At 49.6% G+C, this 57,671-nt stretch carries 46 protein-coding genes; 15 read left to right on the forward strand and 31 right to left on the reverse strand.

The window, feature by feature from the left end:
- Nucleotides 1–32: 32 nt before the first annotated feature.
- The 4 genes from EA58_RS06825 to uvrY all read right to left on the reverse strand — a co-directional run bounded on the left by EA58_RS06825 (nt 33) and on the right by uvrY (nt 6,592).
- A complete protein-coding gene (locus tag EA58_RS06825) occupies nt 33–2,918 on the reverse strand; it encodes a pyridoxal phosphate-dependent class III aminotransferase (RefSeq protein ID WP_036750685.1) in 2,886 nt (961 codons plus the stop codon).
- A 550-nt stretch (nt 2,919–3,468) separates the two neighbouring features.
- On the reverse strand, nt 3,469–4,026 hold the full coding sequence (pgsA, locus tag EA58_RS06830) for a CDP-diacylglycerol--glycerol-3-phosphate 3-phosphatidyltransferase (RefSeq protein ID WP_036750687.1): 558 nt from the start codon (nt 4,024–4,026) through the stop codon (nt 3,469–3,471).
- A gap of 86 nt (nt 4,027–4,112) precedes the next feature.
- Nucleotides 4,113–5,948 (reverse strand): excinuclease ABC subunit UvrC, encoded by a 1,836-nt coding sequence (gene uvrC / locus EA58_RS06835; RefSeq protein WP_081819579.1) that lies wholly within the window; start codon nt 5,946–5,948, stop codon nt 4,113–4,115.
- The gene (uvrY, locus tag EA58_RS06840; RefSeq protein WP_036750689.1) at nt 5,948–6,592 is read right to left on the reverse strand and encodes a UvrY/SirA/GacA family response regulator transcription factor; all 645 of its coding nucleotides are present in this window, start codon (nt 6,590–6,592) and stop codon (nt 5,948–5,950) included. The genes uvrC and uvrY overlap by 1 nt, the downstream gene beginning before the upstream one ends.
- Before the next feature lie 915 nt (nt 6,593–7,507).
- Between uvrY and xdhA the strand changes: the two genes are divergently transcribed.
- Genes xdhA through guaD form a run of 4 tightly spaced genes read left to right on the forward strand, consistent with a single transcriptional unit; the run spans nt 7,508 to nt 13,662 of the window.
- Nucleotides 7,508–8,956 (forward strand): xanthine dehydrogenase small subunit, encoded by a 1,449-nt coding sequence (xdhA, locus tag EA58_RS06845; RefSeq protein ID WP_036750694.1) that lies wholly within the window; start codon nt 7,508–7,510, stop codon nt 8,954–8,956.
- Nucleotides 8,949–11,369: a xanthine dehydrogenase molybdopterin binding subunit gene (xdhB, locus tag EA58_RS06850; RefSeq protein ID WP_036750695.1), complete on the forward strand. Its 2,421-nt coding sequence runs from the start codon at nt 8,949–8,951 to the stop codon at nt 11,367–11,369. The genes xdhA and xdhB overlap by 8 nt, the downstream gene beginning before the upstream one ends.
- Nucleotides 11,370–11,427: 58 nt before the next feature.
- Nucleotides 11,428–12,288 (forward strand): xanthine dehydrogenase accessory protein XdhC, encoded by an 861-nt coding sequence (xdhC, locus tag EA58_RS06855; RefSeq protein ID WP_036750806.1) that lies wholly within the window; start codon nt 11,428–11,430, stop codon nt 12,286–12,288.
- Between the two features lie 24 nt (nt 12,289–12,312).
- Nucleotides 12,313–13,662, forward strand: a complete 1,350-nt coding sequence (gene guaD / locus EA58_RS06860; protein ID WP_036750697.1) for a guanine deaminase — start codon at nt 12,313–12,315, stop codon at nt 13,660–13,662.
- Between the two features lie 100 nt (nt 13,663–13,762).
- Here the strand turns inward: guaD and hmpA are convergent, their stop codons facing one another.
- The gene (gene hmpA, locus EA58_RS06865; protein ID WP_036750698.1) at nt 13,763–14,935 is read right to left on the reverse strand and encodes an NO-inducible flavohemoprotein; all 1,173 of its coding nucleotides are present in this window, start codon (nt 14,933–14,935) and stop codon (nt 13,763–13,765) included.
- A gap of 114 nt (nt 14,936–15,049) precedes the next feature.
- Here hmpA and nsrR point away from each other — a divergent pair, with 114 nt between their 5' ends.
- On the forward strand, nt 15,050–15,493 hold the full coding sequence (gene nsrR, locus EA58_RS06870; protein WP_036750699.1) for a nitric oxide-sensing transcriptional repressor NsrR: 444 nt from the start codon (nt 15,050–15,052) through the stop codon (nt 15,491–15,493).
- Between the two features lie 35 nt (nt 15,494–15,528).
- On the opposite strand, the gene EA58_RS06875 is transcribed toward nsrR, so the two are convergent.
- The 5 genes from EA58_RS06875 to puuE form a co-directional block, all read right to left on the reverse strand.
- Complete coding sequence (locus EA58_RS06875; protein WP_036750700.1) at nt 15,529–16,626, reverse strand: type I restriction endonuclease; 1,098 nt, start codon at nt 16,624–16,626, stop codon at nt 15,529–15,531.
- A gap of 340 nt (nt 16,627–16,966) precedes the next feature.
- A complete protein-coding gene (locus EA58_RS06880; RefSeq protein ID WP_036750702.1) occupies nt 16,967–18,220 on the reverse strand; it encodes a urate hydroxylase PuuD in 1,254 nt (417 codons plus the stop codon).
- A 46-nt stretch (nt 18,221–18,266) separates the two neighbouring features.
- Complete coding sequence (locus tag EA58_RS06885) at nt 18,267–18,812, reverse strand: ureidoglycolate lyase (protein WP_036750704.1); 546 nt, start codon at nt 18,810–18,812, stop codon at nt 18,267–18,269.
- A 20-nt stretch (nt 18,813–18,832) separates the two neighbouring features.
- Complete coding sequence (gene uraD, locus EA58_RS06890) at nt 18,833–19,348, reverse strand: 2-oxo-4-hydroxy-4-carboxy-5-ureidoimidazoline decarboxylase (protein WP_036750809.1); 516 nt, start codon at nt 19,346–19,348, stop codon at nt 18,833–18,835.
- A 2-nt stretch (nt 19,349–19,350) separates the two neighbouring features.
- Nucleotides 19,351–20,274, reverse strand: coding sequence for an allantoinase PuuE (gene puuE, locus EA58_RS06895; RefSeq protein ID WP_036750705.1), 924 nt, complete (start codon nt 20,272–20,274; stop codon nt 19,351–19,353).
- A gap of 393 nt (nt 20,275–20,667) precedes the next feature.
- Here puuE and uraH point away from each other — a divergent pair, with 393 nt between their 5' ends.
- From uraH to EA58_RS06915, 4 genes are all read left to right on the forward strand, one after another.
- Nucleotides 20,668–21,021: a hydroxyisourate hydrolase gene (gene uraH / locus EA58_RS06900; RefSeq protein WP_036750706.1), complete on the forward strand. Its 354-nt coding sequence runs from the start codon at nt 20,668–20,670 to the stop codon at nt 21,019–21,021.
- A 275-nt stretch (nt 21,022–21,296) separates the two neighbouring features.
- The gene (locus EA58_RS06905; RefSeq protein ID WP_036750707.1) at nt 21,297–22,643 is read left to right on the forward strand and encodes an NCS2 family permease; all 1,347 of its coding nucleotides are present in this window, start codon (nt 21,297–21,299) and stop codon (nt 22,641–22,643) included.
- Between the two features lie 181 nt (nt 22,644–22,824).
- Entirely contained in the window at nt 22,825–24,222 is a 1,398-nt protein-coding gene (locus tag EA58_RS06910; protein WP_036750708.1) for a nucleobase:cation symporter-2 family protein, read from the forward strand.
- A gap of 107 nt (nt 24,223–24,329) precedes the next feature.
- On the forward strand, nt 24,330–25,712 hold the full coding sequence (locus EA58_RS06915; protein WP_036750711.1) for an 8-oxoguanine deaminase: 1,383 nt from the start codon (nt 24,330–24,332) through the stop codon (nt 25,710–25,712).
- Nucleotides 25,713–25,824: 112 nt separating this feature from the next.
- On the opposite strand, the gene EA58_RS06920 is transcribed toward EA58_RS06915, so the two are convergent.
- Nucleotides 25,825–26,436 carry a TetR/AcrR family transcriptional regulator gene (locus EA58_RS06920; protein WP_036750714.1) on the reverse strand — a complete coding sequence of 204 codons (612 nt, stop codon included), beginning with the start codon at nt 26,434–26,436 and terminating at the stop codon, nt 25,825–25,827.
- Nucleotides 26,437–26,707: 271 nt separating this feature from the next.
- Nucleotides 26,708–27,304 (reverse strand): TetR/AcrR family transcriptional regulator, encoded by a 597-nt coding sequence (locus tag EA58_RS06925; RefSeq protein WP_036750716.1) that lies wholly within the window; start codon nt 27,302–27,304, stop codon nt 26,708–26,710.
- A gap of 137 nt (nt 27,305–27,441) precedes the next feature.
- On the opposite strand from EA58_RS06925, the gene EA58_RS06930 reads away from it, so the two are divergent.
- Nucleotides 27,442–28,644 carry an MFS transporter gene (locus EA58_RS06930; RefSeq protein WP_036750811.1) on the forward strand — a complete coding sequence of 401 codons (1,203 nt, stop codon included), beginning with the start codon at nt 27,442–27,444 and terminating at the stop codon, nt 28,642–28,644.
- A 127-nt stretch (nt 28,645–28,771) separates the two neighbouring features.
- Here the strand turns inward: EA58_RS06930 and EA58_RS06935 are convergent, their stop codons facing one another.
- Nucleotides 28,772–30,142, reverse strand: a complete 1,371-nt coding sequence (locus tag EA58_RS06935) for a glutamine synthetase family protein (RefSeq protein ID WP_235199570.1) — start codon at nt 30,140–30,142, stop codon at nt 28,772–28,774.
- Between the two features lie 375 nt (nt 30,143–30,517).
- Between EA58_RS06935 and EA58_RS06940 the strand changes: the two genes are divergently transcribed.
- Nucleotides 30,518–31,414: an endonuclease/exonuclease/phosphatase family protein gene (locus EA58_RS06940; RefSeq protein ID WP_036750719.1), complete on the forward strand. Its 897-nt coding sequence runs from the start codon at nt 30,518–30,520 to the stop codon at nt 31,412–31,414.
- 70 nt (nt 31,415–31,484) lie between these two features.
- On the opposite strand, the gene EA58_RS06945 is transcribed toward EA58_RS06940, so the two are convergent.
- The 4 genes from EA58_RS06945 to EA58_RS06960 form a co-directional block, all read right to left on the reverse strand.
- Nucleotides 31,485–32,918: an NAD-dependent succinate-semialdehyde dehydrogenase gene (locus EA58_RS06945; protein WP_036750721.1), complete on the reverse strand. Its 1,434-nt coding sequence runs from the start codon at nt 32,916–32,918 to the stop codon at nt 31,485–31,487.
- An 88-nt stretch (nt 32,919–33,006) separates the two neighbouring features.
- The gene (locus EA58_RS06950; protein ID WP_036750723.1) at nt 33,007–33,441 is read right to left on the reverse strand and encodes a DUF2214 family protein; all 435 of its coding nucleotides are present in this window, start codon (nt 33,439–33,441) and stop codon (nt 33,007–33,009) included.
- A gap of 22 nt (nt 33,442–33,463) precedes the next feature.
- Entirely contained in the window at nt 33,464–34,417 is a 954-nt protein-coding gene (locus EA58_RS06955) for an alpha/beta hydrolase (protein ID WP_036750815.1), read from the reverse strand.
- 71 nt (nt 34,418–34,488) lie between these two features.
- Nucleotides 34,489–35,589 carry a sensor domain-containing diguanylate cyclase gene (locus tag EA58_RS06960; RefSeq protein WP_036750725.1) on the reverse strand — a complete coding sequence of 367 codons (1,101 nt, stop codon included), beginning with the start codon at nt 35,587–35,589 and terminating at the stop codon, nt 34,489–34,491.
- 305 nt (nt 35,590–35,894) lie between these two features.
- On the opposite strand from EA58_RS06960, the gene EA58_RS06965 reads away from it, so the two are divergent.
- A complete protein-coding gene (locus EA58_RS06965) occupies nt 35,895–36,674 on the forward strand; it encodes a hypothetical protein (RefSeq protein ID WP_036750726.1) in 780 nt (259 codons plus the stop codon).
- A gap of 76 nt (nt 36,675–36,750) precedes the next feature.
- On the opposite strand, the gene EA58_RS06970 is transcribed toward EA58_RS06965, so the two are convergent.
- The gene (locus EA58_RS06970) at nt 36,751–37,143 is read right to left on the reverse strand and encodes a hypothetical protein (protein ID WP_036750728.1); all 393 of its coding nucleotides are present in this window, start codon (nt 37,141–37,143) and stop codon (nt 36,751–36,753) included.
- A 345-nt stretch (nt 37,144–37,488) separates the two neighbouring features.
- Here EA58_RS06970 and EA58_RS06975 point away from each other — a divergent pair, with 345 nt between their 5' ends.
- Nucleotides 37,489–38,241 (forward strand): hypothetical protein, encoded by a 753-nt coding sequence (locus EA58_RS06975; RefSeq protein WP_152547956.1) that lies wholly within the window; start codon nt 37,489–37,491, stop codon nt 38,239–38,241.
- A 187-nt stretch (nt 38,242–38,428) separates the two neighbouring features.
- Here EA58_RS06975 and EA58_RS06980 read toward each other — a convergent pair whose 3' ends face one another.
- From EA58_RS06980 to EA58_RS06990, 3 genes are all read right to left on the reverse strand, one after another.
- On the reverse strand, nt 38,429–40,765 hold the full coding sequence (locus EA58_RS06980) for a membrane-bound PQQ-dependent dehydrogenase, glucose/quinate/shikimate family (protein ID WP_036750730.1): 2,337 nt from the start codon (nt 40,763–40,765) through the stop codon (nt 38,429–38,431).
- 330 nt (nt 40,766–41,095) lie between these two features.
- The gene (locus tag EA58_RS06985) at nt 41,096–41,644 is read right to left on the reverse strand and encodes a GNAT family N-acetyltransferase (protein WP_200872165.1); all 549 of its coding nucleotides are present in this window, start codon (nt 41,642–41,644) and stop codon (nt 41,096–41,098) included.
- 53 nt (nt 41,645–41,697) lie between these two features.
- The gene (locus EA58_RS06990) at nt 41,698–42,207 is read right to left on the reverse strand and encodes a GNAT family N-acetyltransferase (RefSeq protein ID WP_036750732.1); all 510 of its coding nucleotides are present in this window, start codon (nt 42,205–42,207) and stop codon (nt 41,698–41,700) included.
- Between the two features lie 542 nt (nt 42,208–42,749).
- On the opposite strand from EA58_RS06990, the gene EA58_RS06995 reads away from it, so the two are divergent.
- A complete protein-coding gene (locus EA58_RS06995) occupies nt 42,750–44,171 on the forward strand; it encodes an EAL domain-containing protein (protein ID WP_161781020.1) in 1,422 nt (473 codons plus the stop codon).
- A gap of 56 nt (nt 44,172–44,227) precedes the next feature.
- Here EA58_RS06995 and EA58_RS07000 read toward each other — a convergent pair whose 3' ends face one another.
- The 5 genes from EA58_RS07000 to EA58_RS07020 form a co-directional block, all read right to left on the reverse strand.
- Nucleotides 44,228–45,844 (reverse strand): methyl-accepting chemotaxis protein, encoded by a 1,617-nt coding sequence (locus tag EA58_RS07000; protein ID WP_036750734.1) that lies wholly within the window; start codon nt 45,842–45,844, stop codon nt 44,228–44,230.
- A gap of 156 nt (nt 45,845–46,000) precedes the next feature.
- The gene (locus tag EA58_RS07005) at nt 46,001–46,192 is read right to left on the reverse strand and encodes a hypothetical protein (RefSeq protein ID WP_036750735.1); all 192 of its coding nucleotides are present in this window, start codon (nt 46,190–46,192) and stop codon (nt 46,001–46,003) included.
- Nucleotides 46,193–46,285: 93 nt separating this feature from the next.
- Nucleotides 46,286–47,326 (reverse strand): DUF2955 domain-containing protein, encoded by a 1,041-nt coding sequence (locus EA58_RS07010; protein WP_036750736.1) that lies wholly within the window; start codon nt 47,324–47,326, stop codon nt 46,286–46,288.
- A gap of 11 nt (nt 47,327–47,337) precedes the next feature.
- Entirely contained in the window at nt 47,338–48,396 is a 1,059-nt protein-coding gene (locus tag EA58_RS07015; RefSeq protein ID WP_036750737.1) for an HlyD family secretion protein, read from the reverse strand.
- A 6-nt stretch (nt 48,397–48,402) separates the two neighbouring features.
- The gene (locus tag EA58_RS07020) at nt 48,403–48,885 is read right to left on the reverse strand and encodes a MarR family transcriptional regulator (protein ID WP_036750739.1); all 483 of its coding nucleotides are present in this window, start codon (nt 48,883–48,885) and stop codon (nt 48,403–48,405) included.
- Nucleotides 48,886–49,154: 269 nt separating this feature from the next.
- On the opposite strand from EA58_RS07020, the gene EA58_RS07025 reads away from it, so the two are divergent.
- Nucleotides 49,155–50,846 (forward strand): Hsp70 family protein, encoded by a 1,692-nt coding sequence (locus EA58_RS07025; RefSeq protein ID WP_235199571.1) that lies wholly within the window; start codon nt 49,155–49,157, stop codon nt 50,844–50,846.
- A gap of 54 nt (nt 50,847–50,900) precedes the next feature.
- Here the strand turns inward: EA58_RS07025 and EA58_RS07030 are convergent, their stop codons facing one another.
- The 5 genes from EA58_RS07030 to EA58_RS07050 form a co-directional block, all read right to left on the reverse strand.
- Nucleotides 50,901–51,767, reverse strand: coding sequence for a hypothetical protein (locus tag EA58_RS07030; protein ID WP_152547957.1), 867 nt, complete (start codon nt 51,765–51,767; stop codon nt 50,901–50,903).
- Nucleotides 51,768–51,784: 17 nt separating this feature from the next.
- On the reverse strand, nt 51,785–52,483 hold the full coding sequence (locus tag EA58_RS07035; protein WP_051641937.1) for a hypothetical protein: 699 nt from the start codon (nt 52,481–52,483) through the stop codon (nt 51,785–51,787).
- 342 nt (nt 52,484–52,825) lie between these two features.
- Nucleotides 52,826–55,672 carry a J domain-containing protein gene (locus EA58_RS07040; protein WP_036750742.1) on the reverse strand — a complete coding sequence of 949 codons (2,847 nt, stop codon included), beginning with the start codon at nt 55,670–55,672 and terminating at the stop codon, nt 52,826–52,828.
- A gap of 2 nt (nt 55,673–55,674) precedes the next feature.
- On the reverse strand, nt 55,675–56,442 hold the full coding sequence (locus tag EA58_RS07045) for a DUF1266 domain-containing protein (protein ID WP_036750745.1): 768 nt from the start codon (nt 56,440–56,442) through the stop codon (nt 55,675–55,677).
- Between the two features lie 612 nt (nt 56,443–57,054).
- The gene (locus tag EA58_RS07050; protein WP_036750747.1) at nt 57,055–57,531 is read right to left on the reverse strand and encodes a hypothetical protein; all 477 of its coding nucleotides are present in this window, start codon (nt 57,529–57,531) and stop codon (nt 57,055–57,057) included.
- Nucleotides 57,532–57,671: the final 140 nt, after the last annotated feature.

The following is a 57,671-nucleotide window of genomic DNA, read 5'->3' on the forward strand; positions in this document are numbered from 1 at the left end:
TGCCCCAGCCCCACTGAGGCAAGCCACGTTCATCAGTCAACCAGTGAACAAGCAAGCTGGTTAACGTCATTCAGCAGATTCTCAAAGTCTGCCATGGTCAGGCATGGATTGAGAATCGTAAACTTCAGGGCACTCTTACCGTCAACCACGGTTTCGCCCAGAACAGCTACACCTCTAACTAAAGCTTCAAAGCGCAGCTTTTTGTTCAGTTTGTCCAGATCAGCACCTTCTGCACCCACAAAGCGGAACAGCACCGTCGACAACGCCGGATCAGCCAACAACTCAAACGCTTCAGACTGGTTCACCAGATCGGCAACCTGTTGTGTCTGTCCCAGCAGGTGATCGTACATCGCACCCAGTGCCTGTGTACCTACCGCTTGCATGGTCATCAGCACTTTCAAAGCATCAAAACGCTTGGTGGTTGCAATCGACTTGTCGACCAGGTTTGGTACAACATCGTCTTCACGGTTCAGGTAGTCTGCATGATGCAGCAGATACTTGAAGTTACTCTTGTCTTTAATGATCACTGCACCACAGCTGATTGGTTGATAAAACAGCTTGTGGAAGTCCACACTGATCGAGTCCGCACGTTCAATACCGTGCAGGCGTGTTTTATGACGGCTCAGAATCAGCGCACCGCCGTAAGCACCGTCCACATGCAGCCACATATTGTGCTGTGCAGCGATATCTGCCAGACCGTCCAGATCATCAATCGCACCGTGATCCGTCGTTCCTGCAGTACCGACAACTGCGAATGGCATCAGGCCGTCACGTTTCAGTTCATCAATACGTGTCACCAGCGAAGCCAGCTTGATAGTACCGTCCGGATGCGTGTCAACAGTTTCCACCGCATGTTCACCCAGCCCCATCAAAGACGCAGATTTCTGTACGGTGAAGTGAGATTTCTTCGAGCACAGAATACGCATCTTACCCGCATACTCAGGCAGACCTTGTTTCTGGATGTTGTGGCCAGATTGATTGTCTGCAAACCAGTCACGTGCCAGCAACAGACCCATCAGGTTGCTTTGCGTCCCGCCGCTGGTGAAAACGCCATCGGCTTCTTGACCGTAACCATATACGCCGCACAGCCAGTCCACGACTTTCTGTTCAACAAAGGTTGCTGCCGTTGCCTGATCCCATGAATCCATCGACTGGTTCAGGGCCGCAATAAAGGCTTCAGCCGCGACCGCAGGAACCAGCGGTGGTGTATGCAGGTGCGCAATACAATTCGGGTGCTGAACCATAATTGAGTTCTTGGCAATCAGCTCACCCGCCTGATCAATCACAGCTTCCAGAGGCAATTGCTGATCAGTCAGTTCAATATTGTGAATCAGGTTTTTCAGAACCTGTGGCTCCATACCCGAGTATGGCGCTGTTGTGCTTTCGAAGACTTGCTTCAGCACTTTCGTTGTCTGGTTCAGTGCCGCTTCGAACTGATCCGCACCACCTTCACCCGTCTGGATGAAGAAAGAACGCCACTTGTCAGCATCACTCACCACAGGTGCTTCAACGACTTTCGCTGGACCCGCAGTCGCGATGATCGCTTTGCTCAGGGCATCCAGTGCGAAATCGATCTGCTCGAGTGTGATGATCAATGGTGGCAGGAAACGCAACACAGAACCCTGACGGCCACCTTTCTCGATGATCAGACCACGTTCCAGCGCTGCACGCTGAATTTGCAGTGTCAGTTGTGGATCCGCTTCCGGCTCACCAAATTTATTCTTCTTGCCAGCCTTGACAATCTCAAGACCCAGCATCAGACCTTTACCACGAACTTCGCCGATACAGTCAACGTAAGACGCGATACGTTCCAGACCTTCACGCAGGTACTGCCCAGCAACACGAGCGTGTTCAACCAGGTTGTCACGCTGAATAATTTCCAGCGCTTTGGCACCGGTCGCCATCGCCAGCTGATTGCCACGGAACGTACCGGTATGCTCACCCGGACGCCAGGTATCTACAGATTTATCAAAAATCAGCAGAGACATTGGCAGACCGCCACCCACAGCTTTGGACAGGCACAGGATATCCGGAGAAATACCAGATTCTTCAAAGGCAAAATTGTAGCCAGTTTTACCGATACCACACTGAATTTCATCGAAAATCAGCAAAATGCCATGTTCTTTGGTGATTCGGCGCAGTTCGCGCAGCCAGAATGCTGGCGCGGGAATCACACCCCCTTCGCCCTGGACCGGCTCAACAATAATGGCCGCTGGTTTCTGAACGCCGCTTTCGTCGTCGTGCAGCATACGCTCCAGATAGCGCAGGGTTTGTTTTGCACCTTCATCGCCACCCATACCAAACGGACAGCGCAGGCTGTAAGGGAAAGGTGCAAAGTGAACGTCTGCCATCAGACCCTGACGGCGAGCTTTGGTGTTCAAATTACCCATCATGGCCATGGTGCCGTTGGTCATCCCATGGTACGCGCCATGGAATGCCATCATCACATTACGGCCAGTGGTTTGTTTTGCCAGCTTAATCGCTGCTTCAACAGCATCAGCACCAGATGGACCACAAAACTGAATTCGCGCATTCGCAGCGAACTCATCTGGCAGGAAATTCATCACTTCTTTGATGAACTTATCTTTCACAGGTGTGGTGATATCCAGCGTCTGATACGGGATGCCCGCATTCAGCTGATCAATGATTGTCTGGTTAATCTCAGGGTGGTTATAACCCAGAACCAGCGTACCTGCACCGGCCAGGCAGTCCAGGAAGACCTGACCTCGGCTGTCTTCAACCAATAGACCTGTTGCCTTTTGAATTGCAAGTGGCAGGCGACGTGGGTACGAACGCACTTCAGACTCATAATGCTCCTGACTCAGTAACAACTCATCTGGGGTCAGGTCATAAATGTCATGAACAACAGGAACATTGGACGCATGCTTGACATCGTCTAAATCAAACACATTACTCATTGGTTTTTAATCCAAAATAGTGAAGTCCACCGAAGGTGGTACTTTTGAGTATAAAAGACATTGGTAAGTCAATGACTTACCGGGAACGCGTCACACAGCACGCAACGAATCATCACAGCAACATAGATCGCTGTTTTTGAATAGAAGGCAGCTGCGACAAGGTGATCGGACGATCAAGGTTCAGTAATAATACTGCAGTTGGGTAAGACAAAGCTGATTCGGGTCAGAGACGTTAAAATATTCACAGTTGGGTTCCTTCAATGATGCGCTTGCTTTACTGCGCAAGACAGCATGATTAATGCCCTTCTACTGACAGCGCCAATCGCCGGCAGTACCTACGGATCGTCAACATGCAATCAGCCTGAATTCATGGTGACGGATGTGTCTCAGATATGTTGCCCCCTGAGATTGCGCGAAAAATAACATACTGGGCTTTTCATTGCCAAGCAGAATTTATGATTGATTAAAAAAATTCATTCTCATCTTACATTTTCAAACAAAACAAAAGCGGCCTTGGCCGCTTTTGTGTCAAACCCAGGTGATTGTTCTGTCACATATTGTCAGGATGGAGCAAATCACCTTTTGCTGCTTTTAAATACAAGTACATCGACCAGTAAGTCAAAATTGTCGCAATGTAGAGCGCAACAAAGCCGATTGTTTCAAGGAATGGATTAGGATGCCAGAGCAGCATCACCAGTGCGAACATCTGCGCAGCGGTTTTCACCTTACCGACCCAGGACACAGAGATACTTGAACGTTTACCCAGTTCAGCCATCCATTCCCGCAATGCTGAAATGATGATTTCTCGTCCAATCATGGTCATTGCCGGAATCGACACCCAGACGGAGTGGTAATTTTCTGTCACCAGCACTAAAGCCGTTGCAACCATCACCTTATCTGCAACCGGGTCAATAAATGCACCGAATCGAGACGTCTGGTTCAGTTTGCGGGCCAGATAACCGTCAAACCAATCGGTAACCCCTGCAATCGTGAAGATCAGAGCTGTCGCAAACGGTGACCATTCGTAAGGCAGGTAAAAGGTAATCACGAAAAATGGGATGAGCACCAGCCGGACAAAGCTCAGGATATTTGGAATTGTTAAGCGCATATTGTTTGTTCTTATGTTATCGGAATCAGTCTGATTGCCACGGACAGCCTTCTCGCCGGCAAACAGATGCTTAGGGTGCCGCAAAGCTAGCCATGTTGCAATGCGTCATAAATTTTTTCCGCCAGAGATCGGCTAATACCCGGCACTTTTTCGATTTCTTCCCTGCTTGCGCGTTTCAGCTCCTGCAATCCCCCCATGTATTTCAGCAATGCCTGACGACGCTTCGGCCCAATCCCCTCGATATCTTCAAGCGTACTGCGTTTACGCACTTTTCCCCGCTGTGCTCTGTGGCCACTGATTGCATGATCATGGCTCTCATCACGAATGTGCTGAATCAGGTGCAAGGCAGGTGAATCACTGGGTAACGAAAATTCCTCTCCCGTCACCAGCAACAGTGTTTCCAGCCCCGGCTTCCGCGTGGTTCCCTTAGCAACACCGACCAGTAATGGACGTTTTGGCCAGTCACCGGTGAGCGGACTAACCACATCATGCGCCCGGGACAACTGCCCTTTCCCACCGTCAATGAAAATAATATCGGGGATCTTCTCCGGATCCAGTTGTTTGCCGTAACGGCGATTCAGTGCCTGCCCCATGGCTGCATAATCATCCCCGCCGGTAATTCCCGTGATATTGAATCGCCGGTATTCTTGCCTGAGCGGCCCTTCCTGATTGAACACCACACAGGAAGCCACTGTTTTTTCGCCCATGGTATGGCTAATGTCAAAGCATTCCATCCGGGAAAGTGAATCCAGTCCCAAGGTTTCTCGAAGTTCCGTGACACGCTGATGCACTGTCATCTTGTGATTGAGCTGGCTGGTTAACGCGGTCAGTGCATTGGTCTGAGCCAGTTTCAGATAACGGGCACGATAACTTCTGACTTGTGAACGCAGTTCGACCTTGCGTCCTGCCACTTCAGACAGCGCAGCAGATAAACTGGCCTGTTCATCCCCTAAAGATTCACCCAGTAAGATGACAGACGGAATCACCCGCCCTTCCGCTTGATTGAAATAGTACTGACTGATGAAACTGGTGATGACTTCGGTCATATCCGTATCCGTCGGCATACGGGGGAAATAACTCCGGCTGCCCAGTACCTTGCCCTGCCGGATGAACAACGCATGAATACAGGCAATCCCTTTATCCTGGGCAATCCCAATCACATCCAGATCATCTTCGTTGTCCTGACTGACAAACTGCTGCTCCTGTACACGGCGCAGCGCCTGAATCTGATCCCGGTATCGCGCTGCTTTTTCAAACGCCAATTGCGAACTTGCCACTTCCATTTTATCGACCAGTGTATTAATCACCTGACGATCTTTCCCTTGCAGAAACAGTCGCACAAAATTCACCTGCTCCGTGTATTCTTCATCACTGACGAGTCCTTTCACACAAGGGCCAAGGCAACGTCCGATCTGGTACATCAGGCAGGGACGACTCCGGTTGGCATAGACCGAATCTTCACACTGGCGTATCGGGAAAACTTTCTGAAGCAAATGGAGGCTTTGGCGAACAGCGCCTGAATCCGGATAAGGGCCGAAATATTCACCCTTGCGTTTTTTCGCCCCGCGATGAACAGACAATCTGGGATGATGTTGTCCGCTCAGGAAAATATAGGGATACGATTTATCGTCACGCAGCAAAACATTGTACTTGGGCAAATACTGCTTGATGTAGTTGTGCTCAAGGAGCAGGGCTTCGGTTTCGGTGTGCGTCACCGTGACGTCAATCTTGCAAATATTACGAACCAGTGCGCGCGTTTTTTCACTGGAAACCTGTATACGGAAATAACTCGACAGTCGTTTCTTCAGGTCTTTTGCTTTCCCCACATAAATGACTTCCCCAACCTGATCGTACATCCGATATACGCCAGGTTGGTGAGTCACTGATTTCAGGAAACTTTTTGCATCAAAAGTGTCGGACACTACAACGTCTCTGTGTCTAGCATTCCATGACGAATTGCGAGATGGGTCAGTTCAACATCACCACTGATATCCAGCTTGTTAAACAACCGATAGCGGTAACTGTTGACTGTTTTCGGGCTCAGATTCAGCTGTTCTGAAATTTCAGTCACTTTCTGACCCTTGGTAATCATCATCATGATTTGTAACTCACGCTCAGACAAATCTTTAAAGGGATTTTCTGAGTTTGAAGCAAACTGACTCAAAGCCATTTGCTGTGCAATTTCCGGCGAAATATAACGCTGACCGCTATTCACCGTGCGAATAGCATTCACCATCTCATCGGCTCCTGCGCCTTTCGTCAGATATCCACACGCGCCGGCCTGCATCACTTTCGTCGGGAATGGATTTTCAGTATGGACAGTCAGGACAATAATCTTCACATCCGGATTGAAACGAAGAATCTTGCGTGTCGCTTCCAGTCCACCAATGCCAGGCATGTTCATATCCATCAGGATAATGTCGGCATGTTCATTTCGACACCATTTGACGGCGTCTTCACCACTGATGGCTTCCCCTACCACTTTAATACCACGGACATCTTCCAGAAGACGTCGGATCCCTGTGCGAACCAGTTCGTGATCATCTACAAGGAATACATTAATCAAGCTGTATCTCCAATTATGATTTGGCTCTGCACCCTGCCGGAATTGGCGGGATAACTTTCGCTGATAGTACCCAATTTTGCCTGAACTTGGAATCTCCCGACAGACTGTTTATGTGTTTGAGTACAAGATTTACTCAACGCCATCGGCCACATTCATCGAAGGAAACTTCCGCTTTTAACCTGTTAAGTCAAAAATTTACCGGGACTGTTACATATGAAGCAGTGCAGAATATTATTCAGTATTACCAAGCTGTTATAATCCACAAAATAAAAAAATGCCACTCCCATATTCATTCATTCTATTTATCATTGATGCCTGAATGATCCATGCTCAAGCAATCGGAATACGCCATGCTGTTACACCATGGCATGAAGCCACCACACCATATGACATCAAGAGCACACAATTCCCCTCACTGATGCTTAGAGGGGATTATTTATCATTGCCACCTCTAAACTTCAGTTTAGCTCAGCCACTTTGCCGCAAGACGCTTCACTCGTAAAAAAGGGTTTCAGATCACAGAGTCTCGACTTGATTTGAAACCTCAGCAAATAAATCAGAAAAGCCATTAAAAATCAAAAATTTAAAAACAAAGCTCGGGTTTTTCATCACACCAGCGGCACAACATTTTTCACCAACAACGACTAATATTTATAGAGATTCTGACTGTTTTATTGATAACGACAATATCAAAACATCATGATGCTATCGCTATGACAACATTTAGAAACAAATTAAATACATCACAAAGTGGGCAACCGTTTAAAAAGCAATCAATTCATTGATTAAAAAGGATTAATTAATTTTTCAAGAGAAACCAAATCATCACAAGGCGTTAACACAAAAGTTGACTAACGAGTCAAGTATATCCAGAATTGACTTATAGGTCAGTTCATGAGCCTGTGAGGAGGTCACTTGATTACGTTTTTGTTAAACCAAGACGTTCGGGAAGAAGAACATCTCTCCCCGAACATGACGGTACTGAATTACCTGCGTACCCATGTTCAAAAAACAGGCACCAAGGAAGGTTGCGGCTCTGGGGATTGCGGTGCCTGCACCGTTGTGCTGGGCGAACTTGTTGACGGTAAGCTGCAATATCGCTCTGTCAATTCCTGCCTGACTTTCGTCTCTTCTTTACACGGTAAGCAATTGATTACCGTGGAAGATCTGCAATCTTCAGACAAGCAGCTTCACCCGGTTCAGCAAGCCATGGTTGAGTACCACGGTTCCCAGTGTGGCTACTGTACGCCGGGCTTCATTATGTCGATGTTTGCGCTGAGCAAAAACAAGCCGGCTGCCGACAAAGAAGATGTGATGGAAGCGCTGGCCGGCAACCTGTGCCGCTGTACCGGCTACCGCCCGATTGTGGATGCAGCGCTTTCTCTCAGTCAGGAAACCCAACTGATGGACCAGTTCGCAGCACTGGAACAACAAACCCTTGAGAAGCTGTCGAAGATCAGCCTGTCGAACGCCACGCTGAAACATGAAGGCCAGTATGGATTTTCCCCTACATCCAGCGATGAGCTGGCAAACCTGCTGCTGACGCATCCGGATGCACGCATGGTTGCCGGGGGAACGGATTTGGCATTAGAAGTGACTCAGTTCCATCGCCCCATCCACAAGCTGATCAATGTCGGTCAGATCAGTGACATGAAAATACTGGCAGAAACTGAAAGCAGCATTGAGATTGGGGCCAACCTGCCCATTTCCGACTGCTACGCCACACTGAAAAAGTACTATCCGGATTTTGGGGAACTGCTGCATCGCTTTGCTTCGTTACAGGTTCGGAATCAGGGCACGCTGGGCGGCAATATTGCCAACGCGTCACCGATTGGTGACAGCCCGCCGCTGCTGATCGCACTCAATGCACAAATTGTCCTGCGTTGTGGCAATGAGCGTCGCACACTGCCTCTGGAAGATTACTTCATCAGCTATAAAGTCACGGCGCAGCAACCTTCCGAGTTTATCGAGAAGATCATCGTGCCTAAGCCGGTGATTGGCAGCGAGTTCCGCGCTTACAAACTGTCGAAACGTCTGGATGATGACATTTCTGCGGTCTGTGGTGCCTTTACGCTGTCACTGAGTGACGACGGCAAAGTTGCAGACGCACGCATCGCCTTTGGCGGGATGGCCGCAGTGCCAAAACGTGCATCCAACTGTGAAGCTGCATTAATCGGTCAGTCATGGAATCTCAGCACTGTCAAAGCCGCGATGGCTGCGCTACGCGATGACTTCGAACCGCTGTCAGATTTCCGGGCCAGTCAGGAATATCGTGCATTAACGGCAGCCAATCTGCTGCACCGTTTCTACCTCGAACAACAGTCCAACGGCCAAATTGAAACAAGGGTAACTGCTTATGTCTAATCATCACCATACCCCATTGAGTCACGATGAAATGGTGGCGAAATTCGCGCAGGATCTCACGTCAGGCGTTGGGAAAAGCGTGAAGCATGACAGCGCCACCAAACAAGTTACCGGTGAAGCCGTCTACATTGATGACCGGCTGGAATTTCCGAACCAGCTGCATGTCTACGCGCGCACCAGTACTTACGCTCACGCGAAAATTACCAAACTGGATGTCAGCCCGTGCTATGCCTTTGAAGGCGTCGCCATTGCCATCACCAGTAAAGATGTCCCGGGACAACTGGACATCGGTGCCGTACTGCCGGGCGATCCACTGCTGGCTGATGATGTGGTTGAGTTCTACGGTCAGCCCGTGATCGCAGTGGCTGCAAATGACATGGAAACCGCACGTAAAGCGGCACAAGCCGCCATCATCGAATACGAGCCACTGGAAGCCGTCCTTGATGTAGAAGAAGCGCTGGCGAAAAAACACTTTGTTTCAGACAGCCACCAGCACAAACGGGGGGATTCCGAAAGTGCACTGGCAACAGCCAGGCACACGCTGGAAGGCGACCTGCACATTGGGGGTCAGGAGCATTTCTATCTGGAAACTCAGGTCAGCTCCGTCATGCCCACAGAAGATGGCGGTATGATCGTCTACACCTCGACCCAGAACCCGACCGAAGTTCAAAAGCTGGTCGCAGAAGTGCTGGGTGTGCCGATGCACAAAGTCGTGATTGACATGCGTCGCATGGGGGGCGGCTTCGGTGGTAAAGAAACACAGGCCGCGGGCCCTGCATGTCTGGCGGCAGTCATCGCTCACCTGACCGGCCGTCCGACCAAAATGCGTCTGCCACGCATGGAAGACATGACCATGACGGGAAAACGTCATCCGTTTTACAACCAGTACAAGGTCGGTTTTGACGATAACGGCCGTATTCACGGCATTGATATCACCGTGTCAGGAAACTGTGGTTACTCCCCTGACCTGTCGAATTCGATTGTCGACCGGGCCATGTTCCACTCCGACAACGCCTACTATCTGGGCGATGCCACCGTCACCGGTCACCGTTGCAAGACCCATATTGCATCGAACACCGCATACCGTGGCTTCGGCGGTCCTCAGGGCATGATGACCATTGAACACATCATGGACGAAATCGCCCAGTATCTGGGTAAAGATCCGCTGGATGTCCGAAAAGAAAACTACTACGGCCATGAAGACCGCAATGTCACCCACTACTACCAGACCGTGGAAGATAACTTCATTCACGAAATCACGGATCAACTGGAAGCCAGCAGTGACTATCAGGCACGCCGGAAAGCCATCACCGAGTTCAACAAAACCAGTCCGGTCCTGAAAAAAGGTCTGGCACTGACCCCGGTGAAATTCGGGATTTCCTTTACTGCAACCTTCCTGAATCAGGCCGGTGCACTGATCCACATCTACACCGACGGCAGTATTCACCTGAACCACGGGGGGACTGAAATGGGTCAGGGCCTGAACACCAAAGTGGCTCAGGTGGTTGCAGAAGTCTTTCAGGTCGATATCGACCGGATTCAGATCACGGCGACCAACACCGACAAAGTGCCGAATACATCGCCAACGGCTGCGTCGTCCGGTGCTGACCTGAACGGGAAAGCGGCTCAGAATGCGGCCTTGACCATCAAACAGCGTCTGATCGACTTCGCATGCAGCCACTTTAAAGTCACCCCGGAAGATGTGGTCTTTAAAAACGGTCTGGTCCAGATCCGTGAAGAATTGCTGAGCTTTGAAGAACTCATTCAGCAGGCTTACTTCAATCAGGTTTCTCTGTCGAGCACCGGTTTCTACCGCACACCGAAGATTTACTACGATCACGAGAAAGCCCGTGGCCGTCCGTTCTACTACTACGCCTATGGCGCAGCCTGTGCCGAAGTGGTCCTGGATACGCTGACCGGAGAATACAAAATCCTGCGTGCAGACATCCTGCACGATGTGGGTGCCTCGCTGAACCCGGCCATCGATATTGGTCAGGTTGAAGGCGGCTTCATTCAGGGGGTGGGCTGGCTGACCACAGAAGAGCTGGTCTGGAACGAGCAGGGTCGCCTGATGACCAACGGTCCGGCGAGCTACAAAATCCCGGCGATTGCGGATATGCCAATCGATTTCCGCACCAAACTGCTGGAAAACCGCAGCAATCCGGAAGATACCGTCTTCAACTCAAAAGCTGTGGGTGAACCGCCGTTCATGCTGAGCATGTCTGTCTGGAGTGCCATCAAAGATGCCATCCGTTCTGTTGCAGAGCCTGGCACTTTAGTGAAGTTAGACACACCCGCAACACCAGAGCGCGTTCTCTGGGCTATTAATGAAGTGCAGCCATCGCTGTCTCAACCCTTCCTGAGCCGCAGGAAACAGGAAGAGGAAACTACGGCTCCTGAACAAGCCCAGTAAAACCGCCGGGAAATCGTAAATGGCGGGTCTATTTGGCCCGCCAGATGAGGAAAGCGCAATGTTTAAAGACAACTGGATTCATGCCCTGGCTGAACTGGATCAGCGTGGTGAGCCTTGTGTGATGGTCACGGTGCTGGCCGACCGTGGTTCTGTTCCCCGTGATGCCGGCACAAAAATGCTGGTCACCCGGAATGAAATTATTGCCACCATTGGTGGGGGTCATCTGGAGCACAAAGCCATCAAGCTGGCTCGGGGAATGCTGCTCACCGGAGACAGACATCCCCGCGTCGAGCATTTCAATCTGGGTGCCCGACTGGGCCAGTGTTGCGGCGGCATGGCGACACTCAGCTTAGAACCCATTGGTCAGCAACAGCATCATCTGGTGCTTTTGGGGGCGGGCCACGTTGCCAAAGCCTTAATCCATATTGTCAGTACATTGCCTTTCCGCGTGACCTGGATTGATCAGCGAGACAGTGAGTTCCCTGCCGAACTGCCCCTTGGCGTGACCAAACTGGTCTCGGATGATCCGGTCGGTGAAATCCGTGATATGCCAAACCACAGTTATTACCTGGTGATGACCCATAACCATCAGCTTGATTTTGAGCTGGCAAGGGAAATCCTCAACAGAAATGACATCGCATACTTTGGCATGATTGGGTCGCTGACCAAAAGGAAGAAGTTTGATTATCGACTGTCTCAGCGCGGTTACGACGATGAAACCATTCATCGTATGGTTTGCCCGATCGGCATTGATGCCGTTCAAGGCAAACACCCGGCGGAAATTGCCGTGTCGGTTGCCGGAGAGCTGATCGCCCACTATCAGGGCGTGCCGGTTGCCGACAAGCGCGGTGCCGGTGAACACGACGCTGCAGCTACAGCTACAGCGTCTGATGACAGTGTCGATCCTCAAGTCGCCTGACAGCGGTACATGAAGGAAATATAAATGACAACACAACGCACAGCTTATCGCTCAGCGATTTTACACAGCATTGACGACCCGTATGAAGTGGGCCTCGAAAACAGCTTTGAATTTTTTGAAGACGGCATTCTGGTTGTCGAAAACGGCCACATCATCGATCTGGGTCCTGCTGAAGCAGTTCTGGCCCGACAACCTGATTCGCTTCATGTGACTGAGTATCAGCACAAACTGATCACGGCCGGATTTATTGATACCCATATCCACTACCCGCAAACCGGGATGATTGCGTCTTATGGTGAACAGTTACTCGACTGGCTGGAAAACTACACGTTTCCGGAAGAACTCAAGTTCAAGAACCCGGTTTATGCCCGTCAGGTCGCCAACATTTTCCTGAATGAACTGGCCAGCAACGGGACCACAACGGCACTGGTTTTCGGCACCGTTCATCGAGAATCTGTCGACGTTTTCTTTGAAGAAGCCCAGAAACGAAACCTGCGGATGATCGCCGGGAAAGTGCTGATGGACCGCAACGCACCAGATTACCTGACCGATACCCCTGAGTCGGGCTATCAGGACTCCAAAGCCCTGATCGAAAAATGGCACAAGAAAGACCGTCTGCTTTACGCAGTCACCCCCCGTTTTGCGCCAACCTGCACAGATGAACAGCTGGCAACGGTCGGCAAACTGCTGGAAGAATACCCGGATGTGTACATGCATACACATCTGTCTGAGAACAAGAAAGAAATTGAGTGGGTTCTGGCGCTGTTCCCGGATCGTGAGACCTATCTGGATGTTTACGACCATTACAAGCTGCTGAAAGAACGCGCAGTCTTCGCGCACGGCGTCCACCTGACCGACTGTGAATGTCAGCGTCTTGCGGAATCCGGCTCAGCGATTTCGTTCTGCCCGACATCAAATCTGTTCCTTGGCTCGGGTTTATTTAACCTGCCAAAAATGGAACACCACGGTGTTCGGGTTGGGATGGGAACGGATGTCGGTGCCGGCACCAGCTTCTCGCTGCTGCAAACCATGAGCGAAGGCTACAAAGTACTGCAATTACAGCAGCAGAAACTACACCCGTTCAAGTCGCTGTATCTGGCGACGCTGGGCGGTGCGAGAGCCCTGTATCTGGACGATAAGATCGGCAACCTTGAGCCAGGCAAAGAAGCGGATTTTGTGGTGTTGGATCTGCATGCGACCCCGCTCATGTCCTTCCGGATGCAACAGGCGAAAACTTTGGAAGAACAACTCTTTGTGCTGATGAGCCTGGGCGATGACCGGACAGTCAGCAAAACCTTCATCTACGGCGAAAAAGCCTATGATGCCGAAGAGACAACCGAACCAGCAATGGTAACCAAGAAAAAAGCGAGCTAAAACTCGCGTCTCCACAATATGCGTCTATCCTTGCCCGCCCTCGGTATTCACGTTTGTTATACCGCCGAGGACGGGCGTTTTTTTATTACGTTTTTAACTGTTACAGCACTTTATGCGGCCCGAAACATTCATAGTGCATCTGAGACTCAGGTACGCCTTTCTCCTGCAACTGTTTGGCAATGTGCTGCATGAATGGCACCGGCCCGCAGAAATAGAACATGGTGTTCTGCCAGTCGATTTGATCAGCTAACTGACTGAGATCCATCAATCCTTCAAAATCAGCAGATTTCCCTTGTGGTTCGCGGTACCACACATGACTGGTGACTTGCTCAGATGTCTCCGCAATGTGCTGAACATGCGCACCCAGCGCATGCTGAAGATGATTTTCTGCCGCATGTAACCAGTGCACAGGGGCCTGATGGCTCTCCTGAATACTCTCCAGCATCGCCAGCATGGGCGTCAGGCCCACACCCGCCGAGATCAGTGCGACCGGCTGAAAAGCTTCAGAACGGAAATAAAAATCACCCGATGGTGCTGCAAGCCGCACTTTATCGCCCACTTGTAAGTGCTGGTGTAAATAATTAGAAACAGTTCCTTGCTCTTCCCGCTTCACAGAAATGCGATAGGTCTGCGCATTGGGCGTTGCCGACAGGCTGTACTGACGGATCTCCTGATTTTCAAAACAGTCAGGCTTTAAGTAGATCCCAACGTACTGGCCGGGTTGATATGCCGCGACCGGCTGGTCGTCGGTCGGCATGAAGACGAAGCTGGTGATCACGTCGCTCTCGCGACTTTTGGCCACCAGCTCGAACTCCCGGGTCCCCCGCCAGCCGCCGGTTTTAGATTCACTTTCCTGATAAATCGCTTCTTCACGGTCAATAAAGACGTTCGCCAGCACACCGTAAGCCTCCGCCCAGGCATCCAGTACGGCCTGACCCGGAGAGAACATTTCGTCAATTGTGCCCAGCAAATGCTCACCAACAATCGCGTATTGTTCAGCTGTAATGTTGAAACTGGCATGTTTCTGCGCAATTTTTTCAACCACAGGCAGCAGCACTTCCAGGTTGTCGATATTCGCAGCATAGCCATAAACCGCATTGAACAGTGCTTCGCGCTGGCGGCCGCTGTCCTGATGCGTCAGGTTAAAAATATCCTTCAACTGAGGGTGATGACGAAACATCCGCTCATAAAAATGAACCGTGAGTTTCGGGCCGGTTTCGGCCAGCAGTGGTGCGGTAGATTTCACGATATCAATGGTGTTCTGACTGAGCATAACGGCTTCCTTTAAAACATGTATCTATAATGCATGTTTTAAAGTTGTATCTGAAATATATCTTTTAGTCAATGAAGGAATTACACTAAGCACTTCTCCACAAGAGGATAATCCGTGCAACTGACCAACTTTACCGACTATGCCCTTCGTGCCTTGATCCTGCTTGGCGCCTTGCCAGACGGGGAACTGACCAGTATCACCCATGTGAGTGACACCTTCGGCGTGTCAAAAAATCATATGGTGAAAATCATCAATAAACTGGGGCAGTTGGGTTATGTGAAAACAGTTCGCGGGAAAAACGGGGGGATCCGTCTGGCAAAACCTGCCGGAACGATCGTCATCGGTCAGGTTGTTCGTGATTTAGAGCCACTGCAAGTGGTGAACTGCGCACCGGAGTTCTGTCACATCACCCCAGCCTGCCGTCTGAAAAACCATCTCGCCAAAGCCAAAGAAGCGTTTCTGGCCCAGCTCGATGAATGCACCATTGCGGATATGCTGGCAGACAACGATGCGTTGCTGATTTTGCTGACGCGGCCGCTGGATGAAACAGCCCCATGATTCAAATCCAATGGGGCACAAAAGCGGTTATCTGACTAGGAAACAGATGGTTCAGGCTGCATATATCGCTCTGCAACTGAAAGCAATAGATCTGTATGATTGAAAAGATCATCCACACAATCAATCGGATAGCGCGTTTCTTTTTTATCTTCGCCGATGACACCCAGATACTTCTGTTTTGCATTAAAGTGTAACCGACAGAGTGGTTTACGATTATTGTCATCCAGAAGCACGCCAAAATAACTCTGTGTATCGCGTGAATGAATTCGGGAAACATCCAGCTTTTGGCGAAGAATGGCTTTCACAACATTAAATCCTTCAATTTCCTCTTCTGTCGTGACAATTTTAGAATCACCTTCTTTTTCGACTTCTTCATCATTCAATAAAGAAACTGATTCAACCTGAGACACTTTTGACTCAGAACCCATCGCAGATTGTAAACGCGCATTAATGCTGTCATTTAAAAACTGCTTCAACGCTTTTTGCGTTAAATCCATAAACTGGGCTTTTACTTTCGGCGTCTGAACCCCTTCATAAACTTTAGAAGTGAAGAATTTCACAAAGTCTTCTTCTGGATGGTTAAACTGATCACCTAAAACTTTCTTAATCTGGCTGGTGTATTTCAACTCCCCTGCGGCATCCACCACAGAATCAACGTCAAAAGAAGTTTTTGTGAGTTTCTTAACCTCAGGCACTAAATGCTCATCCAGATTTTCAAGATCTAAGGTCAGGAAAGGCTTTTCATCCATCTTGTTGGGTGCATCCAAATCAGTAAAGAACTGATATTTCACACCATTGGTTAAAATGGCAATTCTGGCATTTGTCACTGAGAAATAACGAAAAAGCTGACCTGCATGTTTCGTCGATAATTCGTCACCAAACTTTTTACATTCAATCAGAATCTGCACCTCACCATCTTTCATCAGTGCATAATCAACTTTCTCGCCTTTTTTCGTTGCCGTATCTGCAGTAAATTCTGGAATCACTTCTTGCGGGTTAAAAACATCGTAGCCCAAGACTGAATGTAAAAAAGGCATCACAAGTGCCGTTTTTGTCGCCTCTTCTGTTGCAAGCGTCCCAGCAAACTGCTCAACCTTTTTCGCTAACGTTTGCAATCTTTCGATGAAATCCATGCTCAACTCCTTTTTTAATGCTTCGTTCGAAACATAGTGCCTTTGCACAAGAGCACATAGAAAAGAGGTTCGAAAAGTGATCCTGCTATCAAAATATTCCCTGAAATCAATGCCTATTGATTGTCCATCTTTCAATTAGACCGAAGTGCATTTTTCATGGGCGTTTTTCATAAACAAAAAAAGCCCCGATACAAGACGTATGGGGCTGGTCACATATTATGGATTGATATGTAAAGGAGATTATTACCTTGCCTATCCGGCACTGCAGATTAGTCGACTGCAGCACCGGATATTTCAGGACTAACGGACGATAACGCAGGGATTTTCACCCCACAGGGCGCTAGAGTTGCGCGCCCTGTTTTACCCAGGCGCCGATGAGTTTACGCTCGTCATCAGTCATCTGAGTCAGGTTACCCAGCGGCATGACTTTCGTCTGAACCGCCTGAGCAACAATACGTGGTGCATTGACTTTAATTTCTTCCGGTGTATCCAGAATCACCCCGGCAGGCGCGGTTTTAAACGCTGCATGAGTCGGGTGTGCAGAATGACACACCGAACAACGCTCCTGAATGACATCATTGACCTGAGCGAAAGTCACTCCATTGCGATTTGGTTTTGCTGCTGTGGTCTGACCCGCTTCACCCTGATCAGTCGGCGACTCAACGTGCGCAGCAGGCGCAGATGTCTCACCCATTCTGCTGGCGTAAGGCGAGGTCACAAATGCCAGCGCCACCATGCCCAATGCTGCCAGCGGCAATGTCCACGCAAACTTCTGCCCCCCATGACGGGTGTTGAAGTAATGGCGAACCAGAATACTGAATACCGCCAGACCTGCCAAAATCAGCCAGTTGTATTCCGAACCATAGGTACTCGGGAAGTGGTTACTGATCATGATGAAGAGGACGGGCAGCGTCAGGTAGTTATTGTGACGCGAGCGCAGCAAACCTTTTGCCGGCAACACCGGATCCGGTTCTCGGTTTTCTTCGATGGCTTTCACCAGACCACGCTGCGCCGGCATGATGACGAAGAACACGTTCCCGACCATGATGGTCCCGATGATGGCACCGACGTGAATATAAGCACCCCGGCCACTGAAGACCTGGCTCAGACCATACGCTGCACCGACCAGACCAAAGAACAAAATAATAGACAACAAGACCGGTGTTTTACCCAGCGGTGAATCACACAGCAGGTGATAGATGATCCAGCCTGCAGCCAGTGCCCCCACGCCCAGCGCAACGGAAGCCGTTGAGCTTAGACCAGAACCCGGTGCAACCAGATAAATATCAGCATTGAGGTAATACACCACAGCCAGTAACAGAACGCCGGTGATCCAAGTGAAATAAGCTTCCCACTTAAACCAGTGCAGATTATCCGGCATGCTGGGTGGCGCCAGCTTGTATTTTTCCAGATGGTAAATCCCGCCGCCGTGAATGGCCCAGAGATCACCGGACAGGCCGGTTTTCGGGTTCACTCGGTTCAGGTTGTTTTCCAGCCAGATAAAGTAGAAAGAGGCACCAATCCATGCGATACCTACAATCATGTGAATCCAGCGAATTACCAGATTCAGCCATTCCGTCATATGTGGATCCATAACGAACTCCTGTTATGTTATGCGTTCTTTGATTGCCTCTGGCTTATCAAAGTACGACGGTTGATGCTTCCTGCTCCAAACTGCTCAGTGATAATTCGATACGGACATCGTCAGAGAAGTGCACTTCATCGCAGTTATTGCCGGGACCGGCACGGTCAACCACCAGAAACTGGTCGTTTTCGTGCAGCGCCAGCACCGGGTGGTGCCAGACCCCTTTTCCATAATTCACGCCCTGACGTCCATGACTGTAAAACGCCTTAAGCTGAGCGGGGTCGGGTGTATCCCCTTTCGGGGCCACCAGGATCAGGTACGGATGACCCAGTAAAGGAATGAAAGCCTGAGAACCCAGCGGATGCCGCTCCATCATGGTTATCCGCAGCGGATAATTCAGGGGCTGGGCTTCAAAGATACTGATGATTGCTGCGCCACCTTCATCCGCGACATCCACATTCGCCATGGCATGGTACCGTCGGGTCGAGCCATTGTTGATCATAAAGTATTCGCTGACTTCTTTATCAATAACATCACCGAAAGGGGCAAATGCTTCACGCGTGAGCGGCTCAATCGTCAGTTGTCTTACTGCTGTACTCATCCTTTCCATTCCTGTTCGGGTTACATAGTCTGCAAACGGAACAAAGCGATCTTATTGATCTCTTTGAGCGCCTGATGAAACTCAACGTCAATCTCATTGCCTAATCGCGCCTCGAACGATTCAAGGATTTGGTAACGATTGGCCCCTTTCACTGCCATGATGAAGGGAAACTGAAATCGTGCTTTGTAGCTGTCGTTGTAACGATTGAATTTTTCGAATTCTTCCGGGGAACACTGATCGATGCCTGCGCCCGCCTGTTCCGCAGTTGATGCTGCGGTCAGTTCACCATTTACCGCAGCGCGTCCGGCCAAATCCGGGTGCGCATTGATCAGTGCCAGTTGTGCTTCATGACTGGCTGATAACAAAGTATCGGCCATCCGCGCGTGTAATGTGGCAATCTCATCATCTGCCTCACTGATACCGCTGTCATACACTTTTTCCGCCACCCAAGGGCTGTGCTCATACACATCGGCAAAGTGAGCGACAAACTCATCCCGGGTCATCTGGCTCGGTTGGCAGGACGTAAAACGTGCCATCATTAAAACTCCTTCATCTTTGGGTGCGGGTGATGCTCGTGCCAGTGCTTGGCAATATCTACTCGGCGACACAGCCAGACTTTATCGTGCTGTCTGACGTATTCCAGAAAGCGGCGCAATGCGGCAATCCGTCCCGGACGGCCAATCAAACGGCAATGCAAACCCACGGACATCATCTTGGGTGCGGTTTCACCTTCTTCATACAGGGTGTCAAAGGTATCTTTTAAATAGTTGAAGAACTGATCCCCGGCGTTAAAGCCCTGAACGGTCGCAAAGCGCATGTCATTGACATCCAGGGTATAAGGAATGACCAGCTGAGGTTTCGGGCCGTCTTCATGCCAGTAAGGCAGATCATCATCGTAGGCGTCTGAGTCATACAGAAAGCCGCCTTCTTCCGCGACCAGACGGCGCGTGTTCGGGCCGGTACGGCCGGTATACCAGCCATAAGGACGCTCGCCCGTCAGATCCCGGATGATCTCGATGGCTTTCATCATATGATCACGTTCTTCAGACTCATCCATATTCTGATAATCAATCCAGCGATAACCGTGGCTGCAGATTTCGTGGCCCGCTTCAACAAAGGCTTTCGCCACATCCGGATGACGTTCCAGCGCCATCGCCACCCCAAAGATGGTCAACGGAATATCGTACTGCTTGAACAGACGCAGGATACGCCAGACACCCGCGCGGCTGCCGTATTCATAAATCGATTCCATACTGATATGACGCTGGCCCGGAAATGGCTGTGCAGCAGGAATTTCCGATAAGAATGCTTCCGACTCACTATCGCCATGAAGAATGCAACGTTCTCCACCTTCTTCGTAGTTGAGAACAAAAGAGACAGCGACGCGAGCGTCATTTGGCCAACGAGGGTGCGGTGGGACAGCACCATAGCCGATCAGATTGCGTGGATACTCATTACTCACACATGACTCCTTTTGATCCGAATTGGTCAACCTGATGACCATCTGATAATCAATTTATAACAGTGATTGTATACAATATCCAGATTTTTTGTAAATAAATTGTACCTAACATTTTTTGTGAACAATCAAAAAATGTTAACCCATTGTGACCACAACCTTGCTTTCTTAAATATCAATATCTTATCGAGTTTCCATAGCCGACAAGGGCTTAGCACCCTTAACTATCAGGTTAACATTTCAGTTACACAGCACTTTACTAATCGACAAAGTTGTGTACATAGTTAAATACAATGTGTCGAACTGATATCGGATCACACAGAAGGTATAGAATGTGCCATGCAACAAGGCATTCCGATTCATACAACGAAAGGAGCGCAATGCGCGAGATTATCCATGGGAAAACTGACAACTCACGTGCTTGATACAGCCTCAGGCTTACCCGGTTCAGAAATCAAAGTGTCGCTGTTCCGTCAGGAAGGCACCGATTTTGTGCTGGTAAAAACCACGCACACCAACTCAGACGGCCGGACTGATCAGCCCTTACTGGAAGGTGATGACCTCACTGCCGGTAAATATCAACTGGTCTTTGAGACGGCGCACTACTTCAGACAGCAAGGGGTTGAACTGGCTTCAGTGCCTTTCCTGGATGATGTCGTGATTCGTTTTGGGATTGCCGATGCCAGCAGCCACTATCACGTCCCGTTACTGGTCTCCCCTTACAGCTTCTCCACCTATCGGGGCAGTTGATCCAAAACACAGCAAAGTAGCAACCCTTTTCTCTCGGGCCTGTGGTCAGATACAGGTTCGGGAGTGGCGCAAGAGATTTTGAAGATTGTATACAAAAGTGCAGGCTGAGTAGTAATCACTTCAGAAACCATGCAGTTTTCGGCAGCGAGCAAGCCGGAAGGATTTCAGCAAGTGACGGCCTGGAGATAGAGGGAAAGCCCTGATTCGTCTGCGAAGTTGGATACTCCAATAATAGCCAGCACACTGATGATCAGGCACAAAAAGGAAGCGTCGTCATGAACAATTCGAAAACAGAAACGCTCAGCCGTTCTGAAGCCAGTTCAGCTTCATTGTTAGAGCGCCTGTTTAAACTCAGCGCTCACGGTTCCAGCGTGAGAAATGAGATCGTCGGTGGGATCACAACCTTTGCCACCATGGCTTACATCATTTTCGTCAACCCACAAATCATGTCGGCCTCAGGCATGGATGCTGAAGCGATCTTTGTCGCTACCTGTATTGGTGCTGCGATTGGTACATTGCTGATGGGCCTGTTTGCAAACTGGCCGGTCGGTCTGGCGCCGGGCATGGGCCTGAATGCCTTCTTCGCCTTCACCGTTGTCGGTGAAATGGGCTATAGCTGGCAGGTTGCCCTGGGGGCCGTGTTTATCTCAGGTATTCTGTTTGTCGCGATGAGTTTTTATAAAGTCCGCGAATGGATTATCGAAAGTATTCCCGAAAGCCTGCGGTATTCGATGACTGCGGGGGTTGGCCTGTTTCTGGGACTCATTGGTCTGAAAACCGCTGGCATCGTTGTCGATAATCCCGCCACGCTGGTGAGTCTGGGTGATTTTACTCAGCCACAGGCACTGCTGGCTGCCATCTGCTTTCTGATCATCGCAGTGCTGAGTGAACGCAATATCTTTGGTGCCGTGCTGATCGGGATGTTCAGTGTCACCCTGATAGGCTTCATGCTGGGGCTGGTTCAGTACAACGGTGTCATCGCCATGCCGCCAAGCCTTGCGCCGACCCTGTTTGCCATGGACATCACCGGCGCTCTGAATGTTTCAATGATCAGCGTGATTCTGGCTTTCCTGTTCGTCAACATGTTTGATACCGCAGGGACTCTGATGGGTGTGGCTGAACGTGCCCATCTGCGCAACAAGGAAACCGGCCGCATCGAAGGTCTGAGCAAAGCGCTGAAAGCTGACAGTATCGCCAGTGTCGCCGGTGCCTGTGTCGGCTGCCCGCCAGTCACCAGTTACGTCGAGAGTGCAGCCGGTGTTGCTGCTGGCGGCCGCACGGGCCTGTCTGCCATCGTGATCGGGCTGCTGTTCATTGCTGCGATTTTCTTCTCGCCTCTGGCTGGAATGATCCCGGCCTATGCCACGGCCGGGGCGCTGATTTACGTCGCCTTTGTCATGATGAGCAGTATGCAGCATGTGAAGTGGAACGACTTCACCGACGCCGCACCCGCAGCAATCACCGCGCTGATGATGCCACTGACATTCTCGATCGCCAATGGTATCGCGCTGGGTTTTATCACCTTTACCATACTCAAAGTCGCTACGGGCAGAACCAAAGATGTCTCCATCAGTATGTACATCCTGACCGCGATCTTTGTGGCCAAGCTGGTGTATCTCTGATGAATGGCTGAGGCAACACAACCGCCATTCACACCACCATAAAAATAATGATTCGGTGCACACTTCCTTCTGCCGTGAACGTCAGAAGCGGGTCACTGCACCCTTTAAAAACCAAAAAACGTAAACACGACATTCACCCTACGCAGCCAATTCATCGGATGAATTGTGGAGAAACAACACCATGAAACTTCTCTATACGCTCAACCAGAGACCCCCACACAGCATTACCCTGCTCCTCGCGATTCAGCACATGCTTGCCTCTATTGGTGGCATTGTTGCCGTCCCTTTAATTGTCGGCAGCTCCATCGGGCTGCCCACAGATGAAATTGTCACCCTGATTAATGCTGCCCTGCTTGCTTCGGGTGTGGTCACCATCGCACAGTGTCTCGGCATCGGCCCGGTCGGGATCCGTCTGCCCGTTGTCATGGGTTCCAGCTTTGGTTTCCTGGGTGTAGCCATCAATATCGGAAACACGGGCGGTGTCGGTGCCATCATGGGTGCTGCGCTGGTTGGTTCATTTGTTGTCATCGCCGCCAGCTTCTTCATGGATAAAATTCGCAAGCTGTTCCCGAATGTGGTCAGCGGTGTGGTCGTGACCCTGATTGGCCTGACCATTCTGCCGGTTGCCATGAACTGGGTTGGTGATGCCCCAACCGCCAGCGAACAGTTCGCCACCATGCCAAAACTTTTTCTGGCCTTTATTTCATTAGCCATCGTCATTATCGTCTCCATTTATTGCCGTGGTGCCGTCGCCGCTTCTGCCATTGTCATTGGTCTGGCAGGCGGTTATCTGGTGGCCTTGTCGATGGGAATGGTCGATCTGGAACAAATTGGGCGCGCCGCATGGGTGGGCCGTCCGGCCATCATGGAATACGGCATGAGCTTCAGCCTGTCGGCCATTGTCAGTATGAGTCTGGTTTATATCGTGGTCATTGCAGAAGCAACCGGTGATTTCATGGCACTGGCGAATAACTGTAAAGTGAAACTGTCGGGTGACGACCTGAAACGCGGTCTGCTCGGCGATGGTCTGGGCAGTACTCTGGCGTCATTCCTGACCGCCATGCCGCTGGCCTCGTTCAGCCAGAATGTGGGCATTGTCGGGATCACCGGCGTTGCCAGCCGTTATGTGGTCGCAACCACGGGTGGCCTGCTGATTCTGGGCGGCCTGTTTCCGAAACTGGCGGCTATCGCAGTGACCATTCCAAAACCGGTGCTGGGCGGCGTCGGTTTCATCATGTTCGGCATGATTGCCTACGCTGGAATTCGCATGCTGATCAAAGCCGCAGATACCAAACGCAATGCGCTGGTGATCTGCGTTGGTCTGGCATCGGGTCTCGCTGTCACCATCGAGCCGCGCCTGATCCAGCATCTTCCCCATGATCTGCAAAGCCTGTTCCACTCTGGCATCACCACAGGCACCATCATTACCGTACTCCTGAACCAAATCCTGCCAGAATCTGCGCTGAGTGACAAAATCGAAGAGGACGTGGCAGAGGAAACAAGCCCTACAGACGTACCCGTTCAACACGCAGAGTCCGCAGAAAAGAAGCAAGCCATAGAAACCGCAAAACAATCCTGAACAGAGCGTAAACATCCTAATTTCATCAACCCCGGACCTGGCTGAAACCAGGTCCACCCCATCAGACCTTCTCCTCGGTAACGGCAGAGAAGGCTAAGGAAGAAAAAATGGAAACCAATTGGGAAACCATTTGGCTGAAAAACCCTTTAGCCATATACACAGGCTCAGAGACTGAAACGGATGCCCGCGGTGGCGTCGTGATTCGTGGCAGTCAAATCATTGAGCTGGTTCCCCTGGGTGCGCACCCCAGCCACACCCCGGATCAGGTGATTGATGCCAGCGAGCATGTCATCACACCGGGGCTGGTCAATGCGCACCACCACTTCTATCAAACCCTGACCCGGGCCTATCCGGATGCACTGAACAAAGAGCTGTTCCACTGGCTTCAAACCCTGTATCCGGTCTGGGCAGGACTTGATGAAGACATGATGCAGGTTGCCACAGAGCTGGCACTGGTTGAACTCATGATGTCCGGCTGTACTACGGCATCCGATCATCACTACCTGATCCCACACGGGCTGGAACATGCCATTGATATTCAGGTCGAAACGGCACGCACACTCGGCATCCGTTCGATTTTTACCCGCGGCTCCATGAGTCTGGGGGAAGACGAAGGCGGCCTGCCGCCGCGTCATACCATCCAGACAGAAGAAACGATTCTGGACGACAGTCTGCGCCTGATTCGTCAGTACCACCAGCGTGGTGACGGTGCCATGACCCAGATTGCGCTGGCCCCGTGTTCCCCTTTCTCTGTGACGACAGATCTGATGAAGGAAACGGCCCGGCTGGCTGAACGGGAAAATGTCATGGTGCACACCCATCTGTGTGAAACCATTGATGAAGAAAATTTCTGTCTGGAACGCTTCGGTTTGCGCCCGGTCGATTATCTCGAAGAAACCGGCTGGCTGAATCACCGGACCTGGCTGGCGCACGGCATTCATTTCAATGAAGAAGAAATCCGCCGCCTGGGTCAGGCTGAAGTCGGGATCTGCCACTGTCCGTCCTCAAATATGATGCTGGCCTCGGGTATCTGTCGGAATAAAGAACTGGAAGCGGCCGGAGTCAAAGTCGGCTTAGGGGTCGACGGTTCCGCGTCGAATGATGGCTCAAATCTGGTGAATGAAATCCGAATGGGGCTTTATATTCAGCGACTGCGTTATGGTTCCGCAGACGTGACCCATTTTGATGCATTGCGCTGGGCAACCTCAGGGTCGGCACGTGCGATGGGACGGGAAGATTTCGGCACACTGGCTGTCGGCAAGCAGGCGGATATTGCGATGTTCCGTCTGGACGAAATCCGTTTCTCGGGTGCTCATGACCCGCTGGCAGCGCTGGTCTTATGTGGTGCACATCAGGCCGACCGAGTCATGGTCGCCGGACAATGGCGTGTGCATGACGGTCTGGTCATCGGCGTCGATTTGCCGGCATTGCTGAACCGACATCAGGCAGCAGCCAAACGGCTGGTGGCACGATTCCAGCAACACCGTTAAATCGCACGCAACTGAAACACAACACTTTGTTCAGAATTGAAAACCCCAAGCGCTTTCGCTCTTGACCTCGTTGGGCGGAAGCGCTTTTTTCATCAAGACGATTCAGTGATTCTCAGGCGGATTTGATCTGACAGCCCTGAATCACCAACTGAGTCAGGAACTCTGCCGCATCTGCGAAATCCTGCTCATCCAGCGCTTCTTTTTCCAGCACGTTACAAATCTGCCAGCTAAAGTCGGCATAGGTCTGTGTCGATGCCCAGATGGTAAACATCAGGTGCTGAGGCGAAACCCGGGCCATCACCCCTTTTTCAATCCAGCGCTCCAGCTTGGCAATGATCATTCGGGACTGCGCCAGCAGTTCGTCACGGATATCCGCCGGCAGAAACGGCGCGCCCGACATCACTTCGTTGGCAAACACTTTCGAGGCAAAAGGGTGGTCACGGGAAATCAGAAGTTTGGTATGGATATAAGAAGTCAGCGCCTGTGCCGGATCATCTAAATCCTCAATGGGTTTCGAGGCTTCCAGCAAAGGTTGGGTTACACTTTCCAACACCGCGCGGTATAAGTTTTCTTTGGTCTTGAAGTAGTAATACACATTGGGCTTCGGAACTTCAGCCAATTTGGCAATATCCGCAACCTTGGTGGCTGCAAAACCCTGCTCAGCGAATAAACGCCCAGCAAACTTGATAATCACTTCCTGATTTTTTTCTCGAATACGTGACATAACCTTGTTTCGTCCCTCCGACCGATGCACCGCCTCATACTAGTCGAACTGACCCGCGAATCAAAGTCTGCCTTCGGTATTTACCTGATTTCATCCATGTTTTCTGAAGGTGAAACACCTGAACTTCAACTGCCAGTTCATGACAGCGTCACAATGTGACATGCAGCCAAAGCTGATTGTTTCCTTTTCAGAGCCGGTGCAGTGCCAGCCACAACCAAAACTCCAACGCAAAACTCCAACGCAAAAACCCAACGACAAACTGAATCAATCCTCAGGCTTTCGGTTTGCGCAGCCCGGCCAAAAATACATCCAGTGTTTCTGAGGCTTCCGAGAATGCTTCAGCCGGCGATTTGCTACGGGCAATCCATAAAGCCGCATCCATCAACGCACCATTGAGCATTCGGGCAAGCATGACGGGAGAAGCCTCTGTTATCTCTTGCGCTGCCATCAGCTTTTTCAATAACGTCGCTAATGCCGTCACACAATTGAGCTGAACGGCCTGAACTACTTCGCTGTCGAGTACAGACGTTGCGTCACGCAAAATAATCCGCTGTATATCGGGTTCAGTTGCCATCTTCAGATAAGCCTGACAACGGCCTGTCAGTGCCGACCAATCATCCGGCGCATTCATGGCAACGACCCGAAGGCGTTCATCCATTTCCTGATCAACTTGCTGATAGACAGCCAGAAACAAACCTTTCTTACTGCCGAAATGATGGTAAAGCGCTCCCCGCGTCAGCCCGGCTTCCCCTGTCATGTCATCCATCACCGTCCTGGCAAAACCTACAGTACCAAATTGCCTGCGGGCCACTTCAATCAGGCTCAGCCGGGTTTGCGCCATCATTTCGTTTCTCGATTGCCGTGTCATCGCTCGCCTCAATTATCCAACTGATTGCATTTTATAATTGACATACGCCGTGTATGTCAATTAGATTCACATACGCTCCGTATGCAACAGTGGCATAGGAGGCACAGTCATCGCTCATGCATTCAATGGAGATCATCATGCCGAACCCCTATCAATCACTCTTCAGTACGCCCGGCGCACTGGCATTTACGTTGCCCGGGCTCATCGCGCGAATGCCAACCTCTATGGCAGGTATTGGCATCATTACGATGCTGTCCCAGCTTTCCGGTTCTTACTGGCTGGCGGGGGCCGTTGCCGCCACATTTACGCTGACCATGGCAATCATCGCGCCTCAGATTTCCCGTGCTGTAGACAGATACGGGCAACGTAAAATCCTGCCCTATGCGGCGGGTCTGAGTGTGGCCGCCCTGATCCTGCTGCTTGTCAGTGTTCGGCTTGATGCCCCAATCTGGACTTATTTCCTGTTTGCCGCGCTGGCTGGCTTCATGCCCAGCATGCCAGCAATGATTCGGGCACGGTGGACGACAATCTACAAAGGCGATGAGAAGCTCCATACTGCTTATGCTTTCGAATCGGTGATGGATGAAGTCTGTTTTATTATCGGACCGCCTCTCGCTGTCGGGTTATGCGTTTCTGTGGCTCCCGAAGCCGGGCCGTTTGCTGCCGCAGTATTACTAGGGATTGGCGTGACCCTGTTCGTGCGGCAAACCCAAACCGAGCCGCCCATTCAGGACAAAACAGATACAAAACGGGACTCCGCACTGAAGCCCCTCCCCATGAAGATGCTGATGTTGACGCTGCTGGCCTTGGGAACCATTGTCGGTACGGTTGATGTGATCAGCGTTGCATTCGCCGAGCAGCAAGGTGAACCCGTCGCAGCCAGTTATGTGCTGTCAGCATACGCAGCAGGGTCTTGCCTATCCGGGCTGCTCTTCGGCACCCTGAAGCTTAAGACACATTTAAGGAAACAATTGCTGCTTGCCGCTCTGGCAACCGCATTCACAACCCTTCCTTTGATGCTGGTCACCGGGACAACCACACTGGCGGTGTCTGTATTTATCGCTGGCGTCTTCTTTGCACCTACGATGATTGTCACCATGGGTCTGGTCGAACAAATCGTTCCTGCCAGTCAGCTCACGGAGGGATTTACCTGGATGATTACCGGACTCGGCATCGGTATCGCTGCCGGTGCTGCGGGTGTGGGCTGGATGATTGACGAATATGGCATTCAGGCCGGATTTACGGTCACCATGAGCGCGGGGCTGGCCGTCTTCCTGATAGCTTTGCTGTGTTACCGTCTGCTACGCCCAGCCCTGCACGCACAGCCTGTTTCTGCATGATCAATTGCTTGTTTATTACATGTTTTTTTACATGGTTTTTTGCGTGTTTTTTTGCATGGTAATTTGCTTGATTCTGAGAGGCTCTCATCCAGAGAGCCTCCTTCCTGTTTCTGTTTCTGTTTCTGTTTCAGATAATTTCAAAATACCGGCTCAGTTCCCAGTCAGTCACCTGCTTTCTGAACGCTCGCTCTTCCCACTCCCGACTGGCAGCAAAATGCGCCACGAAAGCATCTCCAAACAGCGATCGCGCGGCATCTGATGCTTTCAATCGCTGGGCAGCCTCCCACAAGGTCGCAGGCAAAGCCAGTTCTGCAGGTTGAGGTTGATCATAGGCATTGCCTTCAACGGCTGCCAGCGGTTCCCAGTCATTGATAATTCCGCACAAACCAGAGCCAATGGCAGCCGCCAGTGCCAGATAGGGGTTAGCATCTGCGGCACCCAAACGGTATTCAATCCGTTGTGTTTTTTCTGAACCCGGAATCACTCGTAAAGCCGTTGTCCGGTTTTCGATTCCCCAAGAGGCATGGGTCGGCGCCCAGAAGCCGGGCACCATTCGGGTATAACTGTTGATGGTCGGGGCAATCATGCAGAGAAATTCCGGCATCAGTCGCTGCTGACCGGCCAGAAACTGACGCTGAATTTTACTCATCCCATGCGGTGCTTTGGTGTCGTAAAAAGCAGAGCTACCCCCCTGATGATGAAGAGAAATATGCATATGCCCGCTTTGACCGGGATAATCCATCGACCATTTCGCCATAAAAGTCGCCATCAGATCCCGTCGCTGCGCCAGAACTTTCATGTAGGTTTTAAACAGTGCCGCTTTATCTGCGGCTGCTTCTGCCTGATCCACCGCAATTGCCGCTTCAATCACACCGGGGCCGGTTTCGGAATGAATGCCTTCGATGGGAAAATCCATCGTCTGCCCCATCCCCAGAATGTCGTGATACAGCTCACTGTAAACTGAATTACGGATCATCGAATAGCCGAACCAGTCTGGTGTGACCGTCTGTAAATTTCGGAAGCCTTTTTCCCGAACCGAATGAGGCGTTTCACGAAAAAGGAAAAACTCATACTCCAGCGCGGCCAGCACGTCATACCCAAGTTCATTGGCTTTGGTCAGTACTTTACGTAACGTCCCTCGCGGACAAACCGCTTCCGCCTGATCGGCAAACTCAGCAATGAATAACAGCATCCCGGGCTCATCCACCACATCACGACAGGTCTGCGGCAAAATGCGGACCGGGGCATCCGGGTAACCCGTATGCCATCCGGTAAAACGGGTATTATCGTAAAGCTGATCCTTCACATCCCAGCCCAACACCACATCACAGAACGAGAAACCTTTTTCAAGTGATGAGAAAAATTTAGCTTTGGACATGTATTTACCACGCATGATCCCATCGTTATCAAACAACCCGACCTTCACGTGGCTCAGACCGCGCTCTTCGACAATTGCCATGGCATCGGCCACGGTTTTCACGGCTCGTGCTTCCATCATCAACCCTCGCTTCAATCTTCTTCCTGAGACTGTCCTGTGAAGAATGTTCACCCTGAAATCCTCCATCTGTTTCTAAGCTTAGCTGTGATTTTTGCAACAGACTGACTTGTCAAAGGTTTTATCTGTCATCGGTCATTTAAATTGCACGCCCAATCAATCAGATGAAACAACAGCAACATTTCTGGTGCCCTCACAGGCTGACAATCGACTGAAATACCGCAAAACGCACTGCGGCTCTGCTGAGATCACAGTGTCACCCTCTGTACCTCGCAATAAGCAAAGAATGTTCTATGCTCCTCAGCGATAACCCCCGAAGAGCCCTTTAATGATGCCGTATAAAGCGCTCCTTTTCTGAAGACTGAAAGGAGATTCGCCATGAGGCTGGCTAGTTTTAACGTTGAAAACCTGTTTGCCAGATACAATTTCCGGAAAAACTTTGACCCACAGACGTCCGATGGTTTTTCCATCAATAACCTGGCCTTTTCGATCAATAATGAAACTGCAAAACAAATAACCGCAAAGGCCATCAAAGAAGTGGATGCAGACATTCTTGCGTTGCAGGAAGTCGACAATCTGAAAGTGCTGGATAAATTTGTGTCTGAGTACCTTGGCGGAATGAAATACCAGCATAAGATGCTCATTGATGCCAATGATCCCCGAAACATTGATGTCGCGCTGATTTCAAGATATCCCATCAAACATGTCACAACACACCGTGCTGAAAGAAATCATAATCATACGGCCAGTCTTTTCTCTCGGGATTGCCTTGAAGTTCTGCTGGATGTCGATGGCAAAGACTTTGTTGTCTACATCAACCATTTCAAATCCATGATGGGTGGCAGAGACAACACGCATAACCGAAGAAAAGAACAAGTCGACCGTGTTGCCGAAATCATTACTGAACAGTGGAAACATAATAATTTCTCTGGCAATTATGCAGTTCTGGGGGATTTCAACGATTACATCGATCATCATTCATCGCTGACCAGTCTCATTCAGCACAGTGGCCTGGTTGATGTCGGACAACGTATCCCTGATGATGAGCGCTGGACCCATTACTGGGCAGGCGGGAATGAATACCGACAGCTCGACTTTATTCTTCTTTCGCCCGACTTAGCGAATCAGAACAACCATGCCGTTCCGCAAATCATGAGAAAAGGAATGCCCTTCCGTGCGGAAAGGTACGAGGGAGAACGGTTCGATTTTGTTGGCCACGATAACCCGAAAGCCTCTGATCACTGCCCGATTTACATTGATATCGATCTTGCCTGATCACGGAAAGACGCTGTTCTGCTCGTGCTCAGCCATCAGAGGCTGAGCACGATGATAGACGGTCAAGTGCTCAGTTATCCAAGCCACCCATGCAGAGGTACTTAATATCCAGATATTCATCAATCCCCTGACGACCGCCTTCACGGCCAAATCCAGACTGCTTCACACCACCAAACGGGGCCACTTCCGTAGAAATCATCCCCTCATTAATCCCTACCATGCCATATTCCAGCGCTTCGGCTACACGCCAGATCCGGCCGATATCACGACTGTAGAAATAAGCTGCCAGTCCGAAAATCGTATCATTTGCCAGGGTCAGCAAAGTCTCTTCATCATCAAAACAAATCACGGGGGCGATCGGCCCAAACACCTCTTCCTGAGCAATGGCCATCTCCGGACGAACATCGGCCAGCACCGCAGGTGAAACAAACAACCCTTCTCTGTCTTCACCGCCTGTCACCAGTCTCGCCCCGTGGCTGATAGCATCGTGCATCAACCGGTTGATTTTTGCTTTGGCGCTGGCATCAATCACCGGGCCAATCGCAACCCCCTCATCCAGTCCATTACCGACTTTCAGCTGTTGAACGGCTTTCGCCAATTGGCTGACGAATGTTTCATAAACACCACGCTGCACAAAGATCCGATTCGCGCAGACGCAGGTCTGTCCCGCATTCCGGTATTTCGAGGCAACAGCCCCCTGGACAGCTTTCTCAATCTCAGCATCCTCAAAAACAATAAAAGGGGCATTCCCGCCTAATTCCAGCGAGAGACGTTTCACTGAGTCTGCGCATTGCGCCATGAGTTGCCGCCCAACCTGGGTTGATCCCGTAAATGAAATTTTACGAACCAGCGGACTGGTACAGAAGATATCACCCACCGCCCGAGCGGAAGGATGGGTAACCAATTGCAAAACATCGCGAGGAATGCCCGCTTCATAAGCCAGTTCCGCGACAGCATAGGCGCACAATGGGGTCTGACTGGCAGGTTTGGCAACCACAGTGCATCCGGCTGCTAACGCAGGGCCAGCTTTCCGGGTCAGCATTGCAATGGGGAAATTCCAGGGCGTGATGATACAGGCGACGCCAACGGGCTGGCGAATGGTGATCAGACGCCGATCAGCAAATGGGGAAGGCAGGGTTTCCCCATACGTTCGTTTGGCTTCTTCTGCAAACCATTCAATAAAAGACGCACCATAAGCCACTTCGCCCGCAGCTTCTTTGCGAGGTTTTCCCTGCTCCAGAGTCATCAGCGTCGCCAGATCATCCTGATTCTCTATCATCAGGGTAAACCACCGGTGCAACAGTACTGCCCGCTCTTTTGCAGTCTTCTGCCGCCACTGGCGCTGTGCCAGATGGCTCTTTGCAATCGCCTGCTGAATTTCGGCTTCGCTCTGCGTGGGAATATGGCCCAATAACTGCCCAGTCGCCGGATTATGAACCGCCAAAGTCTCGTCACCCGGTTCACAAAGCACAGTGATGAGCTGTTTGTTTTTGATCGATTTCATCCTCGCCCCCGATCATCACCTGTTATTGCATTTCAGCTTAGACGATAGCGGCGATCTCGCAGCGCACTCCGGCCAACGGGCCATTCCGTTAACCCAGCCCCACCCCGCGCGCCATCAGAACAGCAAGGAGCGGGATAATCAGCAACAGAAGCATCTCCAGCCGAATCGCGATCAGAATAATCGGAGGGACAGGCACACTTTCTCGGGTCGTGCGGCGATGTTTGAGAAAAAAAACCGTTGGAAAGACAGACAACGCAGCCACAATCACAAACAACGTCAGTTTGGCATGAAAGACGGGATTCGCACTGTAAAAAGCTGCAGGTTTCCCCACCCAAAACCAGAGACCAAGACCCGCCAGCAACACCACCACAGCCGACACCCCATAAAGTGCATCCAGCCTGGCGAGACGATGGATTTCTTCAGCAGTCAGACGTCGTTTAATCAGCAGGTGCTCAGCCACCAGCACAGCAAACAACACGAAAATGCCAAGAAAATGGCAATAGCGGATCACGCTTTCGAGCATCATCTGTCCTTATTCGCCTGAATCACTGAACGTTCGGGCCGTTCAGGAAGACTGCAATCTGCCGGTAGGTTGCAGCACACTGTTCAGGCACCATATTTTCCAGATTAAGATAAGCATGAATCATGTCATCTAGATGAAAATGTTGCGCCTTGACGCCCACAGCCAAAAGTTTTTGTACATAAGCCATCCCTTCATCACGCAGCGGACAATACTGCGCGGTGATCACCAGCGTCCGAGGCATACGTGACGTCATTGGCATCCACAAAGGAGAAGCGGCCTGCCTGTCTTCCTCATGCCGGAAATAATGGTCAAAGTACCAGCGCATTTTCTCCCGCTGTAAAAACAACCCCTGGCCATTTTCGACAACAGACGGCTGACTCATGGTGTAGTCCAGACTGGGGTATATCAGCACCTGATTCGCGATCGTGATATCGCTGTTTTGCTGGAATTCGGCACTGAGGGTCGCCGTCATTGCGCCACCTGCAGAATCGCCGACTAAAGACAACATTGGGGAATAACGCAAATGATAGCGATCCAGCAGCGGCCATAACTGCATGATCACCTGTCGGGCATCGGTCAGACCAGCCGGATATGGATGCTCCGGAGCCAATCTGTAATCCACAGAAACCACAAGATGCTGAGTGCTCGCGGCCAGTTTGCGGCAAATCCGATCGTACACGGCCACACTGCCGGCCATGTGTCCCCCACCATGCAGGAAAACAATGACAGGCAACGCAGATTCCGGTGCCGGATGGTAAATTCTCACCGGAATCTGCTCTGACTTCTCTTCCTGACTTGCCACGCTTGCGTTCAGTACAGCGACATCCGGCGCATCTGTCACAAAGGTTGAGGTCAGTGCCGCCAACCCATCCCTGACGGCATCAGGAGACGGCACAACACCCGATTCTGCCAACTGTGCCAGCGCTTCATGATAAGCACTGAGCCACACCCGCAATGTCTGATTCAAGTCCATCATCGTTTTTGCTTCCTGCTCCATCTCCAAGCCCAAGGTTCAACATCCAAGGTGCAAAACACATCCAACTCAAATCAACTGAGTGTGTCCTGATAAACCGGTTCATCTGAATAAAACTCATACCGGGCTTTTCCGTTCGCCTTGGCACGACACAGCGCCTGATCCGCCTGGGCAATCATTACATCGATCACCTGTTCCGGCTGAACAAACTCAGCCATCGCATCCATACCAAAGGGGCGGGTCTTCAAATGGCAAATCCCGATACTGACCGATAGCTTTTCATCAATCAGCTCTAACTGCGCCAGCCCTGACATCAGGCGGTCGCATACAACCCGAATCCCTTCCCGATCCGTTTCTCCCAGCCAGATAATAAATTCATCGCCACCATACCGGGCGACGGCATCGTAACTTCTCAGCCCCCGACTCAATACTTGGGCAAACGCCTTCAATAACCGATCACCCAACTGATAACCATAGCTGTCGTTCAGAGAACGAAAGTCATCAATATCAAGCATCAAGAGTGCGGACTCGGTTTCAGTCTGATAACGCCTGAGCTGACTCATCGACCGGGAAACCAAATCCATGAAAACAGGACGGTTCATGAGCTGTGTCTGGGGATCAATCGAAGCCATTTCTTTCAGCTTGAAATTCAGCTCACGCAACTGCTTTTCCTGTTGCAGACGAACCAATTCAACTTCTATCCAGCTTGCCATGAGTTGAAGCGCATCAATATCTTTGTCCTGAAACTGTCGCGGGTAAGGTGCCGGGCTGGAAAAATTCAGCGTTCCCCAGGTCATTTTCCCAATATGAATTGGAATCGCGATATAAGATTCCAGACCAAACTGGCGATAAGCCGGATGACTGCCCAAAATATCGCTCTGGCCCACATGCTCCACCGCAACTACATCTTCAGCCTCACAGGTGACCGCGCAGTAAGTCATGCCGAACTCAAAGGTATCGCCAGATTTCAGGGGCATATGCTCGGGACAAACACAACTTTCAATCCGATACGTATCTCCCTCAATTCTGGCCAGGATACCTATATCGAGATTAAAGCGCTCCAGACCCAGCCGGAGCAGCCCTTCAATCTGATAATCAAAACCTTTGTCGTATGCCTGAGTAATTTCATGCAAGCGACGAATGACATTTTCACTTTCAGAATAATCAGTTTGCATACATTCCCTTGTTTCAATGCCAGTAAAGCTGGCTCATCCACCCGAAAGGGAATTGACGTGTTCTCAGCGCAACTCCCGCTTGTCAATTTTTAAAGATAGCCTATGTAACCCCTTGCACAAAAAGAAATAACCTATTTCGTTAAGTGCGTTAAAAGATATCGACATTACTCAATGTTCTATGAAGTGAAGTACAGCAAAAGGATAAGCGTTTGGGGTTAACTCTAAAAAACACCTAAGACTCTAACTGATCAGCTATACTGGTTTGAAAGCTGAAGGGAGTTTAATTGTTAAACGGAGTGGCTAACATGCGTGTATTTTACTTCCTGCTATGCTCTTTTCCTCTGATAAGCCATGCTTCTCTAGATGATTTCTTACAAAGGCAAAATGCTTTTACCGAAATAGCAAGTTCTCGTTGCAATACGGAGTGGGTTGAAGGGCAAGACTATACAGTAAATGTCAATGCTGATGGAAGCGTAAAGCTTAACTTAATTGGTCGAAAAGGTGCTGGTTTGGCTGGTGGAATAATATTTACTAAGAAAGAATGGGAGGGGCAGCAGCGAGTTATCATCGAAGACCAACTTGAAGAAAATAAAGGTCGGCGTGACTGCATAGGTCGTGAAACTGAAAAACTAGATAAAGCTTGGATTGATTCCAATAAATCAAGCTCTGTCAATCCTTTGAAAAAAACGCAAGACTATATAAACAGCATTAATATGGCTTTATATAGAAGTCAAGTTCAGGTCACTGTTTTTGTCGTAACAAATCACCGCACGGGTGATAAAAGAGTAGTAAACCTTTCTGCTTTCAATCGCTATACAGGCCTAATTAAGAATGTTTTCTCGAAATTTTCTTCAGGTATTCACACCAATGAATTTGACTCCCAGTATATCTACGATAGGCACTGTGCGGACATAGCTTCATACTACGAAGCTTTGAACATCGTTTATTCAACCAACAATCACAGAATTAACATCAATACTAATGAAAGACAAATAGCTGACATTTGTTTTAACAAAGGGGTGTTTCCATATCCAATGCCATTAAGCGAAATAATCCAAGAAAATTTATACTCAGCGTCATTCTAGCCAAGAAAATCTCTTTACACTGTACAGCAACCAGCTATTCCTTCATTTCTGACTACCTGAGTATGTCGCGCTTAATTTATCTAGAGTGTTTCACTTGAGAGTTGAATTCAGGGTAAACACCAGAATGAAGGCTAGACAGGCAAATATGGTGGCCGCCAAAACACCGTCCAATAGAAAATAAGTCGGCGTCTGCATCAAGGCTTTTTAATTCATCATTAGCTTTAACAATGTTGAGATTTCCATCTGCTATTCCCCACAAAAAATCTAAAGGAAGCGTTTGTTTTTTTCCTTCTAATCCGGTTGGGTATTGAGGTTTAAATCTTATAAACTCATGAAACATGATGGAGGATTGATATTGACTTACCACATCATAAGCAACCTGGGGCATAGTTGGTTCATTGAATGAGGGAGTAGAAGAACGCTCAATCTCTACACCTATATTTCGAAGTTTCTGGAACACGTCAATCATTTTTTATTCATCTTTCTGAGGTCTGAGGCACTGCCAATATGAGGTATATTATTGTGTAAATCACCGGGAATTAACTGACTTTTGGTCAGTGTTTCGTATGTCGTCTATGAAGAAGCCTTCATCTGCTCTCAATCATCAACGTTGTTCTTCTCACTGGGCAACTGACTGAGTAACAATACCAAATCCGAAACCCTGTCTCGAATTTCAGACCATAGACAAGGATTTACCAAGTCAGATTGGCCTGCTACCTATACTGAAAATAGCATGGAGCACAACTTTCGGGCAGGATATCCGAGCATCATATTCAGCCGCTTGCAGGCTTTTTTTGATATGGAGTATCCGACCATGTCTCAGACTATCTTCATCAAACTTCCGGGATTGCGATTCTTGTTTTGGCCAACCCTGTTCTTCACAATGGCGGCCAGTAGTCAGGCAAATAGCGTTCTCCCGGTATCCAGCAGTAAACTGGCACTTTTGAGTTCACAGCAGCCCATTTATAACCCCCAGGTTCCGATTGAAAAAAAGACCGGACGGATTGCCCGGGAAGAACTGCGCTCAGGAGTGATGGACAGTCGACGTACGATCAATGTCGATGAATACCTGGCCCGTAAGAATCAGAAACAAGTTGTCGTGCCGCCTAACCGCTACCGGGTTGTGGGGAACATTCGGATCGCCCGCCCTTTTGGGAACTGGTACGAAGGCTACGGACAATACAGAACCGACGAGGAAGCCACAAAATGGCTGGCTTTCACTGCCATTCATTTTGAGCTGTTAGACAAGCTCAGTGAAACACAGCAAAGACGGCTCGAACAGGCCCAGATTCAGGCCACCACGATTTCCGTAGGAACCTCAGTACAGTGGCAGGATGGGAACGCGTCTGGCGCTGTCACGGTGACACGGGAAGGCACCAGCACCAGTGGCCGATACTGCCGGGAGTTCAGACAGGAAGTGACCGTCAATCGTGAAACCGCGCAAACAAGCGTGAATCAAGCCAAAAATGTGCACAACACCAAAACTTCACCAGCCGAGACGATGCAAGCCATGGGAACCGCCTGCAAACTGCAAAATGGCAACTGGGAAGTCGTCACCACAGGCTAAAATAGAAAACGCTATGGCAATAAATTCGAGACACCCAAAATCTTAGGCTCCGGTATTCCGGAGCCATAAACACGGCAAAACGACTGGCCCTTTCAGCAAAAAGCTTTTCAGCGAAAAACCTCTCGACGAACAACCGCTCAGCGAAAAGTCCCTTTCCTCTTCATCAGCGCCACTGCATCATTTTTGCTCAATCCTTGAGTCGGAATGCCAGGATAGAATCGCCCAGCTTGGTGCCAATCGAGCCATGACCACCCGCAACAATCACCACCATCTGCTCCCCCTCACTGTTCAGATAGGTCATCGGAGTCGCCTGCCCGCCCGCGGGCAGCCGGGCTTTCCATAGTTCCTCTCCGTCACTGAGATCGTAAGCCCGCAGGTAGTTGTCTACCGCAGCAGCCATAAAAACAACGCCCCCTTTGGTAATCACCGGCCCGCCGATACCGGGAACGCCCATCTTGATCGGCAGTGGTAAAAGCGTCAGATCTTGAATTGTCCCGTTTTTGTGCTGATAAATGACTTTTCCCTGCGTCAGATCTGCACCGGCGATATACCCCCAGGGCGGTTGCTGGCAAGGGACGCCCAGAGGCGACAGAAATGGCTTCAGCTCCACCGCATATGCCGCACCTTCATTCGCATTCACGCCATGTTCCCCGACATTCACTTCACCCAGATGACCGGTACTTTTGGGAATCAGTGTGGAAGTAAAGGCAAGATACAGCGGCATCCCGAACATCACCTGTCGCTCTGGGTCCACCGCAATACCGCCCCAGTTAAACACCCCAAAGTTACCGGGAAAAACAATCGTGCCCTGTTCCGAGGGTGGCGTATATCGGCCTTCATAGCGCAAGCTTCGAAACTGGATCCGGCAGTAAAGCTGATCGAGCACACTCGCCCCCCACATGTCTTTTTCTTCCAGTGGGATTGGATTAAACGTCAACGCTGACGTGGGCTGCGTGGGTGAGGCAAAGTCGCCTTCAATCGTGCCCTGTGGCGCTGGAACTTCGGTGATGGGATGAATCGGCTCCCCCGTCGCCCGGTTCAGCACATAAACATCCCCCTGCTTGGTCGGCACAACCAGACCCGGGATCAATCCTTTGTTGGTCTGAATATCAATCAGGCTGGGTTGTGCGGGAGTATCCATATCCCATAGATCATGGTGAACAAACTGCTGAACCCAGACCGGCTTCCCCGTCTCCAGGTTCAGGGCCACCACAGAGGTTGCATATTTTTCTTCCTCTGGGGTACGGTACATCCCCAGTTGGTCCGGCGTGCGGTTTCCCATCGGGAAATAAATCAGCCCCAACCCCTCATCTGCACTGGCAACCGACCAACTGTTCGGTGAACTGGTCGCGTAAAGCTTCTCTTTGGCAATCGGTTGGGTGTCATTCGGGTGCGCGGCATCCCAGTTCCACTTCAGCGCACCGGTTTTCACGTCATAAGCCCGGATCACCCCGGATGGCGAGTTGATGTCATAGTTATCATTCACCGCACCGGCAACCACCACGACGCCTTTGGCAACCACCGGGGGAGAGGTTGAATAGTAATACCCTGATTTCGGAAACGGCATATGATGCAAGAGATCCAAGACACCATCTTCCGCAAAACCCTTGCAGCGAGCGCCCGTGGCCGGATCCACCGCAATCAATTTGGCATCAGATGTGGGTAGAAACAGTTGCGCATCGCAGTCCATACTGGCCAGCGTTTCTGCTTTTTTCGAACCCGATTCCGTCATGTTTTCCGGCTCTCCCTCAGCAGGAGGCAGATAAGAAACACCCCGGCAGGTCTGGTGCTGTCTCTGGCTGTCCGTACCGACTTTCGCGTTATACACCCAACGTCTTTCACCGGTATCTGCATCCAGCGCCACCAGCCAGTTATGGGGAGTACAGAGATACAAGGTATTGCCAATCTTTAAGGGGGTGGCTTCATAGGTAAACTCGCCGATATCGCCCTTCCCTTTGGTATCTCCGGTCTGATACTGCCAGGCCAGTTCCAGCCGATTCACGTTAGCTGGGGTGATCTGATCCAGCGGTGAATAACGCTGCCCGAAATTGGTGCGGCCATAGCTGAACCAATCCGCTTCCGGACTCTGACCCAGCGCTGGTTGTTGAACCAGCGGTGCCATATTCAGCTTCCCTTCCAGTTGATGGGCATCATTGAACAAACTGCCCAGCATCACCAGTGCAACCAGCCACCAGTACCCGGTCAGACGGCTGATTCGGGAACGTCCCATCAGTCTGAAAGAAAATAGCAGCGGGATCCCCAGAATCAGAAATAAACCAAGCCGGCTGGCAAGGGGCCACCAGTCGTACCCAGACTCCCATAACGCCCAGATGAGCGACCCCAGTAAAAAGAGACCATAAAGTATTTGGGCATTTCCTCGCTTTATTCTGACTTTTGCCGCCACAAGCAGCAGGACAACACCCGCCAGGGCGAAATACCAGCTGCCACCCAGCGAGATCAGCCACAATCCGCCACCCAGTAACACCAGTCCTATCAGTGCAAAAAGAATTGCTATGAGCCCCATGCGCCAATTCCTTCTTCGAGTGATTCGGCAAGAACGGGCCGGTTATCCTGTACGTTCAGCAGCGCCAACACGCACGGCCCTTCGGGCTGCATTGCTTCCGAGTTTCGAAAGACCGACAGCCATTTAAAGCGTAGCCTATCCGTAAAGATGCACTGAAATTCAATCAGATGAGACGCCAGAACGATACAGCGTCTTACCCGCGGGACAGCATACTTACAGTGCTCTCCATTTGACAAAAAGCCCTCCGAAGAGGGCTTTTCTTGGCCAGAGTGATGCGATACAGGCCCGATGGCCCGGCGCGAACAATCTCCTTTGTGCCCACAACAATGATCAACTGCTGACCAGCCATTCCGTGCGTGAAATCCGGTACAGACAATGCTCAGCCAGTGGATGATCAGCCGGCAATTTGGGATGCAAAAAGTTCTGCTGACAGTCGGTCATTCCCAGCTTTTGCATCACCCGTTGTGACGGCTGATTCGGGAGCGCTGTAAAGGCATAAACATCTGATGCATTGAGTTCATCAAAAGCAAATTGCAAGGCGCGTTCAGCCGCCTCCGGCGCAAGCCCTCTGCCCCAGTATTCGGACGCCAGCCGCCAGCCAATTTCAATAAAGGGCGCGTTGGGAATCTCTGAATCCTGATAGTGCAGTCCGACAAAACCGATAAACGCCCCGGTTTCTTTCAGCTCAACCGCCCAGAAACCCCAGCCCTTTTCCTCAATCAGCGATTGTGCACGATCGGCAGCCTGCTGACTTTCTTCTTCTGTCAGTGTCGATGGAAAATAGCGCATCACCGCCGGGTCTGCCGACATCGCCGCAAAAGGAACGAGGTCAGCCGCTTTCCATGGCCTGATAATCAATCGGGGGGTTTGTAACTCAATCATGATGACTCCAACTTTTTCGCAATGTCTATTCTTTCGTTCTGACCAATCACTCATGACGCTCGCAAAAGCTTGGCCATATAGATTTCATCAATAAATGCACCATCAACCCGCATGGCATCCCGCTTGATGCCTTCCTCCTGAAACCCCGCTGACTGATACAGTTGCCGCGCGACTGTGTTAAGCGCCATCACCGTTAATTCAAGACGATGAAATGCATGACTTTCAGCCCAGGATTCCAGTGCGCTGAGTAATTTTCGCCCGATCCCTTTCCCTTGATGGCTCTGGCGAACACCAATGACGCAATACATCGCATGTCGGTTCCGGTTGGCATGGCCACCGATTCCCACCACAAAACCAGCAATCTGATTGTCCTCAGCTTCCGCGACAAACATCACTTGCTGACGACTTCCCGTAAAAGCTGCAATGTGCTCCGACTGCTGCGCCACCGTTAATTGCCGTTCTCCCGGCTCAAATAACATCCACGTTGTTTCTTCATCCAATCGATAAAACAGTGTTACCAATGCGGCAGCGTCTGCCGGGGATACGGGTCTGATCGTCATGATTTACCTGACTGCTGATAAATTTATTTGCCAAGCGGCCACAATATTAAACAGGACACATAAAAACAAGGATTAAAGTCCCTCACTTTGACCGAGAGGATGTGGCCGTGACTCTCTATTCTTTAAAGAAGGCACCCAATAAATAGCAAAAATTGGGCATTCGCCCAGAATGATTTTTACACCGCAGAGACAAGGAGAAACCAGAAAAATTGAGGCACACCGGATATTGACAGAGATCAATTGATTGTCGGCATATCAATGCGAATATTTTTACGGAAATTTAACCAAGCAAGTCATTTACATCAAGAATTATAAAGATAACAATCATTCATAAAACAAAACACAACAACTTCTTTATTTACCTGAACCTTATGAACACAACATGCAAAGAAAACAATAAAAACCCGCCAAAAGCATTGATAAAACACGCTCTCATGGCTTCTTTTCTGGCGCTCTTCATTTTCTCTATCAGCTTTTCCGGGATCTATTTACAAGCAAGAAACAGCCTTCAAAACATCGTTTCGGAAAAAGAAGCAATGATCATGTCGCTGCTTCAGAACATCCTGGATGAAGCATTAAACACCACCTTTCAGGCATCGCTTTTACTCGAAGCCCATTGCGACAATCAGACAACAGGCCAATTAAAGCGAATGGCCACGCTTGCGCCCAATATCCGTTCTGTCAACCTGATTCAGGATAACTACATCTATTGTTCCTCTCTGTTTGATCAGGAATTGTCAAAAAGTGATCAGACTTATTTTGAAGTGGACGATACCGTTTTCATTAAGACACACAATTATTTCAATCCAGATGAAAAGATCCTATTCATCAGCCATCGACAGGGTGAACGCTATGCAATTGCAAGTATTGATATTCAATACATCAAGAAACTACTCAATACCCTTAGCAATCATATTCCACTGACGATCACTTTAAATAATCGTCAGAACGTGACTTACAGTACAGGCTATTCACCAGAGACCAAAGGCACAAGGATTGCCTTGAACTCCGATAATCAGCAACTCACGATTACTTCAGTCCTGAGTGAAAAAATGTATCTGAGTTATTTGGGCAATTCATTTGCACTTCCGGTCATCCTCAGTTGCATCATTGCGCTCAGCGCCGGAATCATGTTCTATCAGTACCTGAACCGTCCTCTTTCTTTGCGGGAAGCATTGTACCAAGCCGTCTCGAATGATGACTTCATACCGCTCCTGCAACCCATTGTGAATCCGCATGGCGATATCTGTGGTGCAGAAGTCCTGCTGCGCTGGAATCATCCGAAACAGGGGTTCATGATGCCAGACCAGTTTATTCCTCTGGCTGAAACGACCGGACTGATCCACAAAATGACCTCGCAGGCGCTATCCAAAGTCAAAAACCATCTCATAGAGCACCAACCGCTACTGCCGGACGGATTCCATCTGGCGATTAACATCAGCCCGGAGCAATGCAATGACCTGACTTTTTATGAAGACTGCCAGCACTTTTTGTCATCTTTCCCGAATGGCAAAATTCAACTCATCATTGAACTGACCGAACGGGAGTTGATTCAGAGTACCACGCGTGCCATCCGCCTGTTTGACAAACTGCGCACACTGGGCGCGCAAATCGCACTGGATGACTTCGGCACCGGACACGCATCACTCAGCTATATCAACCAGTTCGAGATCGATATTCTCAAGATTGATAAAAGCTTTATCCGCAAGATTGGATCCCTCGACAGACCAAGTCATATTGTTGACAACGTGGTCGATCTCGCTGAGCGGCTAAATATTGAGATTGTAGCCGAAGGGGTCGAAAACCTGACTCAGGAAGCGTATCTGAAACAACGGCACATTCAGTATTTTCAGGGATATCTGTATGACAAACCACTCGCCCCGGAAATTTTCATCGAGCGCCTGGCGCGTCAGTCCAGAAAGCAGCCTTGCCCGGAAGGCCAGCGCACAGACATCATCGTCTGACAACCATGGTTAACAGACAGACAGACAGGTTTTCCCTGTCTGTCCGCACAATCAAATCATACTTTAAAATACGCCAGATGCTGGTTCAATACTTCTGAAGCCTCTGCCATCGCCTGACTTTCCTGGGCCAGATTCATTGATGCTTCTTTCATGGCGTTGGCAGACAAGTGAATGCTGCTGACGTTTTCATTCATCTCGTTTGCCACAATGCCCTGCTGTTCCGCTGCTGCCGCAATCAGCACAACTCTGTCTGTGGTTTCGTTCAGATCAGCAACCATGGTGTCAAACGTCGCCCGGGTTTCCAGGGCAACATCCACACAAGCCGCCGCCTGATGATGACTGGACTGCATGGTCTGGCTGGACTGCTCGGCAATCTGCGTCAGACGATCAATACTGGCTTTCACTTCCGAGGTCGACTGCTGGGTACGGCTGGCCAGATTGCGGACTTCATCTGCGACCACCGCAAAACCACGGCCCATTTCCCCCGCCCTGGCGGCTTCAATCGCTGCATTCAGTGCCAGCAGGTTGGTCTGTTCAGACACATCCTGAATCACGTTCACGACCGCATGAATTTCTTTGACGCCGTTCAGCAGCTGGTTCACCAGGCTGTCGGCTTCCGTAATGTTTTCGGCCACCGACTGGATATTGTCACTGGTCGCTTTCATCTGAATACTGCTGTCATGCGCCTGCGCCGAAACGCCTTTGGTTGCTTCTGATGTACTTTCCGCATTCTGCGCAACATCATTGATCGTCGCAGACATTTCATTCATCGCCGCAGAAAGCTGCTCCAGTTGCAGATGCTGAGACTCGACACTGGAAGCCGTTTCCTCACTGGCACCAGCAATCCGGCTAGCCATATCTCGGGAATGCGCCGCCGACTCACTGGCAACTTTCATTGCCGATTGCAGTTTATCCAGCATGCGATCCACTTCATTCCCCATCACACCAATTTCATCTTTGCGGTTTTTCCGAAGTCGAACTCTCAAATTGCCATCGGCAATATCGTGGACCTTATCCACCAGTGCATTCAGTGGTGTGACAATATCACGGGCCAACACATAGCCAACCAAACCCAAGAGAAGAATGGCAATGACGGCGAACCCTGCCTCTTTCGCCAGGCTGAGATAGAAGGCATCCTGAATATCTGAGACCAGAATACCTGAACCCAGAACCCACTCCCATTCCGAGAAATACATCACATAAGAGATTTTATCGTGCAGGCGGCCATCCGGTGCCCGCCAGGTATAATCCAGAAAGCCTTGCCCGGTCGACGCGGCAATACTTGCCATTTCCTGCCAATGGAATTTTCCGGAGCCATCACGAATGGTCGACGCATCGGCACCATTCAACTCCGGTTTCAGGGGATGCAGAATCACCTTCTGCTGAGGATTGGTGATCCAAAAATAATTATCACCATCGTAACGCAGTTGCTCAATGGCTCGCTTGGCCATCGTCTGCGCCTGTTCTTTCCCAAGTACAGCCACTTGTCCTGCAAAATACTGAACAATGCTATGCGCTGTTTCAACCTGAGCCCGCAACTTATCTTGCCGCTCCTGAAACGATGCAGAGCGTTGTAACGCCAGATTATAAATACAGACAGAGACGATAATGCCTGCAGCAATCACCACAAGCAGCTGTAACTTTATTTTTATTGAGATATTCCCTAATTTCACGCTATCACCTTGCCGTCATAAGCAACAAAGTGACTATTGTGACTCAGAAAATCGCCTCCGTTGTTATCTGATATCAAAGAAAAAAGAAATGTATACCCTTAAGCCATTTCGCAAAATAAGTATATGCGAATTCGGTCATAAAATGTTGTCACTATGTTACTGTTCTTCTGCCTCAATCAGTGCGGCCCGCTGCACAATTTCGGTCGGAAAACCCGCAATGCCCGATTGATTTTTTGCGCCAGTATCGTTTGATGCCATCCGGACCCTGTGCTTCAGCCCAATCGTCCGGCGGGTGACGGTCATCGACAAAATCATCAGGAACAGACATACCACATGAGGTCTGGACATGATCGATCTCAAGAATAAAAATCTGTCGGGCACCGACAGATTCTGGAAACAGGGCAAACGGACACCGGAGTGAACACTTCCCTTTTCATTCAACTATGAAGCAACGTGAAACCGTGTTGCCTCAAAACTGTTCAGGAGACGATGAACCAGGTAAGTCACCAGTAAAGTCACCACGATGGCAAAAAAGATACTGCTGACACGATAAAGGGCACTGAAGATCAAATCATTCCCGGGCGTCAGATACTGACCAAACAATATCCCCAGGGTGGTCAGCCCGCCAAAGCCGGCGCCCGAACCACTGGACTCTTTAACATGCATGTAGCTGAAGATCATCGCACCAATCCATAACAGCGGAATAATCAACACCAGCATATCCGCCCAGTCATAAAGAAACAGCTGGCCAGCGACCCCGAAGCTCACCCCTAGCAAAGTTCCCATCGCCCGCTTTCTGGCATATCCCAGCGCACCATTCCAATGCATCGGAAACAGCAGTAACAAGGTTGTTGCCTGAGCAGACATAGAATCATTGAGATCAAAAACCTGAAACACCAGAAATGACAGGGTTGCGATACTTGCCCCCAGTAAAGCTTCATGGCGCATCCGGTGAGACCCTTTAGGTTCTGACGGACGTGGCGGTGGCTGACGTGGTTCGGCATCCGGAATCAGAAAGGTCACCAGATAAGCAATGATGACAGACAGAACGCTGGCCAGCAGATTGCCGAAAATCAGTTCATTCAGATCGACACCGGGATAGCTGGCGAAATGCAGCATGATACTCAGGCTCAGTACACTGTTTGCACCAAACAAAAACAGTGGGCCTTTCGACATACAGGCAAATTTATAAAGAAAGAGCACAAAAACGATCAGCGTCATGATGCCGGGATGGCCGCCGAACAGTCCCCCAAGAATTCCGACCTCCAGTCCGCAGACAATGGCAGCTGCGAACAACTGGCGGGCAGCATGGGCACTCATCACAGGCACCATCCCCAGAAGCAGCATGGGCACCACGGTAAAAAACACCCCGTAGTTCCAGCCAAATAACTTACAGATGGTAAAACCAAGTGTGGCACCGGTTGCGATTCTCAGACATTGCCGGAAATCATTTTCCGACATGGGATGATCCCATAACTTCATGACGCCTCCGGTTAATAAATATAATGTAGCGTGCTCAGAAACTGAATCTGAGCCTGAGCAACCCAGGCGAATAACCCATTTTCAGGCACCAGCTGTACCGTCGCTCTTGCACCGGCAGGCAATTGCGTCGGTAAATTGCCATCGACATGAAAGTGCAACCGCATACGCTGGGCATCCCGTACCCATCGGTTAGACTCGGTTGGCGCAGCAAGGCGACCATTGGCATCAAACTGACCCGAGCTGACCCCGGCATCCAGACTACTGATATGGGCAGCAAAAACCTGACCGGGCTGACTGTCAAAAGCAATCAATGCCTGGCTATTCTGCGAGAAATGGCGAAGGCTTTTTTCGCGGAAATCCGCAATGATATCAACGTCACCAGACACTAAGGCCACCAATGGATTTCCGGCTGCCGCATAAGCCCCTTTTTCCAATTGCAGATTGGTGATTACCCCATCGTGCCTGGCTTCCACACGGGTATAAGATAAGTTCAGCTCGGCTTGCTCAAGCTGGTTTCTGGCAACACGAATGTTCAGGTTCAGATCACCCGTTTCACCGCGGCTGACTTTCAGTTCCTGTAAACGTGCTTCAGATGCTGCCAAATTGGCTTTTGCCGCCAACGATGCACTTTGCGCATCATCGCGTAACTGACGCGACGTGCCATTCCGCAGGAAAAGCGTATTGAGACGGTGTGCTTCGCGTATTTTCTGCTGCAACACAGCTTCATTTGCTTTCACATCAGCTTGGGCAGCCAGAATCGATGCATCCAGCTGGGCATTATTCTGAGTCACCTTTTCCAGTTTCAGGTATGCCTGCTCAACAGCCAGCTTGTATGGCGCCGGATCAATATCAAAGAGAACATCCCCTTTGTGCACCATCTGATTATTAGAGACATAAATCTCGGTAATCTGGCCACTCACCCGTGGCGCAACTTTCGTCACCACCCGAGTGGCCATCGCCTGAGGCGTTAACGGCATCGCCAGATCGGCCATCAGGAAATAACCAAAGACAAGGACAAACGCAAAGCAGGCATATTTTATCCAGCGCGCAAATTTCTGATCAGGGGTCATAGGCGTTTATTTCTCCTTGGATGCTTGGTCTGTATTCTGGCTAAGAAAGTCGAGAGCATTATGGGCAATTTGCTCCAGAATCAGGCTCAGCATCTGAGATTCCTGATCATTAATATGCATGAGCAACTTACGCCGCACTTGCAAAATTCGGGTTTCCATCTGGCTGATCAAATGACGCCCCTCATCTGTCAGACTGACAATGCGGGCGCGTTTGTCTTTTTCACAGCTGCGACGCGTGACCAGCGACTGATCTTCAAGATGCTTCAGGGTTCGCATGAGCGAAGCCAATTCGATTTCCAATGCCTCTGCCAGCGTCTTCTGGCTGACGTTGTCGCCAAGCCGTTGCAACTTCCACAACGCTGTCCAGCGAGGATAGGTCAGCCCCAAAGGGGCCAGCTCTCGATCAGCAACTGTTTTCCATAACCGGGACACCCGGCCTAACTGCTCTGCCACAGGCAGATCCCGCAAAATGTTGACGTCCTGAACCATGATTAATTGCCTTAATTACTTAGCCTGCTAAGCAATATAAACTAGTTAGCAGGCTAAGTAAATTATCTGTGAGTTCAATCACACAATTCTTGTACGAGCATTCTGCCGCCACCGCTGTCACTATGGCCACGGTAGTGGTGACGTAAAGAAAACACTCGCCTGAACATTTCAAAAGGAAATCAGGTTTACTCAAGGCATCACATCTTTGAAATCAATGCATTGGCCGTAAACATATCTCTTGCTATTCTGCTGGTTTCATGGAGAAAGCAGTGGATGTACGTGTGATTGAAAACAGTGAACTGGCCATTGGCATTGATTTAGGCACAACAAACAGTGCCATTGCAGTCTGGCGAGACGGGAAACCTGAACTGATTCCGAATGCGCTGGGAAGCTATCTGACACCGTCTGTTGTCAGCATTGATGAGCGTGGGCAAGTTCTCATTGGTGATGCTGCACGCTCCCGCCTGATCACACGTCCGCAGGAAACCGCAGCAGCATTTAAACGCTTCCTGGGCACAGAGAAAACCTATCAGCTCGGCAAAACACGCTACACACCAACAGAACTTTGTGCCTTAATTCTACGCTCACTGAAAGACGACGCAGAAGCCTATCTGGGAACGAGTATCAAACAAGTGGTAATCTCCGTTCCGGCTTATTTCAGTGATCAACAGCGCAAGCAGATTCATCAGGCTGCTGAGCTGGCTGGATTAATCGCTGTCAGGTTGATCAACGAACCCACAGCAGCCTGCCTTGCCTACAGCCTGCATGAAACGCATGAACGTCGCTTTCTTGTGTTCGACTTGGGAGGCGGGACATTCGATGTAACCGTTGTGGAGCATCAGGATGGTTTTGTTGATGTACGTGCCTCAGCCGGTGATAACCAGCTCGGTGGAGAAGATTTCACTCGCCAGCTCGCTGAATATGTCATCGATCAGCTCAAGGTGAACCCGAGCGATCTCAGCCTCAACGACATGGCTAAAATTGTCAGTGCCTGCGAAACCGCCAAAAAGCAGAATAACTCAGACTTCACAATCAGCCTTGCAGATCCCTTTAACCGGAGCTTTTCTCTGACACCATTCCAGTTAGAAGAGATCTGGAAAAGTACGTTGCTGAGGTTATCACAGCCCTTGCGACGTGCGCTCAGCGATGCCCGGATCAGCACAGAAGAGATCGATGAACTGATTTTTGTGGGCGGGGCGACCCGATTGCGCCAGGTACAACAACTGGCAACGCGACTGATTGGCCGCTTCGGACAAAATACGCTGGATCCCGATTTGGTCGTCGCGATGGGCGCAGCCACGCAGGCAGCCTGCCGATTGCGTGACAAAGCCGTTGAAGAAATCGTCCTGACCGATGTCTGCCCGTTCAGTCTGGGGATTGCGGCGAATCGTGACGGTCAAACGGATGTCTTCAGCCCAATCATTGAACGCAATACTGTCATTCCGACATCCAGAGTCGAACGTTTCAATACCGCCTACGATCAGCAGACCAAAGTCCGCATTGCCCTGTATCAGGGTGAACGATTCTGGGCTCGGGAAAACATCTTTATCAGTGACTTTGAGATTGAGGTCCCGGCCAATCACGCCGGCGCTGAGGCTATTGATGTCCGATTCAGTTACGACATCAATGGCCTACTGGAAGTCGATGTCACCATTCTATCGACCAATACCACAATCCAGAAGGTCATTGATCGCACGCCTGTCGGCATGAGTGACGAAGATAAACGCGCCAGTCACGAGCGACTGGCCAAACTGAAATCCCATCCGCGAGATAAGCTGCCCAATATCGCCCTGACAGAAAAACTCAACAGGCTGTATGAAGAAAAGCTTGCCCATGAAAGACAGATGGTCGAGCAGCTCATCCTGCACTTTACTCAGGCTTTAGAAAGCCAGCATGAGCAAACCATCAACCATGCGAGAAAAAATATCGAACAGCAGTTGAAGATGTGGGGGTTTCACTAAAAAGCTATAAAACCCGCGCACAAACCGGGAATATGAGAACATATTCCCGTTCTTTTAGCATTGTGTTTTAAAGTTTTGCATGGTCGTCGCAGGTTTTGGATAAGCCATATACCACGAACGGATATCCTTGATGATTTGATATCCGCATTTCTCCTCAACCACTGTCCCGCGGATCGCTTTCACCCCAGCATCATTTTCGATCAGGAACGTCTGCTGCTTCGCTTCAGTCGAGGTGTACTTGCCGGTCAGTTCATTTTTAGCGATATATATCATCCCCTTTAATAGAGAGGATAATATTTGTGCTAACTCTTCCCGATCACCATTCAGAATGCGGTTGCGTTGAAGCTCATCTAAAGTCGGCCCATAAATCTGAATCAGGTTCTTATACCTGACATCGTTCTGACCCTCATTGGGCAGCCAGACAACCGATTTTAAAGACAGCCGATTCATTTCAGCATTACTGAAAAAAATAGGCTTCATTCTGATCGTTTGCGCGCTTTGGGGATCACCTTGCAATAAAAGCGCATCATATTCCCCAATCAGTGTCGTTAAAGGAATATCTTTCGTCACCTCAATTAATGACAAGATTTTCTGATTCGCTTTCTCTTGCTCTTGAACCAATTTTTCCGTTCTCTGGGACTGGATGATCGCAGAATGGGTCCCAATTTGGGCCAGCAACCCAACCAATCCACCGGCTCCCTGATACATGATTTGAGTTGAATCAATTGAATCATCCGGCAAGTAGACGCCCCGCATATCAACGAATGTGGCATCTTCAAAACTGAACTGAAACCCTGACTCTGAAATCGTACCATTAGACAGCTGATTGGTGTATTGCGCGTAGTCATCCCGATAAGGGGTGCTGCCGCACCCCACCAAAGACAACACGGTTAACATGAGGAAGCATGAATAAAGTCTCATTTGTTAACCTTTGATGCTTAAATCGCTTGCTGGATATGATGTTTCACATTTTCAATCGCCTGATAATATGACATCGTCACATTTGGGAAGGCTGTCGGCTCATCCCACTCACCACTTGGCTGCACTTTTTCATTAATTTCTAAATACTGCACATACGCATTTGTATTCAAATCAACCGCATATAATAAACCTTTGACATAGCCTTGCGGATCAGTATTTGGAACATAGCCACTGAAACTACGATAAGCACCATGCTGGTCAATTTGTAAAACAACCAATAAGTCTAGATCCATGGTTTGTTTCAAGCTGGTAAAATCTTTTGTTGCGAAGCCAAGACCTTTATCAGAATCTTTCAGATCAGCGATGTTCATCCCCAAATCAACCAGTTTTACCTGATTTGAGCGTGACGCATACTCAGACAGTACAAGCGCTTTGATTTTGTCCAGCTCTTCATTCGTCAGTGTACTTTCCAAATGTGTGTCGAGGCTACTGGTTAACGCTGAAGCGACACCATAGCAAAGCAAGCAGTTTGCCCCTAAAATATGCGTGGTTGCTTTATCCGTCGGCTGAATATAAACAACCCCAATTTTCAGATTATTTGAAAGCAGGCTTTCATCCAGTTTGACCGTTGGCTGAGGTGTAACCGAACATGCCGAAAGTAAAAGTGCAAAGCCAAAGATAACAATCCCTTTCAAATGCTTCGTTATTGTTTTCATTCTTTCTCCATCTTATTTATCAATCATGTACTTCACTGAGTACATTGATCACATTCACCACAATATAAATTCTTCCGGATCAATGACAGTCAACCTATCGATTGAATCATGAATCTTTTCAGGACTTGAGCACTGGAATTAACCCGTCAAAATTATGACGAAATTTACTTGATTCGTGCAGGCGAATCAATTGAATTGTGATAAAACGTTCAGCATGAAAGTTTTTGTGAAAATGATGTGCAATCATACAGCACACCATGCTCGCAACAATTAATTTACATTTCGTGTCAAGACAAAATAAAAGAGGCCATACGGCCTCTTTCTCTCGTGTCTTATTTCTTTTTATTTTTTCAATCCAAGTATCTTACGCAGATTCACTTTCCGGGATGTCACCACTTTTTTCTCCCAGCCCTTATTTGCCAGAAGATCGGTTAAACCCCAGATCGTTGAAAAAAGCGTCACTAAGGTCACGAGGGCACAAAACAAAGATTGTGACATCTGAGCAACCCACAACACAAAGACTGAATAGATGAGAAACTTATATTTATTCCCCTTTTCAATCATGGCAGACGAGATTCGCCATAAAAGATAAACAAAAAGCGGAATAAAAAAGAGTTTGGCGAAGGATTTTCCAGCATGACTGAGATGAAAAACCTCTTGCTTACCCACCTCACCAAATGTGGAAGGAAATGAAAATAGCCAAGCGGTACAAAAGACAACCAGTAAACACAATAATTGAGTTTTACTGAATGTTGCCGCTTTTTTACCTTTCACTTGAATGTCATGCTCAAGCCGACGTTGATACATTCCTTCTAAATGCGCAATCGCAACATCCGTGGTTTCTCGTTGCAGCTCAGTTTGTAATTCACGGCGATGTGTGAACATCTTCAGGGATGTCAGATCATACCCTTTATCTCCCAATCCCAGATGCAACTGAGTCAGCAAATGATACATCGGGTAATGAAAGTTCTTAGCCTCGTCGACCGGAGAATAATCCGCCATTTCTGCCGGAGGAATAAACCACGCCTTGTCTTTCGTCAGCAGCGCATGCATAAAGTTTGGTGTTGTCACAAGATAGCTTTCTTGTTCCAGTCCATTTTCAGATCTGAGCCTGAGCAGCGACTGTTGTTGCCAGGAAACCACATCCTGAAAATGAGGATGCCTGTCCAGCGCCGCTGCGGTGAGATTCCAGTAAACAATCGCCTCATCAAAATGTTCACGCTCTAACATACGAGACAGCGCACAACATGCAGCCACCTCCCCGAGTTTAGCCAATACGATTAACTGAGACTGATTACAGTTCCGTGTCAGCAAAGTGATCTGAGCGTCGACAATGGCACGGAAAACAAACTGTTCCGGGTGTGTGTCCAGTGCCCGGAGCGCATCAGACAAATAAGCCAGTGGCTGCGCAGCAAACGGAAGTAATTTAGCAATCGGCCCATGCTGTTGTGATTCAGGTAATCCGGGCATTGCCTCAACGATTGCCTGTCTGGGGGAACCCACTGGAGACATATGCGCGAAGTAGAACAATGTCCAGTCAAACATGCCTTCAAAAGGCGTATCCTGCCAACAACTGGACAAACGAAAGTCTGGATTTACGCTCCGGAAAAAGCTGAGTGAATCTGCATACATCGGATAGGCAGACACTTCCCACAACTCCTCCTGAACCAGGATTTCCTCATCCATTAACCGGTAAAACCAACTGTCCGGAATGATAGGATGACGGAGCACACATTCAAGCCACTGAGCTTTCGTCTGAGAATTGATTTCGTCATCCGTCAGAGGTTCAACATCAAAGAAAGCATCCGTTTCATAAAGTGAAAGTTTATGCTGTAGCGACGGACAACCGGTTTGCGTGGCCAGTATTTCCGCAACCCAGTGCAAGGTCAGCGTGATCAATTGGGCTGAATTTGCATCAGTTCCCGCGGCCTCGACTGCGATAAGCTGTTGTTTGATGCTTTCGAGCCAGGCCCAACTGCCAGAACGACCCGCCCAGAATGCTTTCACCAGTAATACAGGCAGCCCATCCAGCCCGGCAAAATCAAGCCGATGGTTAAACGCCGGATGTTCATGGTCTGTCAACTGCCCAAATAACCAATCGAACAACCTGCGCTCAACGCCCGACGCCGGTGCCGGAAACAATCTGCGTTCTGCACGCCAGTATACCGGAGGTAATGGCTGCCACTGTTGCCGCAAAAAGGCATAACATAAGGCCAGAATGTTCTGATTGCCCAAGGTCCGCTGATACTGTATTTCGGCGACTTCAGCAAAGGCATTCAATGACAACAGACGGTCAGTCACCTGATCGACGGCCTCTGCGAGCCCCAGTCTGACACTGATCTCACCAATGATTTCCCATTGTTCAATTGTCAGGCTCTCAGCAGACGAAATCACTAATCGCTCGATCATCTGGCCCGCAATTGTTTCCGGATAAGTATTCGTGGCCAGAAAAGCTTGGAGTAAACAAACCTGAAATTGAACCGACGGTAACATCAATACCGGCATCGGCTGGTGCATCACTTGTCGCAGGGCTTCTGTATCTCCGTAACCCAGTGCAATATGAAAAGGGCGCAGAAAACTCAGTGCGGCACGCTGTTCAGCACCGGACAGAACACTCAAATGCGACAGCGCAACAGACATTTCCTGTTTTCGCCAGCTATTCAGAAATTCCCCGACTTCACTTTGCTGCTGTGTCCCGGTCAGTAACAACTGCCAGCTCAGCCCTTGCCAGAGCCATTCAATCACTTGCCCGGGGAGCCAGCGGTTTGCCAGCACAATGTCAACGGCAGTATCTGAGATGATCTGCTGCTGAGTAATGGACAGCATCTGAATCTCTTCAATCCATCCCTGCCATTGCTCAGGCTGAAAACGACGCTGTGAATCGGCCAGAAGGCTGTTGAGTGCTTCCGTGAGCTGGTGATGCCGCTCCGGCTGTATTTCAGGCACACCGGTTTTCGGATCTGGCGGACTGTCGGCAACATTTTCATAAATTGGGGTAGATGAAGGTTCCTGAACAGGTTCTTTAGCCTGATTTAAAGACACCAGCGCTTTTTCATAGGCTTCACGGACCCGCTGAAATCCCTCCGGATCCTCTTCAGGATGATGCTGGCGCAACTTCACGCGATAAGCTTTCTTAATCGCCTGCTCATCGTTCGTTTCTTCTATCTCGAGAATATCCCACACACTCACGCTCAGCCCTCTTTCTCTTCATTCAACAATGCAGCCAATGATTCTGGCGCTCGAATTTCCGGTAACGCCGTCTGCCACGCCAGTGCCGGAATCGGAACATCCGGATCAGATTCAATCGCCTCAAAGAAATTGCTGACACCAATGTTGAATCCGTTATTCAGCAGGTAAGGAATATTCACCAGGTCATCGTCTTGATCATTCAGATATTCCCAGTAGCACCGACCGAGAATAAAGCTTTGCAGGTACTGATCCCAACTTGAGAAATGGTGTTGAATCTGACGACAAAAATAATTCAGGAGAAAAGCAAACTCTTCCTGTGTCACCTGACCAACCGCAAAACCGGCACGGGTCAAAAAAGATCCCCGACAATAATCCCAGGCTTTGAAACCCGCCTCACCCACATGACGATAAACAGCATCAACATAGCGCATTTCGGCCTTTGCGACCTCACTCTCCACACCTTCAATCCGGCGCAGCCATTGCGCACTTGTCATGCAGGCCCGCCGACTGAATTCATGACTCCAAATACTGCCATGGACATCCGCCATCGCCAGTTGATGAATCATTTGATGCCAGTCACGCCGACTTTCGATATTCCAGGAACTCGCAAAGCTTTGTCCCCATGCTTCGAGATCATCCTGTGTCTTCTTCATTCCGGGAATATCATAATCATATAATTCCCGGTTATAGCTAATTTGCGGCGAAGTAATCGCTAACCACCACTGGCAATGTGGCAGATTGGCATCAAAAATATACTGAGGTGAAGGCATTCCTCTGTCCCTGACCATATTCAATGAGAACAATAGAATAACTTGATTCGTATGGTGCACCAACGAAGGGTTTCCGACAGATGTATGTAAAGTGAGGCTGGTTAGAAAATTAATGCGCCGGGATCATATTTTCAGTGCTTTTCAGATTGGCAACTGAATGTGGGACGACCTGTCGCGAGCATTAGGAAACGACACAATATGCGCCAATTGCATGACGGCAAAGGCCATAGCTCACCGTTCGCAATGTGATTGAATCACCTGATTTCTGAAATGCTTCAAATCAGATGATAGAGCAGCCTTACGGGCGCAGGTGAAGGTATATTGACTACAGAGGAAGCTTCAGTGGTGCCTTTTGTGACGCGGATAGACTCTAATTTTCGATAAATAACTTATTGTGCCTCCCATCTGTTCATTGAGTCACTGCTTCGACGCTTCGAATATATTTTTAAATTCATTCAAAGCCACTACAGCTTCTTGACGAGTTGTTTGAACGCCATTAAAAAACCGAATGCAGTAATATTTTTTTCACTACAGAGATTACTATTTTGTGAAGCAAATCTTTGCAAAGGAATACCCACTAAGATGGAAAATGCAATTATCTTTTTATTTCGTTTATTCACAACTATCACCTTCAGGAAGAGTAAACACCATACCGTTCATAGCCTTCGACAAAGCCAAATCTTTGAGAAGCCGGGATTTCGTGTTTGTTGTGACAGATGTGATTTGCTGAACAACAACAGCTGGCTTTTCTCCTTCCTGATCTTTAAACTTTGAATAAATGCAACTGATGGCAAGGGTTTCTTCTACCGAAATTTTCTTGACCGCTGCTACATCAGATGTGTCCGTGAGTAAAGCCATCTGCAACGTTCTTGCATATTGCCGGGCCGCTTCATTCTTTTCAGATTCGATATATTGAGAGTCAATATAAATCTCGACATCATCACGAATACCATTCTCATCAGCGTCGATACCTTGAATACTGTCTGTACTCTCTAAATTTGGTATTCGACCTGATACATCACTATCACATGCAGCAAGAAATAACATAGCACTAAAAATAACGATCACTTTATTCAGTTTAAACTTCATACTCTATAACCTCAGAAAATGCACAGGCGCAATACCAGACCAACAATATAAAAACCATCACATTCGTTTACATGACATTGATCTTTTATCTTTATTGATGCGGATTTTTGAATTATGGATTCTGGTATATCAGCGACACT

Origin of the sequence: Photobacterium galatheae (assembly GCF_000695255.1) — a bacterium.
In the GTDB taxonomy this organism is placed as follows: domain Bacteria; phylum Pseudomonadota; class Gammaproteobacteria; order Enterobacterales; family Vibrionaceae; genus Photobacterium; species Photobacterium galatheae.

Bases quoted from the DNA above. Each gene is read 5' to 3' on its own strand.
- EA58_RS06825 (WP_036750685.1), bottom strand. From the start codon at position 2,918: ATGAGTAATGTGTTTGATTTAGACGATGTCAAGCATGCGTCCAATGTT.
- pgsA (WP_036750687.1), bottom strand. From the start codon at position 4,026: ATGCGCTTAACAATTCCAAATATCCTGAGCTTTGTCCGGCTGGTGCTC.
- xdhB (WP_036750695.1), top strand. From the start codon at position 8,949: ATGTCTAATCATCACCATACCCCATTGAGTCACGATGAAATGGTGGCG.
- xdhC (WP_036750806.1), top strand. From the start codon at position 11,428: ATGTTTAAAGACAACTGGATTCATGCCCTGGCTGAACTGGATCAGCGT.
- guaD (WP_036750697.1), top strand. From the start codon at position 12,313: ATGACAACACAACGCACAGCTTATCGCTCAGCGATTTTACACAGCATT.
- hmpA (WP_036750698.1), bottom strand. From the start codon at position 14,935: ATGCTCAGTCAGAACACCATTGATATCGTGAAATCTACCGCACCACTG.
- EA58_RS06875 (WP_036750700.1), bottom strand. From the start codon at position 16,626: ATGGATTTCATCGAAAGATTGCAAACGTTAGCGAAAAAGGTTGAGCAG.
- EA58_RS06880 (WP_036750702.1), bottom strand. From the start codon at position 18,220: ATGGATCCACATATGACGGAATGGCTGAATCTGGTAATTCGCTGGATT.
- EA58_RS06885 (WP_036750704.1), bottom strand. From the start codon at position 18,812: ATGAGTACAGCAGTAAGACAACTGACGATTGAGCCGCTCACGCGTGAA.
- uraD (WP_036750809.1), bottom strand. From the start codon at position 19,348: ATGGCACGTTTTACGTCCTGCCAACCGAGCCAGATGACCCGGGATGAG.
- uraH (WP_036750706.1), top strand. From the start codon at position 20,668: ATGGGAAAACTGACAACTCACGTGCTTGATACAGCCTCAGGCTTACCC.
- EA58_RS06905 (WP_036750707.1), top strand. From the start codon at position 21,297: ATGAACAATTCGAAAACAGAAACGCTCAGCCGTTCTGAAGCCAGTTCA.
- EA58_RS06910 (WP_036750708.1), top strand. From the start codon at position 22,825: ATGAAACTTCTCTATACGCTCAACCAGAGACCCCCACACAGCATTACC.
- EA58_RS06915 (WP_036750711.1), top strand. From the start codon at position 24,330: ATGGAAACCAATTGGGAAACCATTTGGCTGAAAAACCCTTTAGCCATA.
- EA58_RS06920 (WP_036750714.1), bottom strand. From the start codon at position 26,436: ATGTCACGTATTCGAGAAAAAAATCAGGAAGTGATTATCAAGTTTGCT.
- EA58_RS06925 (WP_036750716.1), bottom strand. From the start codon at position 27,304: ATGACACGGCAATCGAGAAACGAAATGATGGCGCAAACCCGGCTGAGC.
- EA58_RS06930 (WP_036750811.1), top strand. From the start codon at position 27,442: ATGCCGAACCCCTATCAATCACTCTTCAGTACGCCCGGCGCACTGGCA.
- EA58_RS06935 (WP_235199570.1), bottom strand. From the start codon at position 30,142: ATGATGGAAGCACGAGCCGTGAAAACCGTGGCCGATGCCATGGCAATT.
- EA58_RS06940 (WP_036750719.1), top strand. From the start codon at position 30,518: ATGAGGCTGGCTAGTTTTAACGTTGAAAACCTGTTTGCCAGATACAAT.
- EA58_RS06945 (WP_036750721.1), bottom strand. From the start codon at position 32,918: ATGAAATCGATCAAAAACAAACAGCTCATCACTGTGCTTTGTGAACCG.
- EA58_RS06950 (WP_036750723.1), bottom strand. From the start codon at position 33,441: ATGCTCGAAAGCGTGATCCGCTATTGCCATTTTCTTGGCATTTTCGTG.
- EA58_RS06955 (WP_036750815.1), bottom strand. From the start codon at position 34,417: ATGATGGACTTGAATCAGACATTGCGGGTGTGGCTCAGTGCTTATCAT.
- EA58_RS06960 (WP_036750725.1), bottom strand. From the start codon at position 35,589: ATGCAAACTGATTATTCTGAAAGTGAAAATGTCATTCGTCGCTTGCAT.
- EA58_RS06965 (WP_036750726.1), top strand. From the start codon at position 35,895: ATGCGTGTATTTTACTTCCTGCTATGCTCTTTTCCTCTGATAAGCCAT.
- EA58_RS06970 (WP_036750728.1), bottom strand. From the start codon at position 37,143: ATGATTGACGTGTTCCAGAAACTTCGAAATATAGGTGTAGAGATTGAG.
- EA58_RS06975 (WP_152547956.1), top strand. From the start codon at position 37,489: ATGTCTCAGACTATCTTCATCAAACTTCCGGGATTGCGATTCTTGTTT.
- EA58_RS06980 (WP_036750730.1), bottom strand. From the start codon at position 40,765: ATGGGGCTCATAGCAATTCTTTTTGCACTGATAGGACTGGTGTTACTG.
- EA58_RS06990 (WP_036750732.1), bottom strand. From the start codon at position 42,207: ATGACGATCAGACCCGTATCCCCGGCAGACGCTGCCGCATTGGTAACA.
- EA58_RS06995 (WP_161781020.1), top strand. From the start codon at position 42,750: ATGTCGCTGCTTCAGAACATCCTGGATGAAGCATTAAACACCACCTTT.
- EA58_RS07005 (WP_036750735.1), bottom strand. From the start codon at position 46,192: ATGTCCAGACCTCATGTGGTATGTCTGTTCCTGATGATTTTGTCGATG.
- EA58_RS07010 (WP_036750736.1), bottom strand. From the start codon at position 47,326: ATGAAGTTATGGGATCATCCCATGTCGGAAAATGATTTCCGGCAATGT.
- EA58_RS07015 (WP_036750737.1), bottom strand. From the start codon at position 48,396: ATGACCCCTGATCAGAAATTTGCGCGCTGGATAAAATATGCCTGCTTT.
- EA58_RS07020 (WP_036750739.1), bottom strand. From the start codon at position 48,885: ATGGTTCAGGACGTCAACATTTTGCGGGATCTGCCTGTGGCAGAGCAG.
- EA58_RS07030 (WP_152547957.1), bottom strand. From the start codon at position 51,767: ATGAGACTTTATTCATGCTTCCTCATGTTAACCGTGTTGTCTTTGGTG.
- EA58_RS07035 (WP_051641937.1), bottom strand. From the start codon at position 52,483: ATGAAAACAATAACGAAGCATTTGAAAGGGATTGTTATCTTTGGCTTT.
- EA58_RS07045 (WP_036750745.1), bottom strand. From the start codon at position 56,442: ATGCCTTCACCTCAGTATATTTTTGATGCCAATCTGCCACATTGCCAG.
- EA58_RS07050 (WP_036750747.1), bottom strand. From the start codon at position 57,531: ATGAAGTTTAAACTGAATAAAGTGATCGTTATTTTTAGTGCTATGTTA.